51 protein-coding genes (2 of these 51 only partly in view) are annotated in these 55563 nt (G+C 73.6%); 21 read left to right on the plus strand and 30 right to left on the minus strand.

All coding sequences use genetic code 11. From position 1 onward, the window contains the following. Together ACFWVC_RS13065 and ACFWVC_RS13070 are read right to left on the minus strand one after the other, a co-directional pair. Positions 1-1683, minus strand: the 5' portion of a protein-coding gene (locus tag ACFWVC_RS13065; protein ID WP_384283481.1) for a nitrate- and nitrite sensing domain-containing protein. The gene continues 897 nt to the left of window position 1, outside the view; the window shows 1683 of its 2580 coding nt (coding positions 1-1683); the start codon lies at positions 1681-1683; its stop codon lies beyond the left edge, outside the window. Further along, positions 1680-2450 carry an MHYT domain-containing protein gene (locus ACFWVC_RS13070; protein ID WP_384283484.1) on the minus strand — a complete coding sequence of 257 codons (771 nt, stop codon included), beginning with the start codon at positions 2448-2450 and terminating at the stop codon, positions 1680-1682. Before ACFWVC_RS13070 ends, ACFWVC_RS13065 begins: the two co-directional genes overlap by 4 nt. Before the next feature lie 466 nt (positions 2451-2916). Here ACFWVC_RS13070 and ACFWVC_RS13075 point away from each other — a divergent pair, with 466 nt between their 5' ends. Next, a complete protein-coding gene (locus tag ACFWVC_RS13075) occupies positions 2917-3516 on the plus strand; it encodes a class I SAM-dependent methyltransferase (RefSeq protein ID WP_384283487.1) in 600 nt (199 codons plus the stop codon). Here ACFWVC_RS13075 and ACFWVC_RS13080 read toward each other — a convergent pair. After that, entirely contained in the window at positions 3465-4238 is a 774-nt protein-coding gene (locus ACFWVC_RS13080; protein ID WP_384283490.1) for an alpha/beta fold hydrolase, read from the minus strand. The two genes, ACFWVC_RS13075 and ACFWVC_RS13080, sit on opposite strands and share 52 nt — an antisense overlap. A 71-nt stretch (positions 4239-4309) precedes the next feature. Here ACFWVC_RS13080 and ACFWVC_RS13085 point away from each other — a divergent pair, with 71 nt between their 5' ends. Together ACFWVC_RS13085 and ACFWVC_RS13090 are read left to right on the plus strand one after the other, a co-directional pair. After that, positions 4310-4843: a PadR family transcriptional regulator gene (locus tag ACFWVC_RS13085; protein WP_384283731.1), complete on the plus strand. Its 534-nt coding sequence runs from the start codon at positions 4310-4312 to the stop codon at positions 4841-4843. Positions 4844-5096: 253 nt separating this feature from the next. Then, the gene (locus ACFWVC_RS13090; protein ID WP_384283493.1) at positions 5097-5924 is read left to right on the plus strand and encodes a hypothetical protein; all 828 of its coding nucleotides are present in this window, start codon (positions 5097-5099) and stop codon (positions 5922-5924) included. Positions 5925-5955: 31 nt separating this feature from the next. Here the strand turns inward: ACFWVC_RS13090 and ACFWVC_RS13095 are convergent, their stop codons facing one another. Further along, positions 5956-7335, minus strand: a complete 1380-nt coding sequence (locus tag ACFWVC_RS13095) for an FAD-dependent oxidoreductase (RefSeq protein WP_384283495.1) — start codon at positions 7333-7335, stop codon at positions 5956-5958. Between the two features lie 67 nt (positions 7336-7402). Here ACFWVC_RS13095 and ACFWVC_RS13100 point away from each other — a divergent pair, with 67 nt between their 5' ends. Beyond that, positions 7403-8641 carry a DUF4032 domain-containing protein gene (locus ACFWVC_RS13100; RefSeq protein WP_384283498.1) on the plus strand — a complete coding sequence of 413 codons (1239 nt, stop codon included), beginning with the start codon at positions 7403-7405 and terminating at the stop codon, positions 8639-8641. A 33-nt stretch (positions 8642-8674) separates the two neighbouring features. Here ACFWVC_RS13100 and ACFWVC_RS13105 read toward each other — a convergent pair whose 3' ends face one another. After that, on the minus strand, positions 8675-11611 hold the full coding sequence (locus ACFWVC_RS13105; RefSeq protein ID WP_384283501.1) for a hypothetical protein: 2937 nt from the start codon (positions 11609-11611) through the stop codon (positions 8675-8677). Between the two features lie 366 nt (positions 11612-11977). After that, positions 11978-12748 carry a class I SAM-dependent methyltransferase gene (locus ACFWVC_RS13110; RefSeq protein ID WP_384283503.1) on the minus strand — a complete coding sequence of 257 codons (771 nt, stop codon included), beginning with the start codon at positions 12746-12748 and terminating at the stop codon, positions 11978-11980. 72 nt (positions 12749-12820) lie between these two features. Here ACFWVC_RS13110 and ACFWVC_RS13115 point away from each other — a divergent pair, with 72 nt between their 5' ends. Both ACFWVC_RS13115 and ACFWVC_RS13120 read left to right on the plus strand, forming a co-directional pair. Next, a complete protein-coding gene (locus ACFWVC_RS13115; protein WP_384283506.1) occupies positions 12821-13285 on the plus strand; it encodes an SAM-dependent methyltransferase in 465 nt (154 codons plus the stop codon). 95 nt (positions 13286-13380) lie between these two features. Further along, positions 13381-14298, plus strand: a complete 918-nt coding sequence (locus ACFWVC_RS13120) for a peptidoglycan recognition protein (RefSeq protein ID WP_384283508.1) — start codon at positions 13381-13383, stop codon at positions 14296-14298. Between the two features lie 29 nt (positions 14299-14327). On the opposite strand, the gene ACFWVC_RS13125 is transcribed toward ACFWVC_RS13120, so the two are convergent. Together ACFWVC_RS13125 and ACFWVC_RS13130 are read right to left on the minus strand one after the other, a co-directional pair. Next, positions 14328-15410, minus strand: a complete 1083-nt coding sequence (locus ACFWVC_RS13125) for a PP2C family protein-serine/threonine phosphatase (protein WP_384283511.1) — start codon at positions 15408-15410, stop codon at positions 14328-14330. Between the two features lie 37 nt (positions 15411-15447). Then, complete coding sequence (locus ACFWVC_RS13130) at positions 15448-16467, minus strand: isopenicillin N synthase family dioxygenase (protein WP_384283514.1); 1020 nt, start codon at positions 16465-16467, stop codon at positions 15448-15450. 353 nt (positions 16468-16820) lie between these two features. Here ACFWVC_RS13130 and ACFWVC_RS13135 point away from each other — a divergent pair, with 353 nt between their 5' ends. Beyond that, a complete protein-coding gene (locus tag ACFWVC_RS13135) occupies positions 16821-18212 on the plus strand; it encodes a tannase/feruloyl esterase family alpha/beta hydrolase (protein ID WP_384283517.1) in 1392 nt (463 codons plus the stop codon). On the opposite strand, the gene ACFWVC_RS13140 is transcribed toward ACFWVC_RS13135, so the two are convergent. Continuing rightward, positions 18213-18743: an MOSC domain-containing protein gene (locus ACFWVC_RS13140; protein WP_384283733.1), complete on the minus strand. Its 531-nt coding sequence runs from the start codon at positions 18741-18743 to the stop codon at positions 18213-18215. 114 nt (positions 18744-18857) lie between these two features. Here ACFWVC_RS13140 and ACFWVC_RS13145 point away from each other — a divergent pair, with 114 nt between their 5' ends. After that, a complete protein-coding gene (locus ACFWVC_RS13145; RefSeq protein WP_384283520.1) occupies positions 18858-19358 on the plus strand; it encodes a VOC family protein in 501 nt (166 codons plus the stop codon). A gap of 33 nt (positions 19359-19391) precedes the next feature. On the opposite strand, the gene ACFWVC_RS13150 is transcribed toward ACFWVC_RS13145, so the two are convergent. The 3 genes from ACFWVC_RS13150 to ACFWVC_RS13160 form a co-directional block, all read right to left on the minus strand. Beyond that, positions 19392-19586: a hypothetical protein gene (locus tag ACFWVC_RS13150; RefSeq protein WP_384283523.1), complete on the minus strand. Its 195-nt coding sequence runs from the start codon at positions 19584-19586 to the stop codon at positions 19392-19394. Positions 19587-19727: 141 nt separating this feature from the next. After that, the gene (locus tag ACFWVC_RS13155; RefSeq protein WP_384283526.1) at positions 19728-19934 is read right to left on the minus strand and encodes a hypothetical protein; all 207 of its coding nucleotides are present in this window, start codon (positions 19932-19934) and stop codon (positions 19728-19730) included. Positions 19935-20031: 97 nt separating this feature from the next. After that, positions 20032-20415, minus strand: coding sequence for a hypothetical protein (locus ACFWVC_RS13160; protein WP_384283529.1), 384 nt, complete (start codon positions 20413-20415; stop codon positions 20032-20034). A 125-nt stretch (positions 20416-20540) separates the two neighbouring features. On the opposite strand from ACFWVC_RS13160, the gene ACFWVC_RS13165 reads away from it, so the two are divergent. Further along, entirely contained in the window at positions 20541-21674 is a 1134-nt protein-coding gene (locus ACFWVC_RS13165; protein ID WP_384283532.1) for a CaiB/BaiF CoA transferase family protein, read from the plus strand. Between the two features lie 201 nt (positions 21675-21875). Here the strand turns inward: ACFWVC_RS13165 and ACFWVC_RS13170 are convergent, their stop codons facing one another. Further along, complete coding sequence (locus ACFWVC_RS13170) at positions 21876-23207, minus strand: MFS transporter (RefSeq protein WP_384283535.1); 1332 nt, start codon at positions 23205-23207, stop codon at positions 21876-21878. A 61-nt stretch (positions 23208-23268) separates the two neighbouring features. Continuing rightward, a complete protein-coding gene (locus ACFWVC_RS13175) occupies positions 23269-25131 on the minus strand; it encodes a Xaa-Pro dipeptidyl-peptidase (protein WP_384283735.1) in 1863 nt (620 codons plus the stop codon). 392 nt (positions 25132-25523) lie between these two features. On the opposite strand from ACFWVC_RS13175, the gene ACFWVC_RS13180 reads away from it, so the two are divergent. Then, positions 25524-26510 carry a hypothetical protein gene (locus tag ACFWVC_RS13180; protein ID WP_384283538.1) on the plus strand — a complete coding sequence of 329 codons (987 nt, stop codon included), beginning with the start codon at positions 25524-25526 and terminating at the stop codon, positions 26508-26510. Between the two features lie 112 nt (positions 26511-26622). Here the strand turns inward: ACFWVC_RS13180 and ACFWVC_RS13185 are convergent, their stop codons facing one another. Continuing rightward, the gene (locus ACFWVC_RS13185; RefSeq protein WP_384283540.1) at positions 26623-29049 is read right to left on the minus strand and encodes a Tex family protein; all 2427 of its coding nucleotides are present in this window, start codon (positions 29047-29049) and stop codon (positions 26623-26625) included. A gap of 37 nt (positions 29050-29086) precedes the next feature. After that, entirely contained in the window at positions 29087-29659 is a 573-nt protein-coding gene (locus ACFWVC_RS13190; protein ID WP_384283542.1) for a GNAT family N-acetyltransferase, read from the minus strand. Between the two features lie 76 nt (positions 29660-29735). Here ACFWVC_RS13190 and ACFWVC_RS13195 point away from each other — a divergent pair, with 76 nt between their 5' ends. Together ACFWVC_RS13195 and ACFWVC_RS13200 are read left to right on the plus strand one after the other, a co-directional pair. Continuing rightward, on the plus strand, positions 29736-30599 hold the full coding sequence (locus ACFWVC_RS13195; protein ID WP_384283545.1) for a DUF6528 family protein: 864 nt from the start codon (positions 29736-29738) through the stop codon (positions 30597-30599). A 202-nt stretch (positions 30600-30801) separates the two neighbouring features. After that, positions 30802-31806 (plus strand): aldo/keto reductase family protein, encoded by a 1005-nt coding sequence (locus ACFWVC_RS13200; protein WP_384283548.1) that lies wholly within the window; start codon positions 30802-30804, stop codon positions 31804-31806. Positions 31807-31869: 63 nt separating this feature from the next. Here the strand turns inward: ACFWVC_RS13200 and ACFWVC_RS13205 are convergent, their stop codons facing one another. The 3 genes from ACFWVC_RS13205 to ACFWVC_RS13215 form a co-directional block, all read right to left on the minus strand. Continuing rightward, positions 31870-33840, minus strand: a complete 1971-nt coding sequence (locus ACFWVC_RS13205; RefSeq protein ID WP_384283551.1) for a primary-amine oxidase — start codon at positions 33838-33840, stop codon at positions 31870-31872. A 101-nt stretch (positions 33841-33941) separates the two neighbouring features. Beyond that, positions 33942-35492, minus strand: coding sequence for an APC family permease (locus ACFWVC_RS13210; RefSeq protein WP_384283555.1), 1551 nt, complete (start codon positions 35490-35492; stop codon positions 33942-33944). A 54-nt stretch (positions 35493-35546) separates the two neighbouring features. After that, entirely contained in the window at positions 35547-36503 is a 957-nt protein-coding gene (locus ACFWVC_RS13215) for a hypothetical protein (RefSeq protein ID WP_384283561.1), read from the minus strand. Between the two features lie 284 nt (positions 36504-36787). Between ACFWVC_RS13215 and ACFWVC_RS13220 the strand changes: the two genes are divergently transcribed. The 3 genes from ACFWVC_RS13220 to ACFWVC_RS13230 are packed head-to-tail and all read left to right on the plus strand — an operon-like array spanning position 36788 to position 39678. Further along, positions 36788-38134, plus strand: a complete 1347-nt coding sequence (locus ACFWVC_RS13220; RefSeq protein ID WP_384283564.1) for a hypothetical protein — start codon at positions 36788-36790, stop codon at positions 38132-38134. Further along, a complete protein-coding gene (locus ACFWVC_RS13225) occupies positions 38131-39231 on the plus strand; it encodes a WD40/YVTN/BNR-like repeat-containing protein (protein ID WP_384283570.1) in 1101 nt (366 codons plus the stop codon). Before ACFWVC_RS13220 ends, ACFWVC_RS13225 begins: the two co-directional genes overlap by 4 nt. 9 nt (positions 39232-39240) lie before the next feature. Continuing rightward, complete coding sequence (locus ACFWVC_RS13230) at positions 39241-39678, plus strand: ankyrin repeat domain-containing protein (RefSeq protein ID WP_384283573.1); 438 nt, start codon at positions 39241-39243, stop codon at positions 39676-39678. 76 nt (positions 39679-39754) lie between these two features. Here ACFWVC_RS13230 and ACFWVC_RS13235 read toward each other — a convergent pair whose 3' ends face one another. Genes ACFWVC_RS13235 through ACFWVC_RS13245 form a run of 3 tightly spaced genes read right to left on the minus strand, consistent with a single transcriptional unit; the run spans position 39755 to position 42357 of the window. After that, complete coding sequence (locus ACFWVC_RS13235) at positions 39755-40657, minus strand: hypothetical protein (protein WP_384283577.1); 903 nt, start codon at positions 40655-40657, stop codon at positions 39755-39757. Then, a complete protein-coding gene (locus ACFWVC_RS13240; RefSeq protein ID WP_384283582.1) occupies positions 40657-41940 on the minus strand; it encodes a VWA domain-containing protein in 1284 nt (427 codons plus the stop codon). The genes ACFWVC_RS13235 and ACFWVC_RS13240 overlap by 1 nt, the downstream gene beginning before the upstream one ends. 9 nt (positions 41941-41949) lie before the next feature. Continuing rightward, positions 41950-42357: an ATP-binding protein gene (locus tag ACFWVC_RS13245; RefSeq protein ID WP_384283588.1), complete on the minus strand. Its 408-nt coding sequence runs from the start codon at positions 42355-42357 to the stop codon at positions 41950-41952. Between the two features lie 134 nt (positions 42358-42491). On the opposite strand from ACFWVC_RS13245, the gene ACFWVC_RS13250 reads away from it, so the two are divergent. Further along, entirely contained in the window at positions 42492-43358 is an 867-nt protein-coding gene (locus tag ACFWVC_RS13250; RefSeq protein WP_384283590.1) for a helix-turn-helix domain-containing protein, read from the plus strand. A 29-nt stretch (positions 43359-43387) separates the two neighbouring features. Here ACFWVC_RS13250 and ACFWVC_RS13255 read toward each other — a convergent pair whose 3' ends face one another. The 3 genes from ACFWVC_RS13255 to ACFWVC_RS13265 are packed head-to-tail and all read right to left on the minus strand — an operon-like array spanning position 43388 to position 46150. Next, positions 43388-44914: an acyl-CoA synthetase gene (locus tag ACFWVC_RS13255; RefSeq protein WP_384283592.1), complete on the minus strand. Its 1527-nt coding sequence runs from the start codon at positions 44912-44914 to the stop codon at positions 43388-43390. Between the two features lie 4 nt (positions 44915-44918). Then, positions 44919-45827, minus strand: coding sequence for an SRPBCC family protein (locus tag ACFWVC_RS13260; protein WP_384283596.1), 909 nt, complete (start codon positions 45825-45827; stop codon positions 44919-44921). Continuing rightward, the gene (locus ACFWVC_RS13265; RefSeq protein WP_384283599.1) at positions 45824-46150 is read right to left on the minus strand and encodes an ArsR/SmtB family transcription factor; all 327 of its coding nucleotides are present in this window, start codon (positions 46148-46150) and stop codon (positions 45824-45826) included. Before ACFWVC_RS13265 ends, ACFWVC_RS13260 begins: the two co-directional genes overlap by 4 nt. A gap of 153 nt (positions 46151-46303) precedes the next feature. On the opposite strand from ACFWVC_RS13265, the gene ACFWVC_RS13270 reads away from it, so the two are divergent. Both ACFWVC_RS13270 and ACFWVC_RS13275 read left to right on the plus strand, forming a co-directional pair. Further along, positions 46304-46717 (plus strand): PaaI family thioesterase, encoded by a 414-nt coding sequence (locus tag ACFWVC_RS13270; protein ID WP_384283603.1) that lies wholly within the window; start codon positions 46304-46306, stop codon positions 46715-46717. A gap of 168 nt (positions 46718-46885) precedes the next feature. Beyond that, positions 46886-48127 (plus strand): phosphodiester glycosidase family protein, encoded by a 1242-nt coding sequence (locus ACFWVC_RS13275; RefSeq protein WP_384283606.1) that lies wholly within the window; start codon positions 46886-46888, stop codon positions 48125-48127. 50 nt (positions 48128-48177) lie between these two features. On the opposite strand, the gene ACFWVC_RS13280 is transcribed toward ACFWVC_RS13275, so the two are convergent. The 3 genes from ACFWVC_RS13280 to ACFWVC_RS13290 all read right to left on the minus strand — a co-directional run bounded on the left by ACFWVC_RS13280 (position 48178) and on the right by ACFWVC_RS13290 (position 50731). Beyond that, positions 48178-48765: a hypothetical protein gene (locus tag ACFWVC_RS13280; protein ID WP_384283608.1), complete on the minus strand. Its 588-nt coding sequence runs from the start codon at positions 48763-48765 to the stop codon at positions 48178-48180. Beyond that, positions 48765-49667 carry a zinc metalloprotease HtpX gene (gene htpX, locus ACFWVC_RS13285; protein ID WP_384283611.1) on the minus strand — a complete coding sequence of 301 codons (903 nt, stop codon included), beginning with the start codon at positions 49665-49667 and terminating at the stop codon, positions 48765-48767. The genes ACFWVC_RS13280 and htpX overlap by 1 nt, the downstream gene beginning before the upstream one ends. A 110-nt stretch (positions 49668-49777) precedes the next feature. Then, positions 49778-50731, minus strand: coding sequence for a zinc-binding alcohol dehydrogenase family protein (locus tag ACFWVC_RS13290; RefSeq protein ID WP_384283614.1), 954 nt, complete (start codon positions 50729-50731; stop codon positions 49778-49780). Between the two features lie 261 nt (positions 50732-50992). Here ACFWVC_RS13290 and paaK point away from each other — a divergent pair, with 261 nt between their 5' ends. From paaK to ACFWVC_RS13305, 3 genes are all read left to right on the plus strand, one after another. Then, positions 50993-52285 carry a phenylacetate--CoA ligase PaaK gene (gene paaK / locus ACFWVC_RS13295; RefSeq protein ID WP_384283737.1) on the plus strand — a complete coding sequence of 431 codons (1293 nt, stop codon included), beginning with the start codon at positions 50993-50995 and terminating at the stop codon, positions 52283-52285. 159 nt (positions 52286-52444) lie between these two features. Further along, positions 52445-53386 (plus strand): YbhN family protein, encoded by a 942-nt coding sequence (locus ACFWVC_RS13300; RefSeq protein WP_384283616.1) that lies wholly within the window; start codon positions 52445-52447, stop codon positions 53384-53386. A 22-nt stretch (positions 53387-53408) separates the two neighbouring features. Further along, positions 53409-54536: a hypothetical protein gene (locus tag ACFWVC_RS13305; RefSeq protein ID WP_384283619.1), complete on the plus strand. Its 1128-nt coding sequence runs from the start codon at positions 53409-53411 to the stop codon at positions 54534-54536. Here ACFWVC_RS13305 and ACFWVC_RS13310 read toward each other — a convergent pair. After that, positions 54533-54958, minus strand: a complete 426-nt coding sequence (locus ACFWVC_RS13310) for a molybdopterin-binding protein (RefSeq protein ID WP_384283621.1) — start codon at positions 54956-54958, stop codon at positions 54533-54535. The two genes, ACFWVC_RS13305 and ACFWVC_RS13310, sit on opposite strands and share 4 nt — an antisense overlap. Before the next feature lie 107 nt (positions 54959-55065). After that, positions 55066-55563, minus strand: partial view of a citrate synthase gene (locus ACFWVC_RS13315; RefSeq protein WP_384283739.1) — the end only. 657 nt of this gene lie beyond the right edge of the window; the window shows 498 of its 1155 coding nt (coding positions 658-1155); its start codon lies off the right edge, out of view; the stop codon is at positions 55066-55068.

Below are 55563 nucleotides of genomic sequence, written 5' to 3' on the forward strand. Positions count from 1 at the left end.
GTACACGCGCACCTTCGTGTGCGGCGGCGAGAACTGGGTGGCGTTCTCGACCAGTTCGGCCACCAGGTGCGTGAGGTCGGCGACCGCGGCGCCGACCACGGCCGTCCGGGGCAGCCGCCGGACCTCGACGCGTGCGTAGTCCTCGACCTCGGCGACCGCCGCGCGCACCACATTGGCGAGCGGGACGGGCTTGCGCCAGGCGCGGCCGGGTGCCGCCCCCGAGAGGATGATCAGTCCTTCCGCGTGGCGCCGCATCCGGGTGCTGAGGTGGTCGAGCCGGAACAGGTCCTCCAGTTCCTCCGGGTCCTCCGTGCGCCGCTCCATGGTGTCGAGCAGGGCGAGCTGACGGTGCACCAGGACCTGGCTGCGGCGGGCGAGGTTGACGAAGACCCCGGAGACGCCGCTCAGGAGTTCGGCGCGTTCGGCGGCGGCCCGCAGGGCCGAGCGCTGCACGGTGGCCAGGGCCTCGGCGACCTGCCCGATCTCGTCACTGCCATGGCGCCCGATCGGGGCCTCGGCCTCCAGGTCGATCGTCTCCCCCGCGCGCAGCCGCCGCATGGCGCGCGGCAGTTTGCGCCGTGCGAGGTCGAACGCGGTATTGCGCAGCCCGACGAGTTCGACGACCAGGCCGCGTCCGATGCGCACCGAGATGAGCAGCGAGGCGACCACGGCGATCAGCCCGAGCAGCACGGCCACGCCCGACTGGCTGAGGAGGCTGTGCAGGACGGGCTCCTGGGAGGGGGCCGTACCGACCGCGATCTCCGCCAGTCCGCTCGAGACCCGGCCGGCGGGCCGGTCCCAGTCGGTGGCCGGCGCCGCGGCGGCCGCGGCCTTGCCGGGGCCCGCGGCCAGGACGGCGTCCTCGACCACCGCGAGGTCCGCATACTCCTCCGAACCGCTGAGCCTGTCCCAGGCACGGCGCGTGTCGCCGGTCAGCCCGGGCGCGGCGGCGGCAAGGAGCAGCCGGCGGGCGCGGATGGCCCCGCTGACATCCCCGTAGCGCGCGGTGGGCAGGTCGTGTCCGAGGGCGGCGGTGGAGAGCAGGGCGTCCTCGCAGGCCAGTTGTTCCGCCGCGCGTCCGACGTCCAGGGCGACGCGGGCCTGCGGCGAGTCGGCGAGGGCGGCGGCGATGGCGAAGGCATCGCTGATCGCGTCCGTGTAGGCCTGGTAGACCCGGCCCCATTCCGCGCGTGCCCCGGTGTCGCCGGGGCGCAGCGCGTCGAGACCGTCCACGGCTCCCACGAAGGCGCGCACACGGGCGGCGACTTCGCCGGGCAGACCGGTCCCGTCGGCGACGGTGTGGTCCTTGCCGAGGCGGAGCCTGGCGACGGCCTGGCCGGTCGCCGCGGTGCGGCGCCTCAGCTCGGCCGCGGTGGCGGACCGCGGGTCCGCCAGGTAGTGCCCTGCGGCGCGGCGTTCGGCCTCCAGCGCGGTGATGGTGGTGATGACCGGTTCGCGGATCGTTTCTGCAATGCGCTGTGCACGGAATTGACGGGATATGTCCTGCGCCGTGGTGACCGCCGCGATGGCCCACAGCGCCATGAGGGAGACGACGGGCACCATCAGGAGGCAGATGATCTTCGCGCGGACGGTTCTGGGCCGCAGGCCGGGCAGGGAGCTCCGCTGCGGCCGTTCGTCGGCGGGCAGACCGGCGTGCGCGCGGCGGCCGTGCTGAGGTGTCATGCGGTGCCCTCCCCGAACCGCGTGGCGGCCGCCGAGGCCCCGCGTTCCCGCGCTGTCGGGGAGAGCGCGACGAAGGCCGAGGTGAGAAAGAGATACGAACCGAGGCCGACGATGAGCGGGAAGAGGAAGGCGGTGGCCCCCGCCCCGCCCAGGTCGGCGGCCGAGGGCCGCACGTCCACCCGCACGGCGAGCATCCCCGTGTAGTGCATGCTGCTCACCGCGGCACCCATGACGAGCGACGCCCCCGCGACGACCACGGGCCGGTGCACGGTGAGCACCGCCCATAGCGCGGCGGTCGCGGCGACCACCGCGATGGACACGGACAGTGCCACGGTCCACGGATCGTAGGAGACCCCACCGTGCAGACGCATCGCCGCCATCCCGAGGTAATGCATGCTCGCGACGCCGAGGCCCGTGGTGAGCCCGCCGGCCGCCAGCGCCACGAAACGCCCCTTGCCGTAGCCGACGGCGAAGACGCCCATGCCGACGACCAGGAGGGCGACCAGCAGACTCACCACGGTGAGCGGCACGTTGTAACGGATCTCTGTGCCGTTGACGCGGAAGCCGAGCATTGCGACGAAGTGCATCGTCCAGATGCCGGTGGCCAACGCGCTCGTCGCCGTGAGAAGCCAGTTGCGGCGGGAGCGGCCGGTGGCGGCCAGGGCGCGGCCGGTGCAGCGCAGTCCGAGGGCCGCGCCGACGCACGCCATGGCGTACGAGAGCAGCGGCGTCAGCCAGCCGAAGGCGGCGTGGTCCATGTGTCCCATGGCCACCGGACGCTAGTGCGGGGGCGGCACCGGGCCTCGGCCATGACGGAACCCTGCGTTTATTGACAGCGTGCTTTCCCCAGGCGGTGCCGAACGATCGCGCAGCGGCCGAACCTGCACAGGGCGTGGATGTTTCATGAGCCGTGTGGCGCATACATGATGACCCCCACGCCTACGGGCCACACCAGCGCCCCTATGGAGTGGAAGCGGCCGCCCGGTAGCCGTCCGAGACCATGCCCGCGTGAGCGGGCCGACGACGATCCGCCGCCAAAGGTGACCGGAATGCGGCCGCATTCGGCGTCCGGCGGCAAGGTGGCGACCCATCCGGGACCGGCCCGGCGCGAGCACCCGGTACCGGTCCGCGCCCAGCCGCGGTTGTCCGGGTGAACGCGGCGTGATCATGCGACCATGGGGGCTCGCGCCGTGCGCCGCCCCGACCGCGCGCCCCCACCGGAGGTGTCCGACCGTGCGTTCCGACCCCGCTCACGTACGTGAGTTCTTCGCCGCCCGGGCCGCCGGCTGGGACACCCGCTTCCCCGACGACGGTCCCGCGTACGAGGCGGCGGTGGCGCAACTCGGCCTGCGCCCGGGGCAGGCCGTGCTCGACGCCGGATGCGGCACGGGACGCGCGCTTCCCTTCCTGCGGCGCGCGGTGGGCCCCTCGGGGACGGTCGTGGGCGCCGACCTGACACCGGAGATGCTGACCGCCGCCGTCCGGGCGGGCCGTGCGGCGGACGGTGTCCTGGTGCTCGCCGACTGTGCGTGCCTGCCACTGCGCGACGGAGTCGTGGACGCCGTTTTCGCGGCGGGGCTCATCGGGCACCTGCCGGACCCCGTGGCGTGCCTGCGCGAACTGGCCCGGGTCACCCGGCCCGGCGGACTGCTGGCCCTCTTCCACCCTCTCGGCCGGGCCGCCCTGGCCGCCCGACAGGGCCGCCGACTCACGCCCGACGACCTGCGCGCCGAGCCCAACCTGCGACCCCTGCTCGAGGGAGCGGGCTGGACCATGACCGGCTACACGGACTCCGAGGACCGGTTCCTGGCGATGGCCTCCACGAAGGCGTAGGCGTTGTCGAACATGATGTTGTGGCCTGCTCCGGGCACGGTCACCACCGACACCCCCGCCGCCACCAGCCCCTGACGCCCGGCGAGTTCCCCGCTGCGCTCCCCCATCAGGTAGGTGCGCGGAACGGTCAGGGAGAGCAGGAGCGCGCGCATCGTGGGCTCGGTTCCCCGCATCAGGCCGGTCGCGCTTCGGTGCAAGGCCACGGGATCGGCGAGCCGCATCGTGGCACCCCACTGCGGTCCGACACGCTCCAGGACGCGGGCCAAGCCCCCGCCGTGCACGAACTCCTCCTCTGTGAAGGCGGAGATGCCGCTGCTGCCCGCCGTCACCGGCGGACGGGGATCCAGGTTCGCCTCCGCCAGCACCAGGCGGGCGACCAGGTCCGGCCGGCGTGCCGCGAGCACAATGGCGACGGCCCCGCCCATGCTGTGGCCGACCACCTCCGCACCGGTCACGCCGGCGGCGTCAAGGGCGGCCGCGACGGCGTCCGCGTGGTCCTCCAGCCGGTAGCCGAAGTCCGCCGGACGGTCGCTGATGCCGAAACCTGGCAGGTCGACCAGGAGGGACCGACGCCGCGGCAGGGCGGGATGCCCGGCGATGTGCGCGAAGTAGACGGCGGATGTCGCTCCCAGCCCGTGCAGATAGACCCGCGCGGGGTCCTCGCCCGCCGACTCCGTCCAGCGGATGTGGGCGCCGTCCTCGGTGAACCGTGTCTGTTGCATGACCGCGACTATACATCGGTGGCGATGTATTGCCCATCCGATGTACTACGCGGATGGTGGAGAATGGCGGCATGCTGGAGCTCGCGATCCTGGGATTCCTGTTCGACGACGCCTTGCACGGCTACGAACTGCGCAAACGCATCGCCGCGCTCACGGGGCACGTCAAGCCCGTCGCGGAGAGCACGCTCTACCCGGCCATCAAACGGATGGAGAAGGCCGGCCTGCTGCGACGCGAGACCCGCCCGGGCGCGGTCGCCGCCCCGCGCCACGAGCTCACGCTCACCGACGAGGGCCGCGCCGAACTCCGCCGCCGGCTCGCCGAACCCTCCGGCCTCGACATCTCGGACGAGAACCGCTGGTTCACCGTGCTCGCCTTCCTGCGGCACCTGGACGACCCGGCCGCCCAGGCCGCGGTGCTGCGCCGCCGCATGGCCTTCCTGGAAGAGCCGTCCGGGTTCTTCTACGAGGGCGAACGGCCGCTGCGCGCGGAGGAGGTCCAGGACCCCTTCCGGCGCGGAGTGCTGACCATCGCGCGGGCCACCACCAAGGCAGAGCTGACGTGGCTGCGCGGCACACTGGCCGAACTCGACGTCCAGACTCCCTAGGGCCGTCCCTCCCGTCTTTCCGGCCGCGCGCGTCCGGGATCCCGAACGGCTTCGCCCGTCCGCGAACCGGAGGCACCGGTACCGAATTCGCGCAGGCAGCCGCCTTACAGGGCACGGGAGTTGGTCACGGGGGCAGGACGCCGGCCCGGGTCCCGGCCGGTGAAGGGTTTTCCACAGGCGTGACCCCGCTCTCGACGCGGGACTTACCGGCTGGTTAGGGTGCGCCCACCACGGAGAACCACATCGGAAGGGGATGCCCGTGTCCGCGACGGACGACGAGGCGCTGTTCGTGCTCACGGCGGCGATGCTGACGCCCGCGCAGTTCCCGAGCGTCCTGGCCGACGACTATCCCGCGGCGTGCGCCGGACTCGGCCTCGAAGCGGTCACCGACGGCTACGGCCTGATCTTCGGGCAGGACGGGACCGGCGCCCGGTGGACCGTGGCCGTCAGCGACACGGCCCTCGTGGCGTGTGCCCTGGCCGCATGGGACTGCGGGCTCGAGTACGACCTGTCCCCCGACGAGCACTCGGTGATCGCAGCCCTGCCCGGCTGGCCGCTGCCGGTGGCCGTCGCCGCCCCCGGAGTCGCCGCACCCCACGACCCCGACGAGAAGGAGGCGGGACGCCCGCTCTCGCCGCCGGACAGCGACCAATGGGGGCCGGCGCAGCGGCGTATGGGCGCCGACGAGATCGCCCTTCAGTGGCGCGCCTGGCGTGAGCAGCTGGGCGATCCGGCCGGGTCCGGGGCACCGGAAGCGGCACAGGCCGCGGACGACGAGGGGACGGAGCGGGCCACGCGCACGGGCGGCGGCCTTCATCCCGGCGTACGCCGCGCGCTGACGGCCGCCCAGGAGTACGTGAATACCCCTCCGCCGCCGGGCCGCATTCGGTCGGCGGCGGCCGGGGAGGGCGTTCGCACGCTGCGCGTGGACGGGCCGGACTGGAGCCTGGTGGCCCGCACCGACGACGTCGCCTTCGTGCTGCTGGACGAGGAGCCGGGCGAGGTGCTCCCGGTCGGCCGCGGCCCCGAACTGCCGGGGCTGCTGGAAGCGCTGGACAAGCTGGCCGTCCGGCCCAGCTGAGCCCGCCCGCCCCAGGCCCCCCCGACCCGGCTCAGGCTTCCCGCGGATCCTCGCGCACCTTGTCGGCGACCTTGCGCGCCGCCACCAGCACCGGGTCCCACACCGGCGAGAACGGCGGGGCGTAGCCGAGGTCGAGCGCGGTCACCTGCTCGGCCGTCATGCCCGCGGTCAGGGCCACCGCGCCGATGTCGACCCGCTTGGCCGCGCCTTCGCGCCCGACGATCTGCAGCCCGAGCAGCCGGCCGCTGCCGCGTTCGGCGATCGCCTTGACCGTCATCGGGGCCGCGCCCGGGTAGTAGCCCGCCCGGCTCGTGGACTCCACCACGGCGGTGACGTACTGCAGACCGGCCGCGTCGGCCTGTGACCTCTTGAGCCCGGTGCGGGCGATCTCCAGGTCGCAGACCTTGCTGACGGCCGTGCCGACGACCCCGGGGAAGGTGGCGTAGCCGCCGCCGATGTTCGTGCCGACGACCCGGCCCTGCTTGTTCGCGTGGGTGCCGAGCGGGATGTGCTGCAGCCCCCCGGAGACCAGGTTGAGGACCTCCACGCAGTCGCCCGCCGCCCAGATGCCGTCGGCACCCCGCACCCGCATCGCGCGGTCGGTGAGCAGTCCGCCGTGCTCCCCGAGGGGCAGTCCGGCCTCCCGCGCGAGGCCCGTGTTGGGCGCCACGCCGAGGCCGAGCACGACGACGTCGGCCGGGTACTCGCCCTGGTCGGTGGCCACCGCGCGGACCCGCCCGTCGGCGCCGGTCAGCACCTCACGCACGGCCGAGCCGGTGACGACGTTGACGCCGAGCCCCTCCATGGCCTTGCGCACCAGGTGCCCCATGTCGGGGTCCAGGGTCGACATGGGCTCCTCGGCCCGTTCGAGCAGGGTGACCCGCAGTCCGTGCCGCAGCATGGCCTCGGCCATCTCGACGCCGATGTATCCGCCGCCGACCACGACCGCGTGCCGCGCCTGGGTGTCGTCGAGCGAGCCGAGGATCTCCTCGCCGTCGTCGAGGATCTGCACCCCGTGCACCCCCTCGGCGTCGATACCCGGGATGTCGGGCCGCTTGGGGACCGCCCCGGTGGCGATGACGAGCTGGTCGAACCCGGTCCAGCCCTCCTCGCCGAACATGTCGCGGCTGCGCACGCGGCGCGCGTCCAGGTCGATGTCGAGGACCTCGGTGCCGAGCCGTACCTCGATGTCGCGGGCCTGGTGCTGCTCGGGCGAGCGGGCGATCAGCTGGTCGGGGCCCTCGGTGTCCCCGGCGATCCAGTACGGGATGCCGCACGCCGAGTAGGAGGTGCGGCGGCCGCGTTCGAAGGCGATGATCTCCAGATCGTCCGGGCCCCTCCGCCTGCGTGCCTGGGACGCGGCCGACATGCCCGCCGCGTCACCCCCGATGACCACCAGCCGTTCCGTCATGACCGCAGCGTATGCGCAGCCCCCCGGTATCGTGCGCGGCCACCCCTGTGCCGCACACTTGTACGTCATGGACCTCCAGATCACCGCGACCTCCCCGGAGCATCCGGCGACCCTCCTCGACCTGCCGTGGAACGTGCCCCTGGAGGAGTGGCCCGAGGAGTACCTGGTGGCCCTGCCCCGCGGCATCTCCCGGCACGTGGTGCGCTTCGCGCTCGCCGGGGACGAGGTGGTGGCGGTCAAGGAGGTCGGCGAGTGGGCGGCCGTCCGCGAGTACGGCCTGCTGCGGGACCTCGACCGGATCGGCATCCCCGCGGTGGACCCGCTGGCCGTGGTCACCGGCCGCACGGACGACCGCGGGGAGCCGCTGGAGCCCGTGCTGATCACCCGGCACCTGGGCGGCTCCCAGCCGTACCGCTCGATGTTCGAGACGACGATGCGCCCGGGCACCGTCAACCGCCTGCTCGACGCGCTCGCCGTGCTGCTGGTCCGGCTGCACATCGCGGGCTTCGCCTGGGGTGACTGCTCGCTGTCCAACACCCTGTTCCGGCGCGACGCGGGCGCGTACGCGGCGTATCTGGTGGACGCCGAGACCGGCCAGATCCAGACCGGCCTCTCGCGCGGCCAGCGCGAGTACGACATCGAGGTGGCCCGGGTGAACATCGCGGGCGAGCTGATGGACCTGGAGGCGGGCGGCTCCCTGCACCCCTCCGTGGACCCGGTCACCTTCGGCCAGGCCATCGCCGATCGCTACGACGAACTGTGGCACGAGCTCACCCGCGAGTCGGTCTACCCGGTGACCAAGCGGCACTACATCGACCGGCGCATCCGCCGGCTCAACGAACTCGGCTTCGACGTGGCCGAGATGCAGATCCAGAAGTCGCCGGACGGGGACCATGTGACCTTCCTGCCCAAGGTCGTCGACGCCGGCCACCACCAGCGCCAGTTGCTCCGCCTCACCGGACTCGACGCCGAGGAGAACCAGGCCCGCAGTCTCCTCAACGACCTGGAGACCTGGATGGCCACCCAGGACGACTACGCCCCCGGCGACCCGCTCGGCGCCCGTCCCGAGGTGCTGGCCCACCGCTGGGTCCGCGACGTCTTCCGCCCGACCGTCCGCGCCGTCCCGCGCGAGCTGCGCCGCGGCATGGACACCGCGCAGGTCTACCACGAGCTTCTGGAGCACCGCTGGTTCATGTCCGAGCGTGCGCAGCGCGACGTCGGGCTGGACGCCGCGGTCGAGGACTACGTGCACAATGTGCTGCTGCAGTCGCCGCAGGCGCCTTCGGTACCCCTGCCGCCGGACTAGTCGGCAGGGGTACCGGCCGCCCCGCGCCCGTGGCTAGAGCGGGCGCCTGAGCTCCGCGACGAGCGCCGCCTCCGCGACATCCGGGTCGGCATGCGCCTTGAGGGCGTCCAGTTCGGCCGGCCACGGTCCCGTCCACCCGGTGGCCTCGCCGCCCGCGCGTACAAGGAGCACCGCGATCAGCCCGGCCAGTGTGCCGGGACGCCGGCCCAGGGCACGGGCCACGTCAAGAGCGGCTTGGAGGGGCCGGCCGTCGTCGGCGCCGTTCATCGCAAAGGGCCGGTCGTCGAGGGACAGCACATACGGGTGCCGCTCGACGAGCCGTAGGCAGCGGTCCCACCGCTCCGCCGCGGTGTCCCCTTCGCGCAACGCCGCGATCGCGGCGTCGAAAGCCGCACGGGCGGCGGCGCGGCCCAGTCCCGCCTGTTCCAGTGCGTCCGCGTACGCGACGTCCACCACTGCGGAACGCTGGTGGCGATTCGCCGCGAGACGGTCGAGGAGGCGCAACTCCGCCCGGCCGCCCGCCAGAGCGCCGAGCGCGTCGCGAAGCGCGGCGGCGGCCGCCCCGGACCGCGCCGCCGCCCCGGAAAGCGCGTACCCGGCGGTGTACCGCTCGTCATGGGGCCGTGCCGGGTCGGACAGCGCCGCGGCCAGCGCTCCGGCGACCACCTCGTCCGCGCCGTGATCGCGGACCACCGCGCCCAGTGCGCCGCAGGCGGCCTCCACGACGTCCGTGTCGCCGCCGTCGCGCACCAGGGCCGCCAGGAAGTGCGCGTGGACATCCGCACCGGCCGGGACGGTGTCCCGGCGGCCGCCGATGACGGCCTGGCGCACCGCCGCGTGCCCCATCCGGGCCCGCAGGCGGGCGGCGATCCCGGGTCGGTCCAGGGCCGCGGTCAGTGGCACGGCCAGCACGGCGAGCACATCGTGGTGCTGGCCAGGCACGTCCCACGCGGCCAGCAGGGCGCCGAACGCCTGCTCGCCGGGGCGTTCGCCCAGGGCCCGCGCAGCCTCCTTCCGCGAGCCGACGGGCGCCCGCGGGTCACGGGCGATCCCGCCGAGCCATTCGACCGCCTCCGCGTCGGGAATTCCGTCGAGGAGACGGCGCAGCGCCCCCATCGCGGCCCGGCCGCGCACACCGCCCATGGCGGCGTGCTCCAGCAGCGGGCCGAGCACGGTGCGGTCGGCCATCCGGCCGAGCGAGGCCAGGGCGGCTGCAACGACGGGCTGCGGGACCTCTCCCTCCACGAGCCGCCGCAGGGCCGCGGCGTCGCGCAACTGGGACGCCGCGCCGGAGCGTTGCCTCAGCGGCAGGTCCTCGTCGGTTGCCACGCGCTCCAAGTGCCGTGCGATCAGGGCCCGCTGTGCGGGCAGCCAGCGCCCTTCGGCGGTCGCGGACGTACCGGGTACCCACGGCGGCGCGGTGGCGGCCGCGGGCAAGCGTTCCAGCAGGTCGGTGCGGCGCCGCGTCACCGTTTCCTCCAGGTACGGGACCGCGCTGAACGGCCTGCCGGATGCGAGAAGTTCTCCGGCACGCGCCTCCCGTGTCGCGGGGTCGGCGAGCCAGACCCCGGCGGCGCGTGCGGCGACGGCGGGATCGTCGCTCTCCAGGGCCGTACGGGCGAGGAGTCCGTCGCAGCCGGGCAGTGCGGCCACGTGACGCTCCAGGAGTGCGGCGATGCCGAGCGCACTCCGGACGCCGGCGCCCTGACGGCCCGCGGCCCAGATCGCCCGGGCGGCGGACCGGTCGACGTCCAGGAGCGTCCCGCGGCCCGGGAACCGGGGGTCGGCGACGACCTGGGCGAGCAACAGCGCGACTGCCGCGGCGCGTTCGTGGTCACGGCGCGTCGCGGCCGCCACGGCCACCCGCCGCAGCAGCCGTTCGGCGGCCTGGAGGGTGTACGCGGTCGAGTCGTGGGACTGGACGGCGGTCAGGGCCGCGTCACGCAATGCCGCGTATGGGACGGCCGCGAGCAGCCGGGCCGGTCCGGTGGCCGCCTGCTCCAGGGCCGCCTGGCGTACGACGTTCTGGTCGTGCCAGGCGCGCTCACAGGTGGTGAAGACGCGGGCGTACTCAGTGGGGTCGCCGTACTGCGCCGCGGCGGCGAGGAGTCCCGGCCAGGCCGAGCGCCGCTGGTGGACGTTGAAGTCGTCGGCCAGGCCGCGGTACAGGGGTTCGGCCTCGGCCGGTGGAAGGAGGACGCCGAAGCGCAGCCGGACGGCGCGCTCGCGCCCCGTACCGGCCGGCAGGTCCCGGAGGAACTCGGCGCGGTCCTCGGGCTCCAGCGCGGCGACCGCGCTGACCGGCACCTTGTGCCGGTTTCCTTCGGGCACGCGTTCCCGCACCAGACGGACGCGCGTGCCAGGGGCGACGAGTGCCAGCAGGGGGTCGGCGGTGACGGGCTCGGCCAGGTCCCGGTGCTCGTCGTCCTGGGTGCGGCACACCGCGGCGAGTGCGGCCAGTTCCTCCGGGAGCAGCGCGCGCAGTGCGCGACGGACGCTCTTCGGAAACGGTCCGTCGGGGAGCGGCAGTTCCGTGATGCCCGCGCGGCGGACGGCGGCGAGCAGGTCCCGGGGCCGGCGCAGTGCGGCCACCACCGCCTCGCCGGTCACGAGGCGCGGCGCCTTCTCGGCGAGGAGCAGCGCGGCTGCGGGGTCCCGTCGGGCCACGGACTCCACCAGGTCCAGATGGCGGTGGACGAGCCGGTACCACGCGACGGTGCCCTGGGCCCGTGCGGCGGCGCGGACGAGGTGTTCGGCGACCGCCGGCGGCGCGGTGCGGGCGAGCGACGCCAGCGCGCCGTCGGGTGCGCCGAGCCGGGGCAGCCACTCCCCCGCCGTGCCGGCGGGGCAGGCGGGCAGCAGTTGTGCCGCCTCCGCGTCCCCGTACCGCTCGCGGACCTCCGGGAGCAGCCGTGCGGCGAGCTCACGGCGCCGGGACAGCCGCAGGACGCGGTATGCGTCACGTCGCACGCCGCGAACGTCGCTCACCGCGAGCCGCGCCAACGCGGCGTCGGGAACGGGCAGCCGGACGGCGGCCGCCAGGGCTCGGCGGCGCAGCAGGGGATCGTCGAGCGGCCGCGGTCACGGCGTCGATGTCGCGGCGGACGACGGCGAGGAAGAGCGCGAGATGCCGCTCGTCGGGATTCCCGTTCGCGAGGGCGGCGCGGGCGGCGCGATAGCCGTCCTCGTTGAGGGAGCGCGCGTGTTCCGCGATGGCCCGCATCCGGGCCGGGAAAGGAAGATGGTCGAAGTGCGTGTACAGAGTGCGGACTTCTCCTCGGGAGTTCTCCTGGACAGGGGTGATCGTCCCCGTCGCCCCCGGGTGCCGCAAGTGAATTACGCCCCCGGTGCCCCGGATCGGCCGCGTCTCGCGGAGATCGTGAGCCGCACATAGTCAACGACCGGCTCCGGCAGGCGCTGCGCCACGGCCCGGACGAAGGCCTGGTGCTCGTCCTCGGGAAGGCGTTCCAGTTGCCCGCCCAGGACGACCACGGCCAGGTAGGTGAGGAGTTGGTCCCCAGCCACCAGGCGTGCGGGATCCGGCACGAGGGCCACGTCGACGTCGGTGAACCCGGCTTCGCGCAGCCGCTGTTCGGTGTCGGCGACGCCGGCGAAATGCCAGACGGCGGGCTGTGCGCCGAGGACGTCTTCGACAGCCGCGGAGACCTGGGCGATGTTGCCGAGTCCGCCGCATTCGGCGACAAAGGTGCCGCCCGGACGCAGGACGCGGGCGATTTCGCCGAAGATCGCGGTGTGGTCGGGGATCCAGTGAAGGGTGGCGACGCTGACGACGGCGTCCACCGGCTCGCGCAGGGGCAGCCCGCGCGTGATGTCGGCGTGGACGGCCTCGACCCGGTCCATGCGTCCGGCCAGGCGCCGCCGCAGCCGGTCGAGCATCCGCAGTGAGCCGTCGACGGCCACGACGTGCCCGTCCGGGAGGAGGTCCAGCAGCGCGGCGGTGTCGCGGCCGGTGCCGCAGCCCAGATCGAGTACCCGTTCGTCACCGCGCGGGCCGGACGCGGCGAGCCGGCCGAGCGTCCGCCTCCCCCACTGCTCGTGTGGCAGCGGAAGCGCGTCGTAGGTGGTGGCGTCCCATTCCCTCGGCATGCCCTCACACTAGACAGCCCGTCCACCAGATGATACCCAGTGTCTCACATGGTGAACGAAAAGGGAGCGGGCATGTCCGTGATCGAGGTGCGTCCCATCGGACGGGTGAGCGGAGGTCGCGCCGTAGTCGAGGACGACGACTGGGGCGGGGTGGAGGCGGTGATCCGGCTGGACGAGGGACGTTTCGGACCTGAGGCGCTGTTCGGACTCGAGGCCTTCTCGCACCTGGAGGTCGTCTATCGCTTCGACCGCGTGCCGCCGGAGCGGGAGCAGACCGGTGCGCGCCATCCGCGCGGCAACACCGAGTGGCCGCTCACGGGCATCTTCGCGCAGCGCGGCAAGGACCGGCCGAACCGGCTGGGTGTCTCGCGCTGCGAGCTGCTGCGCGTCAAGGGACTGGACGTCCACGTGAGGGGTCTGGACGCCGTGGACGGCACTCCGGTGCTCGACATCAAACCGTGGATGACCGGGTTCGGCCCGCGGGGCGAGGTCGTGGAACCGGCATGGGCCGGAGAGTTGATGCGCCGCTACTACTGACAGCGGGCGGGCCGCGGGCGGCATCCGGGTGAGGCGGCGGCGGCGCGCGGCGTGTCCTCTCCGATCGGTCCGGGCATATGAGCTGATGTTCCTCTATGCAGTCAAGGCATGCGGCCACGGGCTCGCACCACGGAACCCGCGGCTCGCGCCCAGGGCCGGACGGGCCGCACCGCCACCGGGCCGTACGGCGTTCGCGCCGTACAGCGACCGTCCTGGTGCTCGGCACCGGAGCGGTGGGCTTCGCCGCCATGACGGCGTGGGGCGTGCACCGTGCCGTCGTCCACTCCCCCTCGCCCGTCCTGTACGCCCGCCCGGCCCCGACCCCGCAGGTGCAGCCGTTCCCCAACCTCGCCGACCGCGTCACCATGCACCGGGTCCCGGCCTACCCGGCCTCCGAGCCGCGGATCGTCACCCGGGCCTCCTGGGGGGCGGACGAGTCGCTGCGCCACGAGGCACCCCACTACGGCCACGTGGTGGAGGCGGTCTTCCTGCACCACACCGACAGCGGCAACGGCTACGCCTGCAAGGACGTGCCGCGCATCATCCGGAACATCTACACCGGCCATGTGCGCGGCAAGCACTGGGACGACGTCGCCTACAACTTCTTCGTCGACAAGTGCGGCACGATCTACGAGGGCCGGGCCGGCGGCCTGGCCAAGCCGGTGACCGGCGCCCACGCGGTCGGCTTCAACGAGGACACGATCGGCGTCGCGGCGGTCGGCACCTTCGACGCCCCGGGCAGCGTGACGCACGCGATGACCGAGGGGATCGCCCGGCTCGCGGCCTGGAAGCTCGGGATCTCCGGCATCGACCCGCGTTCCAAGGTCACCCTGGTGTCCAGCAATGACGACAGCCGCTTCCGCAAAGGGAAGCACGCGGTGTTCCACGTCATCGCGGGTCACCGGGACGCCTTCATGACCGACTGCCCCGGCAACGCCCTGTACGCCGCCCTGCCGGCGATCCGCGCCGAGGCCGCCCGGCTGCAGGGCCGGCCGCAGGCGCGCAAGGGCTGAACGAGCCGAGCGCCCACCAGGCAGTACGGCTATGGCCGGCCGAACGTGAGCGCCAGCAGCGCGACGTCGTCGCCGACCACGCCCGCGTAGCCGATCAGGTCCTCCCAGACCGCGTCGACCACCTCGCGCGGCGAGGGATCCGCTCCCCGGGCCAGCCGCGCGGCCAGCCGGCCGGCGAGCGGATAGAAGACCCCGGACGCGTTCCTGGCCTCCGTCACACCGTCGGTGTAGGCCAGGATCATGTCGCCGGGCCGCAGCCCCACTTCCGCCGTCACGGGCCGGGGCAGGCCCGGCAGTCCGGTGCCCAGCGGTGGCGCGGGGTCGGCCGTCAGCTCCGCCACCGCGCCGTCGCGCAGCAGCAGCGCCGGCGGGTGACCGTGACAGGCCAGCCGCACCACCGATCCGCCCTCGGGGAACTCCAGCAGCAGCGCCGTCGCGAACAACTCGCCGTTCGCGTCGGCGTCCAGCAGCAGGCGCCGCTCCAGACGCCCGGCGACGCTCCTCAGGTCCGGCTGGTCGAGAGCCGCCTCGCGAAAGGCGCCGAGCAGGGACGCGACGGTGGACACCGCGGCGAGTCCGTGGCCCTGCACGTCCGCGATCAGCGCCCGCACGCCATGGGGTCCGTCCCGTACGTCGAACAGGTCGCCGCCCACCAGGGTGCCGCGCTGCGCCGCCCGGTACAGCGCCGCGCAGTGCACCGCACCCACCTTGGGCGGCACGGGGGCCAGCACGGCGTGCTGGGCGGCTTCAGCGACCGAGCCGGCCTCCACCAGGCGCCCCCGGGACCGCTGGCCCACTCCGGCGATCACCACACTGAGGGCACCGATCAGCACGACGGCGCCCAGTTCGGCGCCGGCGAGACTGCCAGAGCCGACGACCGGGAGCATCATCACCACGACCACGGCGACCGCGGTGACGGCCGTGCCCAGGACTCCGTAAGTGAGGGCGGCCAGCGGGGAGACCGCCGCGTAGTAGGCGCCCAGTTCCACGTCGCCGGGTGTGACGCCCTGCGCCACGATCAGGGCGGCCAGCAGGAGGACCGGCAGCAGGCGCAGCCACCGGGGCAGCGTGGCGACCTGCACTGTGCCGCCCTCGGCGGGAACCGTCCCCATAGAGGCACGGTAACCGCGCAGGGCCGCGGCCGCCGGATCAGCGGGCGGCGGCCGCCTCGGCGGCCACGAGGTCCGGGTGGTGCCGCCGGGCGACCTCGGGGTGGGCGCGCAGCCATCCCTTGAGCTCGTTGCGCCCGTACTCGGCGAACAGCGGATTCGCCGGGTCCTGGGTGGCGCCCGGGGCGTGCTGAGCGTGCGCGAAGGGCAGCGGGGCGATGCGCGCGTCGAGCCGCGGGTTGTAGAAGAAGGGCACGGAGAAGCGCTCGCGCGCCCCGGGCGGGCTGACGACGCGGTGGTTGGTGGCCTTGAGCCAGCCGTCGGTGGCGACCTCCAGCAGTTCGCCGAGGTTGACGACGAAGGCGCCCGGCAGCGGCGGGACGTCGTGGAACCGGCCGTCGGAGCGCTCCACCTCGAGGCCGCCGACCTCGTCCTGGAGCAGCAGGGTCAGGAAACCGTAGTCCTTGTGCGCGCCGACGCCCTGGCCGTCGCCGGTGGGGGCGGTGCCGGGGTAGCGGACCAGCTTCAGGTGCAGGTGCGGTTCGTCGGCGAAGGCGGCGTCGTAGAAGTCCTCGGGGGCGCCGATGGAGGCCAGCAGCTCGTGCAGCAGGCGGTGCGCGATGCCGCTGAGCCGGTCGATCCAGCGCAGGGAGAGCTCGCGCAGCTCGGGGAGGCCGGCGGGCCACTGGTTGGGGCCTTCGAGCCACCAGTACGGGGCTTCGCCGGGTGCGGGAGCGTGCCGGGGCCGCTCGGCGCCGATGTCGAGCTGGTCCCGCCAGTCCTGGCTGCCGCCGGTGCGCTCGTCGCCGATGCGGGTGTAGCCGCGGAAGTGGGGGGAGTTGAGGTTGCCGAGGGCGAGCCGGTCCGCCTCGGGGAGGGCGAAGAACGCGCGGATCACGCGCATCAGCGCGGCCGTCTCCTCGGCGGTGACGCCGTGGCCGGTCAGCTGGAAGAAGCCGACGTCGTGGGCGGCGGCGTGCAGTTCGCGGTGGAGCCGGGCGCGGGCGTCGGGGCCGCGGTCGGCGGCCGACAGGTCGATCACGGGGAGCTGGAGCGTCATGTGTCTTTCCGCAGTGTGTGTCCCGGCAGCGGCGGCGGTGGCCGAACGCTCCGCGCGGGGCCCTGTTGGGGCGGCGGCGCGGGGCCGGGTGAAGGAGGGGGAAAAGAAGCGGGTGCCGGGGCTCAGCCGCTGCGGCGACAGGACATGCTCGTGACGCGGACGAAGTCCACGTGTCGGCGGCGCACGAGCAGAAGCATGGGCCAAGGGTACTGCTCCGGGCGACGACGCTCCGTGACCCATGTCACCCGGGCCCATGGGCGGGGCCGCGCGGACGTGGGGCGACGCCATGGCCCGGGCGTGCGGCGGCGGCCACGATGTGGCGGCAACCGACCCCGACGCGCCCTGGAGGCACCATGCGCCCCTGGAGAGGCCTCACCAGAGGTGTCCCGAAGAGTGTTCCCCTGCTCGCCGCCGCGGCCCTCGTACTGGGCGCCACCGCGGTGCCCGCGGGGGCGCGGACCGCGACCGCCGGCCACTGCGCGCGGCTGGACCGGGTGGTGGTGCCCGGCGCCGCCCTCGCGCAGCGCACCTGCCTGCCGGACCTGACGACGACCGCGCTGGCGGGCACTCCGTACACCGATTCCGCCGACCAGGCGGGGCTGTCCGCCGCGGGCACCGTGCGCCCCTCGGGCGTGCCCGGAGTCCAGGTCGACGGCTACTTCCCGGACAGCTCGGGCTTCAACACCACGCACGGCTGGAACCACGACGCGCAGTTCGTGCTGCGGATGCCGGACCGCTGGAACGGCGGCCTGATCGTCACGGGCGCGCCCGGCACCCGCAAGCAGTACTCGCTCGACGTGCTCATCTCCGACTGGGCGGTCGCGCAGGGCTACGCCTTCGCCGCGACCGACAAGGGCAACAGCGGACCGGACTTCTATACCGACGGCCGCCGTCCCGGGGACGCGATCGCCGAGTGGAACCGGCGCACGACCCAGCTCACCGTGGCCGCCAAGGCCGCCGTCGCCCACCGGTACGGCCACGCGCCGCGCCGCACCTACATGACCGGGATCTCCAACGGCGGCTACCTCACCCGGTGGCAGCTGGAGAACCATCCGGCGCTCTACGACGGCGGCGTGGACTGGGAGGGCACCCTCTGGACGGCGGACGGCCCCAACCTGCTCACGTCGCTGCCCGTGACGGTGGCCCGCGCCCAGGGCCGGGCGACCGACGCGGACCTGCTCGCGGCCGGTTTCGCGCCGGGATCGGAATTCCTGTGGCCCTACCACCAGCAGGCGTACTGGGGCATCACGCAAAAAACCTATCGAGCCGAATTCGACCCCTCCTACGACCCCGCGTGCCCGGGGGCGAGCGCCGGTGCGACCGTTCCCGAGATCCTCGCCCCCTGTGCCTCGGACGCGGACTACGACTACGCCACGCGGCCCGCCTCGGTGCACCGCGCCGTCGCCCGGGTCGCGCTCACCGGCCGGATCGGCAAACCGATGATCACCCTCCACGGCACCCTGGACACGCTCCTGCCGATCGCGGCCGACTCCGACGCCTACGACCGCATGATCGACGGTGCCGGGCGCGGCCGCCTGCACCGCTACTACCGGGTGGCGGGCGGGAACCACGTGGACGGCCTGTACGACTCCTATCCGGACCGGCTGCGGCCGGTCCTGCCCTGCTACCGGGAGGCGCTGGGCGCACTGACGGCCTGGGTGGAGGACGGGCGCACGCCGCCGGGTGACCGAACGGTGCCGCGCCCTGCGGGCGGCGACGTGGTCAACTCCTGCGCGCTTGGCTGATCAGACCCGTTCCAGCCGGCGGTGCGGCCCCTCGGGCAGCTCGACGCCGACCCGGTCCCCGGGCCGCACCTCGCCGCCGGTCAGCACGACGCCCATGACGCCGCCCTTGCGGACGACCGCGCCGTGCTCGTCGCGGCCGACGACCTGCTTGAGCAACCCGCTGCGGAACGCCTCGATCTGCAGGCACGGATTGCGCAGCCCGGTGACCTCGACGACCGCCTCGGCTCCCAGCCGCAGCCGGGTGCCGACGGGCAGGCCGAGCAGGTCGATGCCGCGGGTGGTGACGTTCTCGCCGAGCTCGCCGGGGGTGACCTCGTATCCCGCCGCCCGCAGTTCGTCGTGGAGTTCGCCGTGGATCAGGTGGACCTGACGCAGGTTCGGCTGCGTCGGGTCCTGCGCCACCCGCGAACGGTGCTGCACCGTCACCCCGAGATGCGCGTCGCCCTCGACCCCGAGCCCGGTCAGCAGGCGGATGCTCTCGTGCGTCGGCTTGCTGAAGTGGTGTCCCTCGTCGCGACTGACGGCGATCACAGTGGCGGTGACTGTGGCGGTCACGGAACGCGCTCCCCTCGTCCGGGCTGCTGGAAGATCAGCCTAGCCGAATGCTTCATTGAAACTTCAAGAAGATTTCCCTACGCTGGACTCATGCCTGTTCGCCGCCTCAATCACGCCGTGCTCTACATCCGTGACGTCGCCCGGTCCGTCGAGTTCTACACCGACGTGTTCGGCTTCAAGGTCGACGTGGAGATCCCCGGCCGCGCCGCTTTCCTGAGCGCCCGGGACACTCTCAACGACCACGACCTGGGGCTGTTCGCCATCGGCAAGGACGCGCCGGGCCCCGAGCAGGGCCGGGTCGGCCTCTACCACCTCGCCTGGGAGGTGGGCACGCTCGGCGAACTCGCCGACACCGCCCGCGCGCTCACCGACCGGGGCGCGCTCGTCGGCGCGAGCGACCACGTGGTGTCCAAGTCCCTGTACGCCAAGGACCCGGACGGCAACGAGTTCGAGGTCATGTGGCGCGTCCCCCGCGAGGACTGGCCCACCACCCAGGAAGCCACCGGCCCGCTCCCCCTCGACCTCCAGGCCGCCCTCGACCGCTGGGGCCCCGACCTCGCGACCGGCGCCGCGGCCGGCTCCGCGACCTGACGCGCGGCTCGGGCGGGGCCCAGGCCCGACGGCCTAACGGCCGATCTGCTTGCGTCCGGCGCGGCGCAGGCGGCGGCGCTGGGAGGGGTCGAGGGTGAGGTAGGCGGCCGCGGGGACGCCGAGGACGATCAGGAGGGCGATCCAGTTGGGGAGGAACGCCGCAAGGACCCAGAACGCCACGAGGCCGACCGCCAGGCCGCCGATGACGTACTTCGCGCGATTGGACATCTTCCCCGCCTCCGTCCGCGGCACGCGCCGCGCTCACATGGGTAAACGCGGCGCGTGCCGTGGCGGTTCCCGGCCGCGGCCGCGGTGGGCCCGGCGTCGCCGGCGATCGGGGGCGCCCGGCGAACTACGCCCGAGCCGTGGTCAGTTGTCGTTCACCCCGCGGTCTTCGTGGGGCTCCGGCGCTCCCGCGTCGGCCGTCCGGGGGCCGTCCGGCGCGTCCCCGGGGGCGGGGTCAGAGGCGGAGGCCGCGGCTGCGGCTGCGGCTGCGGCTGCGACCCGCCGTTCGTGGTCGCGGGTGGCCTCGGCGCGCACGAGCGCGCCCAGGGCGGCGTAGATGTCCACGGGCATGGTGCTTCTCCTGCGGTGTTCGTCCTGGTGCGGGGCATGGCGGCGGGCCGCGCGGCGCGTTGCGGAACGGTGCGATGCGGTCGGCGGCCGGGCGCTGTCAGCAGCGCAGGACGGCGTGCAGGGGGCCGGGAGGTCCGGCGGGAGAAGTGTGCCGGGCCGGGCCCCACACGGCCGCGGCCACGGGGTCCGCCGCGGCCGCGTCACGGGCGGCGGCCCAGGCGTGGTTCTGGGGAGCGGCACCACGGTGGTGGGGGCCGGCGTGCGGCGCCGCGCGCCGGGCGACGTGCGCCGGATGGTGGTGGGTCTCCGCGCCCGCCCCGTCGGTGACGGCGGCCACGGCCGCCGTCCGCTCGGCGGGCGGGACGGGCACCGGCCCCCAAAGGCCGCACAGCGCGTGCAACAGGCATGCCAGGGCCACGAGCAGCACCGGCAGACCCGAGGGCCGGGTCCGGCTTGGAGGTCGCCCTGCGTTTTGCGGCATGCACTGCTCCTCCGGATGCGTACTCCTCCCTCCTTACCGGGCCGGGCGGGCAACCCCGCAGCTCACTAGGCTGATCGACGCACGCGTTCACCCTGCCGACCCAACGCCCGCGGAAGGAACCGCGCATGCAGCCTCTGGAGGGCATCACGGTCGTGGCCCTGGAGCAGGCCGTCGCCGCGCCGTACGCGACCCGCCACCTGGCCGATCTCGGGGCCCGCGTCATCAAGGTCGAGCGGCCCGGCGGGGACTTCGCGCGCGACTACGACCGCACGGTGCGGGGGCTGTCGGCGTACTTCGTGTGGTGCAACCGGGGCAAGGAGAGCGTCGTGCTCGACCTCAAGCAGCCGGGCGACCGCGCTCTGCTGGACCGGATCGTCGCCCGCGCCGACGTCTTCGTGCAGAACCTCGCGCCGGGCGCGGCCGGACGGCTCGGGCTCGGCGCGGACGCGCTGCGCGCCCGCGACCCCCGGCTCATCACCTGTGACATCTCCGGCTACGGGCCGGACGGCCCGTACCGCGACAAGAAGGCGTACGACCTGCTCGTCCAGTGCGAGGCCGGGCTGCTGTCGATCACCGGCGGCCCGGAGGCCCCCGCACGGCCCGGGATCTCCGTCGCCGACATCGCGGGCGGCATGTACGCGTACGCCGGGATCCTGACCGCCCTGTACGAGCGGGAACGGACCGGCGCGGGCACGGCCCTGGAGGTGTCGCTGCTCGACGCGCTCGCCGAGTGGATGGGCCACCCGCTGTACTCGCAGGCCTACGGCGGCGCCCCGGTCGCCCGCAGCGGCGCCCGGCATCCGTCGATCTCACCGTACGGGCCCTATCGCTGCGGCGACGGCGCGGTGGTCTTCCTCAGCGTGCAGAACGACCGGGAGTGGGTGGCGCTGTGCGAACAGGTCCTGCGCCGCCCGGAGCTGACCCGCGACCCGCGCTTCGCCGACAACCCGCTGCGCCGCGCGCACGACGACGCGCTCACCGCCCAGCTGGAGGCGTGCCTGGCCGGGCACACCGCGGACGGCGCCATGGCCCTGCTGGACCGTGCCGGGATCGCCAACGCCCGGCTGCGCACCGTCCCGGAGTTCGCCGGCCATCCGCAGCTCGCGGCACGCTCGCGCTGGCGGGAGTTCGGCTCCCCCGCGGGACCGCTGCGCGGACTGCTGCCGCCGGTCGGGGTCGCGGGCCGCGAGACCCCGATGCGGGAGGTGCCGGCCCTCGGCGCTCACACGGAAGCCGTACGCAGGGAGTTCTCCGGTTGACGGATCCCGCGGCCATCCGGGTGCCGCATCCGCCCCCGCCGCCGGACCGCGCGGTGCACCCGGTAGGCTCAAGATCGGCACGCTGCCGACCACGCTCGCAGTGGTGCACCGCCCCCGTGGTCCTGACCCGGACGGGGCGGGCTGCCGGGTCGCCGCCGGGGTCCGCCACAGCGGAACCGGGGCACTCGGCAACTCCGGGTCTCACGCCCCCCGGTAGCGGGTGAACACCGGGAACGCCGCCGCGAGGCTGAGCATTGCCACGACGACCAGGATGCCGCCCGCGGTGACGGCCGTCCGTGTGCCGAACGCCGAGCCGGCCGTGCCGTGCAGCAGGTCCGCGACGCGCGGGCCGCCCGCGACGACGACCGTGAAGACGCCCTGCATGCGGCCGCGCATGTCGTCGGTGGCCACGGACTGCAGGATCGCGCTGCGGAACACCATCGAGACCATGTCGGCGAAGCCGGCGAGCGCGAGGAACGCCGTCGCCCACCAAAGGCTGCTGCTGAGCCCGAGGCCGGCGATCGCCACACCCCAGCCGGACACGGCGATGACGACCATCAGGCCGTGCCGCTTGGCCCGCGAGAAGGTGCCCGAGAACAGGCCGCCCACGACCGCGCCGATGGGGATCGCGGCGAAGAGCAGGCCCAGGGCCAGCCCCTCGCCCCAGGGGGCGTAGGTGGTCGCGGCGAGCTGCGGGAACAGGGCGCGCGGCATGCCGAAGACCATCGCGATGATGTCGGCGACGAACGACAGGAGCAGGATGCGCTGCGCGGTGATGTAGCGGAAGCCGTCGCCGACCTCCCGCCAGCCGCCGCGCCGGGCGACCGCGGCACCGCTCTTGTCGAGCGGGGGCAGCGCGGGCAGCCGGAAGACGGCCCAGACGGTCGCGGTCAGCGCGATGGCGTCGAGGAGGTAGAGGGTCGGCAGCCCGAGGACGGGGATGAGGGCGCCGGCCAGCAGCGGGCCCACCACCAGGCCGGTCTGCATCACGGTCGAGCCGAGCGCCACCGCCGCCGGGAGTTCCTGCGGGGGCACGAGCCGCGCGACGGCGGCACTGCGCGCGGGGGCGTTCATGCCGGCGCATGCCTGCTGCGCGGCGAGCAGGAGCATGAGCAGCCACACCGAACCGACGCCGAGGAAGGCCTGCACCCAGAACAGCAGTGAGGTGACGGCGATGCCGATGTTGGTGACGAGCATCAGCTTGCGGCGGTCCACGCTGTCGGCGACGGCGCCGCCCCACAGGGCGAAGACGACCAGCGGGACGAGTCCGGCGATGCTGGAGTAGCCGACCCACGCGGACGAGCCCGTGATGTCGTAGATCTGCTTGGGAACGGCGACCGCCGTGAGCTGACTGCCCACGGCGGTCACGGTGGTCGAGGTCCACAGCCGGCGGTAGGCGGGGTGCCGCAGGGGCCGGGTGTCCATGAGCCAGCGCCGCATGCCGGTGCGGCGCCCGGGTTCACAGGGTTCGTCGTCGGCGGCGCGGGCCGCGTCCTCTATCGGGGTGCCGGCGGTCTTCTTGGTGCTGTCCACGGGGCGGGCCTTTTGCTTCCTCGTACAACTATCGCTGACCCGCCGACCCTACCCGCCTCGGTCATCGCCCGGAATGCGCTGCCCCCGGCAGGGTTCCGGCGAGCGGCAGCAGGGCGGACGAGCGGGCGAGGTCGATCGTCACCGCCGGGTTGCTGCCGGGCGGCTCCAGGAGCCCGGCGTCGGTGCCCGCGACGATGAGCGCGAGCCGGTGCCCGGCCGGGACGACGTGGTCGGTGGCGGCCAGGGTGATGGTGGTGGTGTAGGCGCGCCCGGGGACGAGGGGCCGGCCGTGCCGTGCGGAGGCGGCGTGCCCGAGGTCGGCCCAACCGCGGCTGACCACGGTGTGGGTCACCTCCGCGGTGTCCGCGGCCGTGTCGAGGAAGCAGGCGCTGTCGCCGGGGACGCTCGCGCCCCAGCAGGAACGGGTGGTCAGGTCGGTGATGCCTTCCTTGGCGCCGAGGAAGTTCCGGATCGTCGCGGGGCCGAGGTCGACCACGACCGCCGACAGGTGCGCGCTCGTGGTGGAGGCCGACGCGGTCAGCGTGACCGTGCCGCTGCCGGAGAGGCGCACCGGACCGGTGAGAGCGCCGGTGCTGAACACCGTCTTGTCCGTGCCCGCGGTGTCCGCGGCGGCGGCCCAGTCCTCCTCACCGCGCCGCGGCGCGTCGGTGAAGCCCTCGGTGCTGCCGGGCGCGGCAGGCGTACGGCCGAGGATCCCGAGGCCGGGGGTGGCTCCGGAGCTCAGGTCGAGCCGGGTCCGCGCGGTACCGGCCGGCGGCCAGGAGCGGTCGGTCGTCCAGTGGTCCGGGGAGCGTTCGATGTCGGCGGCGGGCTCGCGCTCGATGCCGTTGCGCACGCCCAGCAGGTAGTGGTCGAACCAGCGGTGCAGCGTCGGGACCCACGCGTCGCGGCGGTAGTCGAACGGGTCGACGTGGCCGGTCTGCGACAGCCACACCTTCCGCTCCACGCCGTGTGCGGCCAGGGCCTGCCACCACTGCCCGAAGTGCTTGGTGCGGACGTTGAGGTCCTGCATGCCGTGCACCGCGAGGACGCTGGCGCGGACCTTGCCGGCGTGCCGGGTGTAGTCGCGCTCGCTCCAGAAGCGGGTCCAGTCGCCGCTGCGGGGCGCGCCGTTCACGATCGTCTGCTGCGCCGCGGCGCACCGGGCGCGGGCGTCGTCGCTCTCGACGTAGTCCGACAACCAGTCGGGGCCGGAGCCGTACAAGGCCGCGCCCTGCTGGAAGTAGTAGTCGTACCAGGAGCTGATGGCGCTGATCGGGACGATGGTCCGCAGGCCCTTCACCCCGGTCGCAGCGACGCCGTTGGCGATGGTGCCGTCCCAGCTCTTGCCGATCATGCCGACGTCGCCGGTCGACCAGCGCGCCGCGGCGGTGTGCGTGCCGGTGCGCGAGGTGTACGCGGTGGCGCGGCCGCCCAGCCAGTCGACGACGGCCTTGGCGGAACCGATGTCCGAGGGGCCGCCGACGTCCACGCAGCCGTCGGAGCGGTTCGTCCCGGCGAGGTCGACAAGGACCACCGCGTAGCCGCGCGGCACGAAGTAGTTGTCGTAGAACAAGGGCGCCTGGATCATGCGCCCTTGGGCGTCGTAGGTCTTGGTCTGGCCCTCGTTGCCGCGTCCGCAGCAGGAGTAGTACGGACTCGCGTCCATGATCACCGGCACCTTGCGGCCCGCGGCGGCGGCCTCCCGCGGACGCACGATGTCGGCGGCCACCCGGTCGGTCCGGCCGTCGCCGTCGCCGTCACGTCCCGTGTCGACCCACACCGCCTCGCGAATGGCGTCGGCGTAGGAGTAGTCGGGCCGGCTGAGTCCGTCCCGCACGGTGCCGGCGGACGCGGCGTGCGCGGGCGTCACGGGGAGGAGGACGGCGGCGAGGGCGGCGACGACCGCCGCGACGACGGACATCGCGCGGGCACGGGCACGGGGGCGGGGATTGCGCGGCAGGGAGGGCACCCGCGGACGCTAACGTTTGGCGGTGCCATGCCAACAGCAGGTTCCCGGCCAACTCCCGCCCTCGGTCCGGATCTTGGGAGCGGCCTCGACCGCCGGGCCGGCCCGGCGCCGCCGCCGCACGAGAGCCGTGACATGCGGCCTCGTTCACACATTCGGCGTAGCCGAACTGTCCGGCGAACACGCCACGTGATGAGCTGGTCACGCAGCCGGGTCGACGGGTGGACCGCAGAGCCTCCCTCGCAGCGGACCCGGAACACGGCTCGACGGGTGACACACACCCCGGGGACCGGAGCCGAATCCCGATTGGCCCCGCGGATCGCCGGGGCGCGAAAGGAACGCCGGCCATGATCGCTGCCCGCACCACCGGCCGCACGTCCGGCCCCTCCCCCAGCCTTCCTTTCGGCACCACGTTCCAGCGCACACCTTGGCGCGGCCTCGCCGCACTGGGCGCCGGCGCTGTGCTGCTCACCGCCTGCGCCGCCCCGCCGCGGACCTCCCCCGCGCCTCGCCCCGCACCGTCCGGGAGCGCCCCGGCAACGGACGACGCGGCCGCGGTGGCAACGGAGTTGCGTCCCTACTACGGGCAGAGACCGGCGTGGCGGCCCTGCGACCAGGCCGACGGCTTCCAGTGCGTCACCATGCGCGTGCCCCTGGACCACGCTCATCCCGAGGCCGGCGACATCCTGGTCTCGGCCACCCGCAAGAGGTCCGGCGGCGGCAGGCTCGGTTCTCTCCAGCTCGACCCCGGCGGCCCCGGCGCCTACGACCTCGTCGCGATGGCCCCCGGAAGCCCCGGCCGCGGCGCCCTGGCCGACTGCGACACGGGCCGGCCGGTCGCCTTCATGTGGGACACGATGTTCCGCAAGACCGCCGACGAGTGCGAGCGGCATGTCGGAGGGCTGCTCCCGTACGTCGGGAAACCCGATGCCGCCCGGGACATGGACATGCTGCGCTCCCCGCACTACGCGGGCTTCTCGTACGGCACCCGCCTGGGCGCGACCCATGCCCTCGACGCGCTCGGGATCACGCTGCACCTAAGCCGCGGCCTGCCGGGGGCCGCACGGACGCCGGACACCCGGCGGGGCGCTCTGGGCGAGAGGACGACCAAGGAGGGCGACCGGGCGCAGGCCGCGGTCGGCTGCGTGAGGTCCACGATCGGCCCGCGGCTCAGTGCCGTCCGGGCGGTGGCGGCACTGCCCCGATTCCTGGGCGCGTCACCCCGGTTCGGCCGCACCTTCGCCGACGCGCCGGTGATGCGCACGCACCGGCCCGCCCATCGCGGCAGCCCGTACGCCCCGTCCACGCGCGGAGCGCCGCCCCGATCCTCGTGATCGGCACGACCCCTGCGCGGCACGCTCCCGCCCGCGCCGAACGCCGCGCGCCGGGGAGCACGGGCGTCGTCCCGTCCTTCCCGGCGCGCGGTCACGCGGTCATCGGCCGGTGTCAGCCGCGGCGGCCGCCCCCACCGCCGCCCAGGCCCTTGTCCAGGCCCGCGCGGCGCAGGGCGTCCGCCATGGCGCCGGAGGGCGCGGGGCGGTCACCGCCGCCGCCACCGCCGCCGCCACGCGACTGACGGGGCGTGCCTCCGCGCCGGTCGGGACGCGGACCCCGCTCGGAGCGTCCACCGCCGCCGTTGCCCTTGGCGGTGCCGGAACCGGAACCAGAACCGGAACCTGATCCGGCATCCGTCGCCGCCTCGTCGTCGAGACGGAGCGTCAGGGAGATGCGCTTGCGGGGGATGTCCACGTCGAGCACCTTGACGCGCACGATGTCACCGGACTTGACGACGTCGCGCGGGTCGCTGACGAAGGTCTTCGACATCGCGGAGACGTGGACGAGACCGTCCTGGTGGACGCCGACGTCCACGAAGGCGCCGAAGGCGGCGACATTGGTGACGACGCCCTCCAGGATCATGCCGGGCGCAAGGTGCTTGAGTTCCTCCACGCCCTCCTTGAACTCGGCGGTCTTGAAGGCCGGTCGGGGGTCGCGGCCCGGCTTCTCCAACTCGGCGAGGATGTCGGTGACCGTCGGCAGGCCGAAGGTGTCGTCCACGAAATCGTCCGCCTTGAGTGCGCGCAGGACGGAGCCGTTACCGATGAGCGCCCCGATGTCGGTGCCGGCGGCAGTGCTCATGCGGCGGACCACCGGGTACGACTCCGGGTGCACGCTGGAGGCGTCCAGCGGGTCGTCGCCGCCGGGGATGCGCAGGAAGCCCGCGCACTGTTCGTACGCCTTCGGGCCGAGCCGGGCCACTTCCTTGAGCGCCGTGCGCTTGCGGAAGGGGCCGTTGGCGTCGCGGTGGGCGACGATGTTGCCGGCCAGGCCCTCGGTGATGCCGGAGACGCGGCGCAGCAGCGGCACCGAGGCGGTGTTGACGTCGACGCCGACGCCGTTCACGCAGTCCTCGACGACCGCGTCGAGCGAGCGCGACAGCTTCAGCTCGGACAGGTCGTGCTGGTACTGGCCGACGCCGATCGACTTGGGGTCGATCTTCACCAGCTCCGCCAACGGGTCCTGCAGGCGGCGGGCGATGGAGACGGCGCCGCGCAATGAGACGTCCATGTCCGGCAGTTCGGCGGAGGCGTAGGCCGAGGCGGAGTAGACCGAGGCGCCGGCCTCGGAGACGACGGCCTTGGTCAGCTTCAGCTCCGGGTGCCGCTTGATCAGGTCGGCGGCGAGCTTGTCGGTCTCCCGGGACGCGGTGCCGTTGCCGATCGCGACGAGATCGACCTGATGCGCCGCCGCGAGCCGGGCGAGCGTGGCGATGGACGCGTCCCACTGGTTGCGCGGCACGTGCGGGAAGATCGTGTCGGTGGCGACGACCTTGCCCGTGGCGTCCACGACCGCGACCTTCACGCCGGTGCGGAAGCCGGGGTCGAGGCCCATCGTGGCGCGGGTGCCGGCGGGGGCGGCGAGCAGCAGGTCGCGCAGGTTGGTGGCGAAGACCCGCACCGCCTCGTCCTCGGCGTCCTGGCGCAGCTGGACGCGCAGGTCGAGACCGAGCCGCACGAGGAAGCGGGTCCGCCAGGCCCAGCGCACCGTGTCGGCCAGCCACTTGTCGGCGGGGCGGCCGCGGTCGGTGACGCCGAAGTGGTGGGCGATCTTGCGCTCGAAGCTGGACGGGCCGTCCTCGACCGGCTCCTCGGGCTCCAGGGTGAGGTCGAGGACCTCCTCCTTCTCGCCGCGGAACATCGCGAGCACACGGTGCGAGGGAAGCTTCCCGAACGGCTCGGCGAAGTCGAAGTAGTCGGCGAACTTCGCACCCGCCTCCTCCTTGCCCTCCCGAACCTTGGAGACCAGCCGGCCGCGCTCCCACATCCGGGTGCGCAGCTCGCCGGTGAGGTCGGCGTCCTCGGAGAACCGCTCGGTCAGGATCGCGCGGGCGCCTTCCAGCGCCGCGGCCGTGTCCGCCACGCCCTTGTCGGCGTCGACGAAGCCGGCCGCCTCGTCCTGCGGGTCGAGCGCGGGGTTCTCCAGCAGCCGGTCGGCGAGCGGTTCGAGACCGGCCTCGCGGGCGATCTGCGCCTTGGTGCGGCGCTTGGGCTTGAACGGCAGGTAGATGTCCTCGAGGCGCGCCTTGGAGTCGGCGGCGAGGATCTGCGCCTTGAGGGCGTCGTCGAGTTTGCCCTGGGACTCGATGGACTCCAGGATCGCGGCCCGCCGCTCGTCGAGCTCCCGCAGGTAGCGCAGCCGCTCCTCGAGCGTGCGCAGCTGTGCGTCGTCGAGGGCGCCCGTCGCCTCCTTGCGGTAGCGGGCCACGAACGGCACGGTCGCACCGCCGTCGAGGAGTTCGACGGCCGCGTGGACCTGCCCTTCCCGTACGCCGAGCTCCTCGGCGATCCTGCGCTCGACCGAGACCGTTGTCGTCACGATGTGCGACCTGCTTTCTGGCTGGACTACGGCTGCATTATTGCGGAGCCCGGCCGCCGAGCCGCGAGCCTGGGGGCGAAGCCGCGCCGGAGTCCTGGGGCAGTGGCTTCTCGAACCAGTGCCCGGCGTAGCGGTCGCCGTTGTAGTCGTCGATCTCGTGGTACCCGAGCCTGGCGTACAGCGACCGCGCCTCGACCAGGTCGGGGCGGGTGTCGAGGCGGATGACGCGGGCGCCCAGGTGTTCCACCGCCGCTCGTTCGGCGGCGCTGACCAGCAGCGCGGCCCCGCCGGTACGGCGGGCGACCGGGGCGACCCAGACCCGGCGCAGTTCGGCGATGCCGGGGGCGAGCAGCCGCACCCCGGCGCAGCCGGAGGGGAGTCCTCCGTAGCGGCCGACGAGGAACCGGCCGGTGGGGCCGGCGAGGTCGTCACTGGTGTCCTCGACAAGGAGGTCGTCGATCTCCTGCCGGGTCATCGGCCTGCCGTAGTAGCGGCTGACGATGTCGTCGTAGTAGCGCCACAGCAGGTCCCTCGACACCGGGTCGTCAACGGCGAGCGGCGCTGTCTCCCATACGGGCGAAGCGTGGATGTTCTGTCGCGGTACGGTCACGGGCTCCATGGTGGCAGCGCGCCGCGTGACTATCCTCCGGTTATTCGTTGGCTTCACAACGACACGGGGGCAGGACATGACGCGGTACGCCGCGCGCACAAGCCATCCCATCGCCATCACGGAGCAGTCCGGGAACGACGTGCTCGTCTTCGACTCCGGCGCCGCCGACTGGTCGCAGGACGCCGCGGTCACCTGGCGCTGGAGCGCGCCCGGCGGGACGGGCACGAGCTGGCAGCACCTGTCGGACGTCCGGCTGCGCAGAACCCAGGCGTACGGGCGGGTCGTGCTGGTCACCGCACTCGGCGGCCGGGCGGCGATGGTCCGCGAGGACACGGGGGCGATCGTCTGGCAGACGATCACGCCGGCCGACACCCCGCACGCCATCGAGCGCATCCCGGGCGGGGTCATCGCGGTGGCCTCCGCGGCGCCCGGGCGGCTGCGCCTGTACACCGACACCGAGCAGTCCGCGCCCTTCCTCACGCTCCCGCTGTCCAGGGCGCACGGCGTGCTCTACGACCCGGCGCGCACCGCGCTGTGGGCGATCGGCGAGGAACGGCTGGTGCGCTACGCGCTGTCCGGCAGGGGCCCGGCCACCATGCTGACCGAGCACAGCGTGATCCACTTCGAGGGGCAGGGCCTCGATCTGCAGCCGGTGTACGGCGAACCGGGGTCGCTGTGGTTCACCGACACCAACGGCGCCTACCGGCTCGACGCCGAGACCCGCAAGTACCGGCAGGTGGACGGGGCGAGCGACGTCCGCGCCTACCTCAGCCAGCCCTCCGGCACCCTGATCCGCGCCCGCGGCCAGGTCGACGGACCACGCGTGCGGGGCGGTCCCACGGTCGACTTCATGGACCCCGACGGCACGACGGCGTACTCCCGCACCCGCCCCGGCGCGGAGTTCTCCGCGGTGCGGCTGTGGACCCCCGACTTCTGCTGAGGGCTGCGGGGCCCCGATGACCGCGATCGCGGGGACCGGTCCCCGACGCCGGCACCGGGCATGTAATGATCGGAGGACATTGCACTAACCATCTATTTCCGCAGCCGGTGCCCGCCCGGGCGCCGAGCCGCCGGAGGGCCGCGGTCGTCGCGTACCGGGCCGGTCCGGCACCCCCGCACACGCCAACGGAGGCTTCGCTCCCATGGAATACCGCCACCTCGGCCGCAGCGGTCTGCTCATCAGCGAGATCGCCTACGGCAACTGGCTCACCCACGGTTCACAGGTGGAGGCGGACGCCGCCACGGCGTGCGTGCAGGCCGCCCTGGAGGCCGGCATCACCACCTTCGACACCGCCGACGTCTACGCCGGGACGCGCGCCGAGTCGGTGCTCGGCGAGGCGCTGAAGGGCGAGCGCCGCGAGGGCCTCGAGATCCTCACCAAGGTCTACTGGCCGACCGGTCCCGGCCGCAACGACCGCGGCCTGTCGCGCAAGCACATCATGGAGTCGATCGCCGGCTCGCTGCGCCGCCTGCAGACCGACTACGTGGACCTCTACCAGGCGCACCGCTACGACGTGGAGACGCCGCTGGAGGAGACGATGGAGGCGTTCGCCGACGTCGTCCACTCCGGCAAGGCCCTGTACATCGGCGTCTCCGAGTGGCCCGCGGAGCAGATCCGCCGCGCCCACGCGCTGGCGCGGGAACTGCGCATCTCCCTGGTCTCGAACCAGCCGCAGTACAACGCCCTGTGGCGGGTCATCGAGGGCGAGGTCGTCCCCACCTGTGTGGAGCTCGGCATCGGCCAGGTGGTCTTCTCGCCGATCGCGCAGGGTGTGCTGACCGGCAAGTACAAGCGCGGTCAGCAGCCGCCGGAGGGCTCGCGGGCCACCGACGACAAGGGCGGCGCCAACATGATCGCCCGCTGGATGGGCGACGAGGTGCTGGACGCCGTCGCGCGGCTCGAGCCGCTGGCCGCCGAGGCCGGGCTCTCCCTGGCCCAGCTGGCGGTGGCGTGGGTGCTGCAGAACTCCAACGTCTCCGCGGCCATCGTCGGCGCCTCCCGCCCCGAGCAGGTCGCGGAGAACGCCAAGGCGTCGGGTGTCGTCCTGGAGAAGGAGCTGATGGCGCGTATCGAGGAGATCCTCGAGCCGGTCGCCGTCACCGACCCGAAGCGGGTCCACGACAACGTCCCGGTCCGCCGCCCCTGACCGGTCGACGTCCCTGATCGGACAGGCCCCGCGGTCGGTGTGACCGCGGGGCCGCGGTCCGGCCTACTCGGTGTGGCAGTGCGCCCCTTCGCCGCGCGGGGTCTCCTTGGGGAGGTCGAGCGACGGGTTCCGGTCGAAGAAGCCGGTGGGCTTGAGCGTGAAGCCGCTGTGGTCGACCGGCATGACGGGCCACTCCTCCAGCCGGGGCAGGTGGGTGGGGCCAAAGGTGTGCCAGACGGTCAGCTCGGTGTTCTCCAGCGGCTCGCCGGGCTCGGTCCAACGGGGCAGCCCGGCGCCGCCGGCGTTCTGGTTGGGGTAGTCGCCCGCGGGGAAGCGGCGTTCGGGGCGGTGGCGGGTCACCCACAGGTGCTTGGTGCCGTAGGCCGCGCGCCGGGCGACGGCCGAGTCCGGCTGGGCCAGGACGACCGGGCCGGGCTGCGGGACGAGGGTGTACGCGACCGGCTTGCCCATCCGGTTGAGCGAGCCGGGGTTGGTGATCCGCCAGCGCCGTCCGGCGAGCGGGTCGGCGAGGCGGCCGCCCTCGGCGCTGTCCGCGATGGCGGTCACCCGGGTGGTGAAGACGTTGCCGTTGGGGTTGTCCGGCCCGTGCGGGACGGGGACGACGTCCACCTCCTCGACGGTGTTGGCGTGCCCGTCGACCGCCGCGTCCAGCCTGACGCAGAACATGTGCTGGTGGAACGGGGCCAGCAGCCCCGGGGCGATCTCCGTGCCGACCGCGTCGGCGGTGCCGGGCTCGACGGCGGAGGTCTGCACGATGCCGGTGGACTTGGCCTCGAAGCCGATCGTGCCGTCCTGGTAGAAGTACCAGTAGAAGCCGTAGTCGTAGTTGCCGACGGTGGTGATGTAGGAGACGACCAGGCGGCGGGAGCGACGGCTGTCGGCCGTCATGCCGTTGAAGATGTCGGTGTGCTTCCACAGGAGGCCGTAGTCCTCCTCGTGGATGCAGATCGCGTTCGGCAGGGTCTCGGGGTTGCCGAGGTCGTCGGAGAGGACGGCGTCGAGGTAGGCGATCTCGCCGAGGCAGTCGCATCCCAGCTTCAGGGCGTTGGCGTTGCGGCCGAGCGAGTACTCGCCCGCGTCGAGGAAGGCGACCCAGTTGCGGTCCTCGCCCGGCTCGGCGTAGGCGACGGCCATCTCGGCGAGCGAGGCGCGGTGCAGGACGGGGCGGACCCGGTCGCCGTCCTCGTAGCCGATCTGGTGCAGGACCAGGCCCTCGCGGCCGTTGAAGTCGATGCGGAAGCGCCACTTCTGCCAGGTCATCAGCCGGCCGGTGAGGGCGAAGGACGGTCCCTCGGGCTGGGTGATCTCCAGCGGGCGCAGGCCCGTGCGGGCGGGGCCGTTGAACTCCGCCTCGTAGCGGCCGCATTCGGCGGGGATCGGCACGGCGCCGGTGTCGATGAGGCGGACGACCTTGCGCTCGATGACGTCGACGTCGGCGACGAGCCCGGCCACCGGGTGCGCCCAGGGGCTGTCGGTGGCATCACAGCGCAGCCAGGTCAGCGAGCGCATGAGGCGGGCGCCGGGCCGGTCCTCGAAGCGCAGCGGGCCGGCGCCCAGGGGGGCGGCGATGGCCAGGTCCAGGTCGGTGACGCCGCGCTCGGCCATGGCCTTGCGCCAGCCCGGGTCGGCCTTGACGACCTGCTCGACGATCTCGTACTCCTCGAAGGTGACCGGCGGCTGGCCCTCCTGCTCGGTGTCGAGTGCGCGGTGGGCGACGACCACGCCCGCGGTGACGTCCACCAGGGCCTCGGCGGCGGCGCCGGTCGCGGAGTCCAGGAGGGTGACGCGCAGCCGGCGGACGACGGGGTCGCCGTCGCGGTGCGCGTCGGCGGTGTGCCGGTCGGGCTCGTCGAGCAGCACCAGGGGGAAGCGGGTCGCTTCGGTGACCTGTCCCTCCTCGGTGAGGATCCGGCGGGCGGCGGCGATCTCGTCCGCGGTCAGCGGGTCGAGGGGGTGTGGCGAGGCGGGCCCGGTGTGTGCGGCGGTGTCGTCGGTGTGGCAGCAGGAGGACATGGGACAACTCTCTGGTGTGCGTGAGCCGTTGCGCTACGGGTCGGTGCGGGCATGCGTCCGGCCCGCCGCTCCCCTGCCGGGGTGCGACGGGCCGGGCGGCGTCAGGAGGCGGCGGTCTCCGGCTGTTCGGCGTCTGCCGCGTTCTCGCGGGCCTGCTCGATCCGGAACGCCTCATTGCCGAGGCCGATGCGGGCGTGCAGCTCGGGACGCGTGGAGCGCAGGACCAGGCCGTACACCAGGCCGCCGACGACGGAGACTCCGATCACGCCGGGCAGGATCCAGGAGACCGCGGAGCCCGCGCCGGCGACCAGGACGTCGAAGTCCTTGACGGCGTAGACCGCGATGACGATCAGCGCGACACCCGCCAGCGCGGAGGCGGCGATCCTCGGCGCCTGGGTGCGCAGCGCGCCGCGCCGGACGAAGTACCCGATGACCGCGAAGGCCGTGGTGGCCAGCAGCACGATGATGCCCAGGGCGCCGACGTTGCCGCCCCAGGTGAAGAGCTTGAGCACGGGCGCGGTCGGGTCGTGGTCGGCGGCGCCGCTGCCGTCGGTGACGGCGAAGGCGACGACGGCGACGAGGGAGATGACGGTCTGCAGCAGCGAACCGTGCGCCGGGGCACCGCTCTTGGGGTTCGTACGGCCGAACGCGGAGGGCAGCAGGCCCTCGCGGCCCATGGCGAAGGCGTAGCGGGCGACGACGTTGTGGAAGCTGAGCAGGCAGGCGAACATGCCCGTCACGTACAGGACGTGGAGGACGTCGGTGAAGGTGGCGCCGATGATCGACTCGCTGAGGCCGAACAGCAGTCCGGGACCCTGCTTCTGCGACTGGCCCACGATCTGCGACGGGCCGGTGGCCACGCTCAGCGCCCAGGAGCTGATGGCGAAGAAGACCGCGACGAAGGTGACGGCGAGGAAGGTCACCCGGGCGACGAGCACCTGGGGCCGGTTGGTCTCCTCGGCGTAGACGGGCGGCTGCTCGAAGCCGACGAACGCGGCGATGCACAGGCACAGCGCGGTGCCCAGCCCCGCACCGCTGAGGGTGGACGGGTCGAAGGCGTGCAGCGACAGCCCCTCCTTGGAGGGATTGCCGATGGCGGCGACGTCGAAGATGACGACGAGGGTGATCTCGATCAGCAGCAGGACGCCCAGGACCTTGGCGTTGAGGTCGATCTTCAGCCAGCCGAGCGCACCGACCACGAGGACACCGAGCAGGGCCGGGACCCACCAGGCGATCGTGATGTCGAGGTAGGTCTCGAACAGCCCGGAGATCTCGAAGCCGAACAGGCCGTAGACGCCGAACTGCAGGGCGCTGTAGGACACGAGCGCGACGACCGACGCGCCGGCGCCGGCGGTGCCGCCGAGGCCGCGCGCGATGTAGGCGTAGAAGGCGCCCGCGTTGTGGACGTGGCGGCTCATCTCGGCGTAGCCGACGGTGAAGAGGATGAGCACGACCCCGAGGATCACGAACAGCAGCGGCTGCCCGACGATGCCCATGACGCCGTACGCGGTGGGCATGACGCCCGCGACGACCATCAACGGGGCGTTGGCGGCGACCACGGACAGCAGCAGGCCTGGCAGGCCGAGCCGGTCGGCCCGCAGGGCTCTCTCCTCGCCCTTGAACGTGCTGATCCCGGTATTCCCCGTCAGCATGGCAATTCCTTTCCTTGTGGGTGAGTGGGTGTGCTGTGCGTCGATGGGCGGTCCCTAGGGGGATCCGGGGCCGAGCACGGCCTCGCGCGCGGCGCGGAAGGCCTTCTTGGGGTCGCGGTCGGGGTACGCCCACGGGATGCGGGTGGCGTAGCCGCCGATACGGTTGAACAGGGCCGCCGCCTCGGCGGTGCGGCCTTGCAAGTACTGGGCGTGCACGAGGAAGTTGAGGTCGAGGTAGAGCCGCGGATGGTCGCGGTCGTCCCACTCCAGCCACCAGTCGAAGGCCCGCTTGAGGGCCTGGCGGGCGCGCCAGCCGCGCCAGTGCTCCGATTCCGCCGGGTCGGCGGGCTCGGCGCCTGCGGCGGCCAGCGCCCGGTAGAGCTCGGCGTGGGCGACGACCGGCAGGACGGCCAGCGGGGACCCCTGGGGCGCGTCGCCCGCGGCCCACTCGGCGAACTCGTAGACCTCGTGGAACTGGCTGCCGTCGGCCGGGGCCTGGGGGCGCTCCGCCAGGCAGGCGGCCATCAACTGGTGGCCGTGGTGGTGGTCGCGGTGGCGGCCGCGCACCTGGTCGAAGGCGCGCATCCGGTCGTCGTCGGTGCCGGTGTGGCGGGCCAGGATCAACAGGCAGAGCCAGGGCGTCGGATCGGCGGGGGCCAGGGCGGCGGCGGCCAGACAGGCCTCGCGGGCGCTCTCGGGCTTCTCCTTGCCCGCGACGGCGCGGAAGACCAGGGAACAACCGAGCAGGGCGGCCGCGTCGGGGCTGTCCGGTTCGGTGAGCTGCCACTCGCGGGCCCACGTGCTGCTCGCGCGGCCCTCGCCGAGCACGACGAGACGGTGACCGCGCCGGTCCCAGGCGTCACCGGTCTCGGCGAGCAGGGTGCGGGCGGCGGACCAGCGCCCTTGGGCGAAGGCGGCGCGGGCGGTGGCAAGGGGTTCGTCGTCCAGTGCGGGGTCGAACCGGAGTTCGTCCCGGGAGCGGGAGAATCCGAACGGGGGTGGAGGAGTCATCCTCGGGGTGCCTCCACGGCGCACACGTGATGTCCGGCCCGGGTCGGGACTTCCCCTTCGGCGTCCGGTGATCAGCTGATCACGCACAGCCAACCGGTGCACCGGGGTCCGCTTCAAGAGCGGCCCTGTTGTCTCGGTGTAGTCCCACGCGCCCCACTGAACGGCCGCGACCACAGTCAACAGGGCATCAAGGCACGGAACGGACAGGTTCGGTGGGAACGGCTGCGCAAGGTGGCGTACGCCTGATATTCGAACGTACGAAGCGGGAACGAAGGAGTCATTCGGTGGCGGACGATACCGCGCCCGCGCCGTCGCACCCCCTGGCGTACGTCAGGCGGAGCCATGGCTGGAGCTACCAGGACCTCGCCCGGGTCGTGGCGGAGAACGCGCGCGCCCTCGGCGTGCCCATGGCGGCCCGGCGGGAGAAGGTCTGGCGCTGGGAGCACTGGGGCGTGGTGCCCGAACGGGACAGCCAGCGCGCGCTGGCCCGGGCGCTCGGCGTGCCCCTGCGGGACGTGGACGCGCGGCCGTGGCCCGGCTGGCTACCGGCACTGGCAGGTCTCCCGGAGGGACTGGGCTGGGACCGCGCGGGTGCCCTGGGCGCACTGGAGGTGCTTCTCGACAGCGGTGGGCGCGACCCTCGGGGCTACCCGGTCGTGGAGGGACCGGAGTTCCGCGTCGCGATCGGGGAGTGGGTCCGGGCGGCATCCGTGCGCGCGGACGCCGCGCCCGAACCGGCCGCGCCCGGCGACGACTTCGACGTGGAGACCACGGCGTGGCTGGAGTGGGGCCTGCACGGACTGTGCCGGCTCGACGGGCGGCTCGGCGGCGGAGCCGTGCGGCACCGCGTCGAGGCCGACCTGCGCATCGCCCTGGAACTGATCCGCCAGGGGCCGTTCGCGGCCGCCGACGACGCCCGGCTCCTGCGCACGGCCGCCGCGCTGACCCGGCTGGGCGGCCGCGCCGCGGTGGACACCGGCCGGCACGGCGCCGCCCAGCGGTACTTCCTCACCGGGCTCCGGCTCGCGCACGCCGCCGGGGACGCCACCCAGGCGGCCCGCCTCTGGGCCGAACTGAGCCTGCAGGCGGTACTCAACGGGCGCCACGACGACGCGCTCGCGGGCGTGGCGGCCGCCGAGGACGCGCCCGCCGCCCCGCCGCCGGCCGTGCGCGCGACGCTGGCGATGTGCCGCGCCCGCGCCCACGCCGGCCGGGGCGACGAACCGGCCGCCCGCCGGGCGCTGGAGGAGGCCGCCGGCCTGCTGGACCCGGCCCGGGGCGACGCCGAGGCCGAACTCCTCGCCCACAGCGGCCTCGCGCTGCTCGACCTGGGCCACCCCGGCGAGGCCGCCCGCACCTTGGACAAGGCCCTGCCCCTCCTGCCCCCGTCGCACCGCCGCGACCTCGCCCTCCTCACCGCCCACGCCGCCCTCGCGCGTGCCCTCTCCGGCGACCTCGACGGCGCCCGCCCCCTCGCCACCCGCGCCGCCCGCCTGGCCCGCACCTGTCTGTCCCCCCACGCCACGGAGGCCGCCGAACGCGCCCTGGCGGCGACGTCGGCGCCGGGACGGCCGGCCGCGGAAGGCGGTCTGGACCCCGGGGACGGTGTGGACTACGGTCCCGCGCCATGAAGCGGACGGGAACGACGAGGCGGATTCTGGCGGCTCTGGTGTGCGGGGCCGCGGTGGCGGCGGTGACCACCGTGCCGGCGCGGGCGGCAGCGGCGCCGGGACCGCGCTGGGACGTCAAGGAGACCGGGACCACGGCCCGGTTCCGGGGACTCGCGGCGGTGAGCCGGAGTACGGCGTGGGCCGCGGGCTCGGCAGGGACGGTGCTGCGGACCGTCGACGGAGGGCGCCACTGGTCGGACGTGTCCCCGCCGGGCGCCCAGGACCTGGAGTTCCGGGACGTCGAGGCGTTCGACGCGCGCCGGGCCGTCGTGCTGGCCATCGGCGAGGGCGAGGCGTCACGGGTCCTGCGCACCGAGGACGGCGGGCGGACCTGGTCGGAGGCCTTCCGGAACACCGATCCGCGCGCCTTCTACGACTGCGTCACCTTCTTCGACACCCGGCACGGCCTCGCGGTCAGCGACCCGGTCGACGGCCGGTACCGGGTGCTGTCCACCGCGGACGGCGGTCGCAGTTGGCGCGTACTGCCCTCCGCGGGCATGCCGCCCGCGCTCGCGGGCGAGGCGTCGTTCGCGGCGAGCGGCCAGTGCCTGGTGAGCCGGGGCCCGCGCGATGTGTGGCTGGCCACGGGCGGGGCCTCCGCGGCGCGCGTCCTGCACTCCCGCGACCGGGGGCTGACCTGGTCGGTGGCCGCGTCCACGCTCCCGGCGGGCGATCCGGCCAAGGGTGTCTTCGCCCTCGCCTTCCGCGACGCGCGGCACGGCCTCGCGGTCGGCGGCGACTACCGCGCGGACCAGGCGTCCCCGGACGCCTCCGCGGTGACGGGGGACGGCGGGGCGTCGTGGACGGAGTCCGAACGGCCGCCCGCCGCCTACCGGTCGGGGGTGACGTGGCTGCCGTACTCGTCGCGCGCCGCGATCGCCGTCGGGCCGACGGGAAGCGATCTGAGCCTGGACGGCGGCAGGACGTGGCGCACGTTCGACACCGGGTCCTTCGACACCGTCGACTGCGCGGCGGACCTCGGGTGCTGGGCCGCGGGTGAGAAGGGCCGCGTCGCACGCCTGGGAATCGGCTCGGCCGGCGCGGACATCAGCTCGTAGCCCGCGTCCGTGAACCGCAACCGCAGACGCGGCAAGAAGCTGAGCCGTGCCCTCGTCACGGCCGCGATGCTGGGGGACGCAGGGACCGCCCGCAGGCTCCTGCGGCGCGGGGCCTCGCCGGAACTCCCCGACGCGCACGGCACGACGCCCCTGTACGCCGCGTCGGTCCAGGGTGCGGCGGACGTCGTGGCGCTGCTGCTGGCGGCGGGAGCCCGGCCCGACACCGAGAGCGGCCACGGTGACGAGGGCACACCCCTGTGCGCCGCCGCCTGCTGGGGGCACGCCGGAACGGTGCGTCTGCTCCTCGCCCATGGTGCCGACCCCGTCCTGCGCGAGGATCACGGCACGGGACGTGCGCCGCTCGACTGGGCGGAGCGGGGCCCGCATCCGGAGACGGCACTCCTGCTCGCCGCGGCGGTGTCCTCCCGTCCGGCCGCGGCTCCGTAGCCGGCACATGAGAAGCGCCGGTCCGGAACCCGCTGTACGGGGTCCCGGACCGGCGCGTCGTCGGCGTCGGCGTCGGCTACGCGACGGGGCGGCGCCCCCGCCCGCGCGTCAGGTTGTACCCGGCCACGCCCGCGAGGGCCCCGAGCACGCCGCCGCCGGCGGTCCAGAGCCAGCGGTCGGACCACCAGCCGCCGCCCCAGCCGCCGTCAGGCTCGGCGAGGCCGGCCGCGACGGGCGAGGCGCTGGGGTCGGCAGTTCCCTCGCTGTCCTCGCTGTCTCCGCTGTCCTCAGTTGCGGCCGGTGAGGGCTGCGCGTTGGGGTCGAGCGTGGCGCCCGCCTTGGCCACCGGGGTGAGCGGCGCTGCCAGTTCGCCGTCCACGGCCTGCGAGCCGCCAGCGTCCTTGGAGGCGGTGCCGAGCTGGACCTGCACCGGCAGACCGAGGTCCTGGTCTGCCAGGCGGACCACGGTCAGCCGGATGTAATAGGCGCCCGGCAGCGGGTCGTTGGCCCATGCCTCCGACCAGGCGCGGACGGTGCGCAGCCGGCAGCTGAGCTCCACCGTGGCGGCGTCAGCGGCCGCGTTGACGGTCGGCTTGCCCGCGGTGCACGCCTGGTGGCGGCGGAGCCCGTCGTAGAGGTCCAGCTGCCAGGTCTGTGCGCCGTGCCGAGAGGCGGACTCGGGGAGCTGCACGGTCGCGGAGACCGTGAGGATCTCACCGGCCTTGGCGGGGGTGACCCAGTACAGGTAGTCGCCCGTCGAGGCGCCGGCCGGGGTGGAGGTCACGCCCTGCCCGATGTGCCCGGCGGTGCGGAAGCCCGTTCCCGGCGCGGCGGCGGTCTCCGCCGTCCCCGACGTGTCCGACGCGCTCGGGCTGGGCGTGGCGTCGTCGGCGACGGCCGTTCCCGCTCCGGTCGCGAACAGCGCCCCGCCGAGCAGGAGTCCGGCCGCGGCCGTGCGGATCATGTGCGTGGTACGCATCAGTTGGTCCTCCAGACGGCGACGCGCCAGCGCGAGATCCAGCCCCACAGGATGCCGGCGACCAGGCCGGTGACGGCGAGCAGGGCCAGCAGCCACCAGCCGCGGCCCAGGCCGAAGGAGGCGACGTCGGAGGGCTGGTCGGGCGAGGACACGAGGTCGATGCTCAGCTCGACGGGCAGGCCCGGGGTGCGCTTGACCGCGTCGGCGGCGGAGAAGGAGTTGCTGACCTCCAGGCAGACGGTGCGCGCGGCGGCGGCGTCCGCGTCGTCCCGCTCGGGCCACGCATAGCGCAGGCCGGAGGAGATGACGTCGGTGCGGCCGCTGCCCGCGTCGGAGCCCCGGACGAGTTCACGGCCGCCGGTGGTGACGGCGCGCACCAGCACGCCGTAGTCGCGGTTCACGGCGCGGTCGGCGCCGACACTGACGGACGTGCGCAGTTCCTGGCCGTCGGTGACGCTCAACCGGTACCAGCGGTGCTCCGCGAACTCCTCGCGGTCGGTGTAGATGCCCGCGCCGAGCAGCGGGGCGTCGGTGCAGGAGCCGGCGCCCTCAGTGGCGGTCGGGGTGACGACGACGTTGTTGTCCGCGGCGCGGTCGACGAGTTGCTTGATGCGATCGGTGAGCTGGTCGGCGTGGTCGACGGCGGTGTAGGTGCCGCCGGTGGCCTCGGCGATGCAGCTCAGCTGTTCACGGATCTTGGTGGTGGGCACCAGGCCGAGGGTGTCGACCACCAGGTGGGTGCCCTCGGCGGCGAGTTGCCGCGCCACCTCGCAGGGGTCGAGGGGCTGGCAGGTGTCCTCGCCGTCGGTGATGAGGACGATCCGGCGGGTGGCGTTGCCGCCCGCGAGGTCCTTGCCCGCGGCCTGCAGGGCGGGGCCGATCGGGGTCCAGCCGGTGGGGGCGAGGGTGGCGACCGCCGTCTTGGCCTCCGTACGGTCGACGGAGCCGACCGGGTAGAGGGCGGCGGTGTCCGTGCAGCCGACCTTCTTGTCCTTGCCTGGGTAGTTGGCCCCGAGGGTGCGGATGCCGAGCTGCACCTCCTCCGGGACCGCGTCGATGACCTCGTTGAAGGCCTGCTTGGCGGCCGACATGCGGGACCTGCCGTCGATGTCGTTGGCGCGCATGGAGCCGCTCACGTCGAGGACGAGCTCGACCTTGGGGGCCTCGCGCGGTGTCTCCGGCCCGTCGTCCGCGGCGGCCGGTGCCGCGGCCGGGAAGAGCGCGGTGGCCAGCACGGCCGCGAGACCGCACAGTCCCGCCGCCAGCCGTTTGCGTATGATCATTGGCGGATCCTATGGAAGATCCGTCGCGGCCCCCAACTCGGCCCAGACCACACGTCCCGACCCGTCCGCGGCGGTCACCACACCCCAGGCACGGGACACCGCCCCGACCAGCAGCAGCCCGCGTCCGCACTCCTCGCCGACGTCAGCGACCCGTACCTGAGGTACCGTCAGCCCGACGCCCTGGTCGGCCACCTCCACGCGCACCACGCCGCGTTCGAACCGGACGGCGCAGGCCACCTTCTCGCCGCCGGAATGACGCACGGCGTTGGTGAAGAGTTCGGACACCACCAGGCCGACATCGTCGCAGATCTCCTCGGCGACCCCCCAGTCGCGCAGCCGCGCCCTGACGCGCCGTCGCGCCTCGGCGACCGCGGCGCCTTGCGCGGCCAAGAGGAACGCGTCATGGGAGGATGCCACTCCGCTACTATGCGCGCCTGCCCGAATGCATGGCAAGGTGCAATCTGCAATGTGCAAAGCGGTGCCGACATGCTTTGCAACGCCCTGACACCATGCCAAACTTCCCCAGGATCAGTGGGGTTGGAGGATTTCTCGTGAGCGAAGCGCGATCGTCGAGTGCACCCACCGTGCTGCGTGTCGTACTCGGCAAGCGCCTTCAGGACCTCCGTGAGAAGGCCGGCGTCTCCTACGAGGACGCCGCCCGCGCCCTCGATGTCACCCACGCCACGATCCGCCGCATCGAGAAGGCAGAAGTCGGTCTGCGCATCCCGTACGTCGAGAAGCTGCTGCAGACCTACGGCGTCACCGAGCCGGCCGAGATCGCCAACTTCCTGGAGCTGGCCCGGGAGGCCAACCGGCCCGGCTGGTGGCACCGCTTCCGCGACGTGCTGCCCGAGTGGTTCAGCGCCTTCGTCAGCCTGGAGGGCGAGGCCGAACTCATCCGCGCCTACGAACCGCACTACGTGCCCGGCCTGCTCCAGACCCCGCAGTACGCCGAGGCGGTGCTGCGCGCCGGGCGCCCGAACGCCTCCCAGGAGGAGATCGAGCGCGGGGTGGCGCTGCGCGTGGAGCGGCAGGCGCTGCTGGTCCGCGACCAGCCGCCGCTGCTGTGGGTCGTGATCGACGAGACCGTGCTCCGCCGCCCCATCGGCGGCCCCGAGGTGATGCGCGGCCAGGTCGACCGGCTGATCGAGGCCTGCGCCATGCCGCAGGTCCGGCTCCAGGTCATGCCGTTCGCCTCGGGCCCGCACCCGGCGATGTACGGCCCCTTCCACATCTTCCGCTTCCCCCTGCCGGAACTGCCGGACATCGCGTACGCGGAGAGCCTGATCGGCGCCGTCTACCTCGACGACCGCGAGGACGTCTCCCAGTTCCGCGAGGCCCTGGACCGCATGAGCGCCCAGGCCCTGCCGGCCGGGCCCACCCGCGACTTCCTCCAGGACGTCCGCGCCGGGCTCTGACCGCGCGCCGCCGCAATGGCGGCGGCGCCCTACGCCTCCGCGGCCGGCTCGGCGGCGAAGCGGTCGCGCAGCTCCCGCTTGAGGATCTTGCCGCTGGCGTTGCGCGGCAGCCCGTCCACGAGCACCACGCGCTTGGGGGTCTTGAAGCCGGCAAGACGTTCCCGCGCGAAGGCGATCAGCTCCTGCTCGGTGACGACGACGTTCTCGTGCGCCACGACGACGGCGGTGATCGCCTCGATCCAGCGCTCGTCCGGCAGGCCGACGACCGCGACCTCGGCGACCGCGGGGTGACCGTACAGCGCGTCCTCCACCTGGCGTGACGCCACCAGCACCCCGCCGGAGTTGATGACGTCCTTGACGCGGTCCACGACGGTGAAGTAGCCCTGCGCGTCCCGCACCGCCAGGTCCCCCGAGTGGAACCAGCCGTCGCGGAAGGCGTCCGCGGTCTCCTCCGGCTTGTCCCAGTAGCCCTCGCACAACTGCGGCGAGCGATAGACGACCTCGCCGGGCGTGCCGTCGGGAACGTCCTTGCCGGACTCGTCGACGACCTTCGCCTCCACGAACAGCACCGGCCGGCCGCAGGAGTCCATGCGGCCCAGGTGCTCGTCCGGCCCGAGGACGGTGGCAAGGGGCCCGATCTCGCTCTGCCCGAAGCAGTTGTAGAAGGCCAGCTCCGGCAGCCGTCCGCGCAGCCGCTCCAGTACCGGGACGGGCATGATCGACGCGCCGTAGTACGCCTTGCGCAGCGCCCCCAGGTCACGGGTGGCAAACTGCGGGTGGTTGGCGAGCGCGATCCACACCGTGGGCGGCGCGAAGAGGCTGTCGGCGCGGCCGGCCTCGACCGCGTCGAACACCGCCACGGGATCGGGGGCGGCAAAAATGGTGTTCTCCGCGCCGACCGCCAGGTAGGGCAGCAGGAAAACGTGCATCTGCGCCGAGTGGTACAGCGGCAGCGAGTGCAGGGGCCGGTCGGTCTCCTTCAGGTCCAGCGCGACGATGGCGCTGACGTATTCGTGCACAAGGGCGCGGTGCGTCATCATCGCGCCCTTGGGGAGGGCCGTGGTGCCCGAGGTGTACAGCAGTTGGGCCAGGTCCTCACTGCGCGGCGGCGTCAGGTCGTCGGCGGGCGCGGCGGCCGCCAGCCGGGCGAGCAGGCTGTCCTCGGTGTCGCGCAGGGCGAGGGTGCGCACACCCGCGGGCAGCCGCCCGGCGAGCGCGGGGTCGGTGAGAACCAGGGCGCTGCCGGACTGCTCCACGAGGTAGCGCAGATCCTCCCCCTCCAGGTGGTGGTTGACGGGCACGTGCACCAGCCCGGCCCGCGCGCACCCGAGGAAGCCGAGGAGGTAGGCGTCCGAGTTGTGGCCGAAGGAGGCGACGCGGTCGCCCGGCCGCAGGCCCTGGCCGAGGAGCACGGCCGCGGCCGAGGAGACGGCGTCGTCCAGTTCCCGGTACGTCCAGGCGCGGTCGGCGAAGCGCACCGCCGTCCGCTCCGGTACGCGGCGCGCGCTGCGCCGCAGGACTCCGTCGACCGTGTTGCCGTGCGTCGTCGCCACCATGGCGTCAGCGTGGCATCTCCGCCAGCCTCCTGGCGAGATCCTCGACGTGGTCGTGCCAGGCGTCGAGGGCGGCGGAGCGCCGGCCGGCGAACTCCGCGGAACCGGTCTGGGTGAGGATCAGCCGGGCCCCGTGGCCGGTCCCCTCGGTCAGCTCCCAGCGCACCGTGCCCCCGTGCCGGCCGTCCTGGTCCCAGGCGTACGCCAGCAGGACCGGCGCCCGCACCTCGGACACCGGGCCGTGGCCGAACTCCCCGGCCGCGAAGCCGCTCGGCACGGTGCCGCCGACCTCGGGGGCGACGACCTTGCCGAGCAGGGTCCGCCAGACCTTCGCGGCGGGCTGGGTGAGCTGCCGTTCGAAGCGCACCTGCCAGCCCTCCGCGTCGTCCGCGACGGTTTCAGCGGCCGCGATGGGTTCGACGGTCCCCCGGTCCAGCCCGAACTCCCCGACGAAGTGCTCGTGCTTGGCGTTGATGTCCCCGGGCGGGGGCGCGGGGCGGCCGTCCAGGGCGGGGTCGATGCCGGCGATGCACGTGTCCCAGCCGGAGGCGAAGCTGGCCGCGCCGGGACGGTCGGCGAAGGTATGGGTGAGGGTGAGCACGGACCCGGTGGCCGCGGGCTCCACCTCCCAGCGCAGCAGGTCGTCGCCCCAGGTGTAGGCGAGCACGCGGGGCGGGTCGACCTCGGTGACCTCTCCGTCGAGATCGGGCATCTCGCCGTGCCGGAAGACGAAGCGCACCTTGCCGCCGGGCCGCAGCTCCATCTCGACGTCGGAGGGGAACCAGTGCGAAAGGTGCCCGGGTTCGGTCAGCGCCCGCCAGACCTTCTCCGGCGGGTGGGCGAGCCGGCGCACCATGCGCAGGGCCGTGCGGCCGTCCGCGGTGGTGGTCAGGGTCTGGGTGCTCTCGCTGGTCATCGGGGTTCCTCCGTCTCGTCGGGCATGGCGTCCAAGTGCCGCTCCAGCGCGTCGAGTCCGTCGCCCCAGAGCCTGCGGTAAGGGGTGAGCCAGGCGTCGACCTCGCGCAGCGGCTCGGGACGCAGCTCGTACCACCTGCGCTGCGCCTCGGCGCGCACCCGCACCAGGCCGGCATCGCGCAGCACTCTCAGGTGCTTGGAGGTGCCGGGCTGGCTCAGGCCCAGCTGCTCGGTGAGTTCGCCGACCAGCCGGGGCCGCTCCAGGAGCAGGTCCAGAATGCGACGCCGGGTGGGTTCCGCGAGCACGTCAAAGGGGATGGGCACCCTTCGAACATACTCCCATGGATATATACGCGCAACGGCATGTACAGCGGAGGAGTAAACCTCCGCCAGGGTGCACTCGGGAGGCACGCGGGGCGCGGCAGGCGACCGTACGCGCTCTGGTGGTGACGCCAGGTGAACGGCACAATGGCGCCCGTGACGATCACGACCGCCGAAGCGGACAAGGTTCTGGCCGACAACTTCGCCCCCTGGGTGCGGGATCTGGGCCTGACGGTCGAGGAGACCGGTGAGCGCCACGCGATCCTGCGGCTGCCGTGGTCGGACCGGCTGGCCCGCGAGGGCGGCGGCCTGTCCGGCCAGGCGCTGATGGCGGCCGCCGACACCGCGACCGTGATCGCGGTGTCCGCCGCACGAGGCGGCTTCGGCCCGATGACGACCGTCCAGCAGTCGACGACCTTTCAGCGCGCCGTCGTGGACGCGGACGTCCTCGTCACCGCCCGGGTCACCAAGCTGGGCCGGCGGCTGGGGTTCATCGACGTCGAGATGACACCGGTGGGGGCCACGGAACCCGCGGCCCACGCGACCACTGTGTACGCCTTCCCCGGCTGATCGGCCCGGCCGGCGGTCGCGGACGGGGGGCAGTTCTTCACCCGATCTTCGCCGTGCGGAGCCCCGATCCCACCCTCGCGCGGCGTGGTGCACCTGCACCATGTCGCCCACGGGAAACGATTGACCTCCCATCAGACATCAGATGAACGGCGTCCAGCTGGGGTGACGATGAGCCGACGTGGGGGCCGGGTACGCCTGGCGATCTCCGTGGTCCTGGCGCTGGGCACGCTGCTGGCAGGTGCCGGCGGGGCGGTCGCGGCCACCGGCAAGGGCGTGCGCTACACGTCGCGCACGACGCTCACAACGGGCGTGGACTACCGGACGTTCGGCTACGCCGGGGCCCACGGCATCGCGCGCGGCCACCTGCTGACGGTGGACCTGCGCCGCCGCGACCTGTCCGTGGACCTGCTGTACCCGGGCTCCGTCGCGGCGCGCGGCACGGTGTCCCGACTGGCCGACGCGGCGCACGCCGTGGGCGGGATCAACGCGGACTTCTTCCACATGAGCGAGACCCAGCACCCAGGGGTCCCGGTGACCGGCGCCCCGGTCGGCCCGGCGGTCACGCACGGCCGGCAGCTCAAGGCCGCGGTGCCCGCGAGTCAGCGCTTCGGGCCCTCGCTGCCGCCCGGCACCTCCACCGAGAACGTGCTCGGCGTCGGCTTCGACCGCAAGGCCCGCATCGACCGGCTCCACCTGACGGGCACGGTGCGCGCCGGCCTGAGCACCGTCCCGCTGCGCGGATTCAACCAGTACGCCCTGCCGCAGAACGGCGTCGGCGCCTACACCGCCGACTGGGGCACCGCCTCGCGCCGGCGGGCGGTCTGCGGCAGCGACGTCCGCCGGGCCGATCCGTGCGGCAAGGACACCTACGAAGTGACCGTCCGGAACGGCCGGGTCACGAGAGTGAGCACCACCCCGGGCCGCGGCACGATCCCCCCGGGGACCGTCGTGCTGCTCGGCCGCGAGGACGGGGCGCGCGCCCTGCGCGCGCTCGTGCCGGGCCGGCCGGTGGTCGTGCAGAGCCGACTGCTGCCCGTCTCCCACCACGCCGGCTTCCGCTTCGCCGTCGGGGGATACCCGATCCTGCGCGACCGCGTCCCGCTGGCAGGACTGGAGAACGGCACGGCGGCGACCCGCACGGCCGCGGGCGTCGGCAACGGCGGGCAGACCCTCTACCTGATGGCCCTGGACGGCAATGCCGAGAGCGGCGCGGGGCTGACGGTGCGTGAACTGGCCGGCCTGATGTACGCCCTCGGCACCGACTCGGCCGTCAACCTCGACGGCGGCGGCTCCTCCACCCTGGTCACCCGCTCCCCCGGCGCGCCCCGCGTCACCGTGCGCAACCACCCCGCCGGCGGGGTGGAGCGCGCGGTCGCCAACGGCATCGGCGTGTTCACGACCCGCCGCTGAGCCCGGGCCGCCCTGGGAGCAGGCGCGACGGGTGCGGGCGCGACGAGACCTCAGTCCCCCATGCCGGGTGCGCCCCAAAGGGGGAACCAGCGGGTGAGGTCCTCCTCCACGCGCAGGTCGTTGCCCAGCAGGCCGGCCACCTGCAACTCCAGCGCGTTGTCCCGCTTCTGCTCGCCGGGGCGGACGCAGAGCGGATAGAACGTGCCGCGCTTGTAGAGGTAGACCAGTGCCAGCGGCCGACCGGAGTCGTCCCGGAAGGCGGCCAGCGAGCAGAGGAGTTGCGGCCCGAAGCCGTGGCTCTCCAGAGCAGAGTTGACCGCGTGCAGATCGCCGACCAGCGCCGGCATGTCGTCCGCGGGGTGGCGCGCCACGAGCCAGGTGTAGCCGTAGGCGTCCCGCGTGGACTCGACGGGGACGCCGCCCTGCCCGGTGTCGAGGTCGAGCAGTGCGCGGACGTCCTGCTGGACCTCGGCGAAGGCGCCGCCCTCGACGGCGGCGAAGCACACCGAGCCGACCCCGGTCGGCCGGAATCCGGCGCCGGCCTCCAGTGTCACGGCGGCCGAAGGCAGCCCGAAAAGCTGGTCCAGGTCGGGCTTGACGGGCTTGCTGCGGCCGAGCAGCGCGTCGAACAGCCCCATCAGCGCCGCCCCAGTTCCGCGGAGATCCGGCCGAGCTGCGCCAGCCGCTGCTCCAGGGTGGGGTGCGTGGACAGCAGCTGCGCCAGGCTCTGACCGCCGGCGAGGGCGGGCGCGAAGTAGAAGGCGTTGAACGGCTGCGCCTTGCGCAGGTCCTCCGTCGGGATGCGCGCCATCTGACCGGTGACCTTGGTGAGCGCGGAAGCGAGCGAGGAGGGGCGCCCGGTGAGCATCGCGGCGGAGCGGTCGGCGGACAGCTCGCGGTAGCGCGACAGCATCCGTGTGAGCAGGAAGCTGACCGCGTACACGATGGCGCTGACCAGCGGTATCAGGATGACGATGATGGTCGTGCCGGGATCGCGGCTGCTGCGGCCGAGACCGCCCCACAGCCCGATCCGGGTGATCATGCCGGCGAGTACGCCCAGGAACGACGCGATGGTCATCACCACGACGTCCCGGTGGGCCACATGGGAGAGCTCGTGGGCGATGACGCCCTCCAGCTCGTCGGGCTCCAGCCGGCGCAGCAGGCCGGTGGTGGCGCACACCAGGGCGGCCTTCTCGTTGCGGCCGGTGGCGAAGGCGTTGGGCACGTCGCTGTCGGCGATCGCGACCCGCGGCTTGGGCATGTCGGCCAGGGCGCAGATGCGGTCCACGACGCCGTGCAGCTCGGGTGCCTGCTCGGGGGTCACCTCACGGGCGCCCATGCTGAAGGCGGCGATCCGGTCGCTGAACCAGAACTGGGCGATGAACAAACCGCCGGCCACGATCAGGATCAGCGGCCAGGCACCGCGCAGCAGGGCCAGGAGTGCGCCGACGAAGACCACGTACAGCAACCCGATCATGAACATGGTGACCACCATGCGCGTGGTCAGCCCCTTGTCGGGGGCGAAACGGGTCCTGTCCATGGCCCCTCCCGTGTTCTCGGGCCGCCGGCCGCGGCGTCGTGCTCCGCTTCGATTGTGCCTCCACGGAGGCGCGAACGGCGGGGTCGCGACGGCGCGGCCGGAGTACGGGATCAGCGTGCCGCGTCGAGCGTCAGCTTGCCGTAAGTGCGCCGGGCCCGGAGGTCCTCGTGCGCCCGGGCGACCTCGGAGAGCGGGTAGACGCCGCCCTCCTGCGGCCGCAGCCGGCCGTCGGCGGTCATCGCCAGCAGCTCGGCCATGGGCTCGCGGTACATGCCGGGGCGGCCCAGGCAGTGCATCAGCCAGAAGCCGACGACCGCACGCGAGCGGCCCATGAGCTGGGCGGCCTGCACGGGCGTGGGCGGCACCCGGGAGGCGAGGCCGTAGGTGACCAGGCGGCCGAAGGGGGCCAGCGCGGCGAGCGAGGCGTCGAAGACCGGGCCGCCGGTCATCTCCAGGACGATGTCGACCTTCTTGCCGCCGTTGGCCTCGGTCAGGCGCTCCTTGAGCCCCTCGGCGGCGCCGTCCAGGGCGACGTCGGCGCCCAGTTCGAGGGCCAGGTCGCGCTTCTCCTTGGAGGAGGCGGTGGCGATGACCCGGCCCGCGCCGAACTCCTTGGCGAGCTGGACGGCGAGCGAGCCGGTACCGCCCGCGGCCGCGTGCACGACGACGGACTCGCCCTCGGCGATCCGGGCGGAGGTGCGCAGCAGGTGCCAGGCGGTGAGCCCCTGGACGACCAGGGCGAGCGCCTGCCCGTCGGTGACGCCCTCGGGGATGTCATGGGCGAGGAACTCCTCGACGACGGCCTTCTCGGCGTAGCCGCCGTTGTCGGTCAGGGCGACCACGCGGCGGCCGTCCGGGGTGCGGCCGGCGACCTCGGCCCCGGGGACCAGCGGCAGGGTGGCCTTGGAGAGATAGGAGTTCTCGACCATGTGGGTATCGGCGTAGTTGACGCCCGCCGAGGTGACCTCGACCAGGAGCTGTCCGGGTCCGGGCACGGGGTCGGGCAGCTCCACCTGCCGCAGCACCTCAGGCCCGCCGAACTCGGTGATCTGGATCGCGCGCACCGCGACTCCCTCCGCTTGCGTACGTACGTCGTGTCGTCCGGGACGACGATATCCCGGAACACCGACCAGTCGGTATGTATGCACGGCGGAACCGCCGGGACCGGCCGCGCCGGCCTGCCGGAGCGGTGCCGCCAGGGGCCGCCGGCCCGGTTGTCCACAGGCGTCCGGCAGGTGTCTTGACGCACGGCCCGGATGATGGATTACTGGTCCCGCCGGAGGCTACCGAACGATCGGTTGGGAAGGGTGGGGGCCATGGGCGCCATGGGCGAAGGGTTTCTGGACGCGGCCGAGCGGATGACCCGGCAGGAGCTGGAGGCCGTGCAGCTGCGGCGCCTTCAGGGCACCCTGCGGCACGCGTACGACAACGTGGCGTTCTACCGGTCGTCCTTCGACAAGGCCGGCGTCCGCCCCGAGGACTGCCGCACACTGGCGGACCTGGCCCGTTTCCCCTGCACCACGAAGGCCGATCTGCGGGATCAGTACCCGTACGGCATGTTCGCCGTCCCGGAGTCGCGGATCCGCCGGATCCACGCGTCCAGCGGCACCACCGGCCTGCCGACCGTCGTCGGGTACACCGAGCGGGACCTGGAGACCTGGTCCGACGTGGTGGCCCGGTCCCTGCGGGCCGCCGGCGCCCGGCCGGGCGACAAGGTGCACATCGCCTACGGGTACGGCCTGTTCACCGGCGGTCTGGGAGCGCACTACGGGGCGGAGCGGCTGGGATGCACCGTGATCCCGGCCTCCGGCGGCATGACCGCGCGGCAGGTGCGGCTCATCCAGGACCTTCGCCCCGAGATCATCATGGTGACGCCGTCCTACATGCTCACCCTGCTCGACGAGTTCGAGCGCCAGGGCGTCGATCCGCGCTCCACCTCACTGCGCGTCGGCGTCTTCGGCGCCGAGCCGTGGACGGAGGCGATGCGACAGGAGATCGAGGAGCGGGCCGGTATCGACGCGGTGGACATCTACGGCCTGTCGGAGGTGATCGGCCCCGGGGTGGCGCAGGAGTGCGTGGAGGCCAAGGACGGCCTGCACATCTGGGAGGACCACTTCCTCCCGGAGATCGTGGACCCGGTCACCGACGAGGTCGTGCCCGCCGGCGACAGCGGCGAGCTGGTCTTCACCTCGCTCACCAAGGAGGCCATGCCGGTCATCCGTTACCGCACGCGCGACCTCACCAGACTGCTGCCCGGCACGGCCCGGCCCGCCTTCCGGCGGATGGAGAAGATCACCGGGCGCTGCGACGACATGATCATCCTGCGCGGTGTCAATCTCTTCCCCACCCAGGTCGAGGAGATCGTGCTGCGCACCGCGGGCGTCGCCCCGCACTTCCAGCTGCGCCTGACCCGCACCGGACGGCTCGACGAGCTCACGGTGCGCGCCGAGGCCCGTCCCGACGCCGACGCACAGGCGCGCGCGGCGGCGGCCGAGGCCATCGGGCGCGGCGTGAAGGAGGCCGTCGGCGTCACGGTGGCCGTGGAGATCACCGACCCCGAGACCCTGGAGCGCTCCGTCGGGAAGATACGCCGCGTCGTGGACGAGCGCGCGCGGTAGCGCGGGGGCGCCGCGCGCACGTCATCGCACCGAGCTCATCGGCCCGGCGGCTGAACGGTGCGGGTCCCGGCCACGTATGGTCGGGCACAGGTACGGCCGGGGCAAGGCGAGGGGAGCGCCTCACGGCGACGCGGGCGACCGCGCCAACCGGAAGGGCGTATGAGCATGGTGCGGCGCATCCCAGTGCGTCAGATCCTCGCCGTGGTGCCGCTGCTGCTGGTCGCCGTCGTCGTGCTGCGCGAGTGGCCGACCGTCGGCGCCGGCACCGACCGGCTGGGCTCCGCCGACCGCGAGTGGCTGCTCGCGGCGGGCGCGGCGACCCTGCTGGCCTGGGTGTGCTCGGCCGCCGCGCAGCAGGGCGCGGTGCTCGAACAACTCCCGGCGGGGCGGCTGCTGGCCACACAGTTCGCGGCCTCCGCGGTCAACCACATCCTGCCGGCCGGCGTCGGCGGCAACGCCGTCAACCTGCGCTTCCTCCTGCGCTGCGGCCTGTCCCCCAGCCGTTCGGCGGCAGCGCTCGCGGTACGGGCACTGGCCGCCTGCGTGGTGCGCGTGGGGCTGCTCGCGGCCTTGCTGGCGGTCTTCCCGCACGCGCTCGACCTGCACAAGGTGGTCCCCCCGCGGGCCCACCACGCGCTCGCCCTGGCAGCCGGCGCGGCGCTGTTCGCCGTGCTGGCGGTCCTGCTGTCGGTCCGCCAGATCCGGCGCCTGCTCACCTCCTTCCTCGGCACGGTCGTCTCCGACGTCCGCGCCGTGCACGGCAGTTCCTCGCGCGCGGCGGCGTTGTGGACCGGTTCGCTGGCCTTCCCCGTGATGCACGCGACGGTGCTCGTGGCGGTCGTCCGGGCCCTGCACGCGCCGGTGCCGGCCGGGCACGTCGCCCTGGCGTACCTCGCCGGGAGCGCGGCCGCGGCACTGCTGCCGACGCCCGGCGGACTCGGTTCGCTGGACGTCGCGCTGGCCCTGGCACTGGTCACGGCCGGGGCGACCGGAGTGGCGGCGACCTCCGCGGTGCTCGCGTACCGGATCGTCACCGTATGGTTGCCGTTGCTGCCCGGTGTGCTGGTGCTCGCGGCCCTCGTCCGCCGGCGGGTGCTGTGAGCCATCCCCGGGAGGAAGACCAGTGCGTGTCCTTTACGGCCTGCTCGGTGCGCTGATCGTCGGGGGGACGTTCTCCTCGGTCCTGCGCACCCTGGTCATTCCCAGGCCGACCAGATCCGGCTTCACGCGCGCGGTCCACGCCGTGGTCCACGTCCCGTTCCAGTTCGTCGCCGACCGCTGCCGCACGCCCGAGGCCAAGGACCGCGTGCTCGCCCCGGTGGCGGCCGTGTCCATCCTGTTCAACCTGATCAGCTGGCTGATCGCGTTCTGGGCCGGGTACGCGTTGCTGCAGGCCTCCGTGAGCGACCTCGGCACGCTGGAGGCACTGCGGGAAGCCGGCTCCTCGCTGTTCACGCTCGGCTTCGCCAGCAGCCACCACGTGGACCTGACCGTCATCGACTTCTGCGCCGCCGCGACCGGGCCGATCACCATCGGCCTGCAGATCGGTTACCTGCCGACGCTGTACGCCGCCTACTCCCGCCGCGAGGCCGAGGTGACCCTGCTGCAGGCCCGGGCGGGCACCCCGCCCTGGGGACCGGAGATCCTGGCCCGCTACGCCCAGATCGGTGTGACCGACAGCCTGGCGGAGATGTTCCGCAACTGGGAGCGCTGGGCGGCCGAGGTCAGCGAGAGCCACACCAGTTACATAGTGCTGAGCCGCTTCCGTTCGCCGCAGCCGAACCGCAACTGGCTGGTCGCCCTCCTCGCGGTGATGGACGCCGCCGCCATGCAGCTCGCCCTCAACCCCGGCCGGCCCCAGGCCGAGGCGCGGCTGGCCCTGCGGGCGGGGTACGTGTGCCTGCGCGACATCGGCGACATCTGGCGGGTCAAGTACGACCCGGACCCCTCGCCGGAGGCGCCGATCCGGCTGACCTACGAGGACTTCGCGGCGGCCGTCGCGCACGCCGCCGCGAACGGCTACCCGCTGGAGCGCACCCCGGAGGAGGCCTGGCCGCACTTCCGCGGCTGGCGGGTCAACTACGAAGAGCTCGCCTATCGCTTCGCGTACCTCTTCGACGCGGTCCCGGCGCCCTGGTCCGGTCCGCGCCGCACTCTGGAAGAGACGATGATGCCGATCACCCCGGTCGACCGCCGGCCGGCCGGCCCCGCTTCCGGCGCCGGCCCCGGCCCCGGCCCCAGCATGGCTTAGGTCGACAAGGCGACATCGGTCGACTTCACCAGGGCGACGACCTCGGCGCCCTCGGAGAGGCCGAGTTCGTCCAGGGCCTCGCGGGTGATCACCGCGGTGAGCTCGCGATCACCCGCGAACCCCACCCGCACCGTCGCCATCGCCTGGCCCTCCGTCACCGCGGTCACGGTGCCGGGGATGCGGTTGCGGATGGTCAGGCCGCCGGGCAGCGGCGGCGTGGCGAGGGAGATCTCCGTCGCCTTGATCAGGACGGTCACACCACCGCCGGGAATGATGCCGAGTTCACGGACGGCCTCGGCGGTCACGGCGGCGGTGAAGGCGGGGCCGCCGCCGTCGAGGTGGACGGTGACCACGGCCATGACCTCGCCGGTGACCACCGAGTCGGCCTTCCCGTCGATCTGGTTGCGGATGCTCAGTGCCATGTGCCGCACCGTAAGCCCGCCCGGCGCCCGCCGCGGGGAACGACCCGCGCGCGGGCCCCGGGCGGAGGTGCGCCCGGGGCACGCGGGGCCGCCGGCGCCGTTCCGCGTCAGGCCGCCGGAACGGGCTGCGGCGGTACCGGGCCGACGTAGCGCGCCGCCGGACGGATGATCTTGCTGTCCTCCGCCTGTTCGAGGATGTTCGCCGACCAGCCGACGACGCGGGCGCAGGCGAAGGTCGGGGTGAACATCTCCCGCGGGAGGCCGCACAGTTCCATGACGACGCCCGCGTAGAACTCGACATTGGTGTGGAGCTCGCGGCCCGGTTTGAGCTCGGCGAGGATCGCCTCGACACGGGCCTCGACCTGGAGCGCGAAGTCGACCAGCGGACCGCCGAAGTCGCGGGCGATCTCCTGCAGCATGCGGGAGCGGGGGTCCTCCGTGCGGTAGACGGGGTGGCCGAAGCCCATGATGCGGTCGCCGGCGAGGACCCGTTCGCGGATCCAGGGGTCGATGCGGTCCGGGGTGCCGATCGCGTCGAGCGTGTCCAGCGCGCGGCTCGGCGCGCCGCCGTGGAGCGGGCCGGACAGCGCCCCCACGGCGCCGAC

It is taken from the genome of Streptomyces sp. NPDC058691, assembly GCF_042714775.1.
Taxonomy (GTDB): Bacteria; Actinomycetota; Actinomycetes; order Streptomycetales; family Streptomycetaceae; genus Actinacidiphila.

What these genes read in the sequence shown, in the direction of transcription:
- ACFWVC_RS13070 (WP_384283484.1), bottom strand. Translation starts at nt 2,450, where the DNA reads ATGGGACACATGGACCACGCCGCCTTCGGCTGGCTGACGCCGCTGCTC.
- ACFWVC_RS13080 (WP_384283490.1), bottom strand. Translation starts at nt 4,238, where the DNA reads ATGCAACAGACACGGTTCACCGAGGACGGCGCCCACATCCGCTGGACG.
- ACFWVC_RS13085 (WP_384283731.1), top strand. Translation starts at nt 4,310, where the DNA reads ATGCTGGAGCTCGCGATCCTGGGATTCCTGTTCGACGACGCCTTGCAC.
- ACFWVC_RS13090 (WP_384283493.1), top strand. Translation starts at nt 5,097, where the DNA reads ATGCCCGTGTCCGCGACGGACGACGAGGCGCTGTTCGTGCTCACGGCG.
- ACFWVC_RS13095 (WP_384283495.1), bottom strand. Translation starts at nt 7,335, where the DNA reads ATGACGGAACGGCTGGTGGTCATCGGGGGTGACGCGGCGGGCATGTCG.
- ACFWVC_RS13100 (WP_384283498.1), top strand. Translation starts at nt 7,403, where the DNA reads ATGGACCTCCAGATCACCGCGACCTCCCCGGAGCATCCGGCGACCCTC.
- ACFWVC_RS13110 (WP_384283503.1), bottom strand. Translation starts at nt 12,748, where the DNA reads ATGCCGAGGGAATGGGACGCCACCACCTACGACGCGCTTCCGCTGCCA.
- ACFWVC_RS13115 (WP_384283506.1), top strand. Translation starts at nt 12,821, where the DNA reads ATGTCCGTGATCGAGGTGCGTCCCATCGGACGGGTGAGCGGAGGTCGC.
- ACFWVC_RS13120 (WP_384283508.1), top strand. Translation starts at nt 13,381, where the DNA reads ATGCAGTCAAGGCATGCGGCCACGGGCTCGCACCACGGAACCCGCGGC.
- ACFWVC_RS13125 (WP_384283511.1), bottom strand. Translation starts at nt 15,410, where the DNA reads ATGGGGACGGTTCCCGCCGAGGGCGGCACAGTGCAGGTCGCCACGCTG.
- ACFWVC_RS13130 (WP_384283514.1), bottom strand. Translation starts at nt 16,467, where the DNA reads ATGACGCTCCAGCTCCCCGTGATCGACCTGTCGGCCGCCGACCGCGGC.
- ACFWVC_RS13135 (WP_384283517.1), top strand. Translation starts at nt 16,821, where the DNA reads ATGCGCCCCTGGAGAGGCCTCACCAGAGGTGTCCCGAAGAGTGTTCCC.
- ACFWVC_RS13145 (WP_384283520.1), top strand. Translation starts at nt 18,858, where the DNA reads ATGCCTGTTCGCCGCCTCAATCACGCCGTGCTCTACATCCGTGACGTC.
- ACFWVC_RS13150 (WP_384283523.1), bottom strand. Translation starts at nt 19,586, where the DNA reads ATGTCCAATCGCGCGAAGTACGTCATCGGCGGCCTGGCGGTCGGCCTC.
- ACFWVC_RS13155 (WP_384283526.1), bottom strand. Translation starts at nt 19,934, where the DNA reads ATGCCCGTGGACATCTACGCCGCCCTGGGCGCGCTCGTGCGCGCCGAG.
- ACFWVC_RS13160 (WP_384283529.1), bottom strand. Translation starts at nt 20,415, where the DNA reads ATGCCGCAAAACGCAGGGCGACCTCCAAGCCGGACCCGGCCCTCGGGT.
- ACFWVC_RS13165 (WP_384283532.1), top strand. Translation starts at nt 20,541, where the DNA reads ATGCAGCCTCTGGAGGGCATCACGGTCGTGGCCCTGGAGCAGGCCGTC.
- ACFWVC_RS13175 (WP_384283735.1), bottom strand. Translation starts at nt 25,131, where the DNA reads ATGTCCGTCGTCGCGGCGGTCGTCGCCGCCCTCGCCGCCGTCCTCCTC.
- ACFWVC_RS13180 (WP_384283538.1), top strand. Translation starts at nt 25,524, where the DNA reads ATGATCGCTGCCCGCACCACCGGCCGCACGTCCGGCCCCTCCCCCAGC.
- ACFWVC_RS13195 (WP_384283545.1), top strand. Translation starts at nt 29,736, where the DNA reads ATGACGCGGTACGCCGCGCGCACAAGCCATCCCATCGCCATCACGGAG.
- ACFWVC_RS13200 (WP_384283548.1), top strand. Translation starts at nt 30,802, where the DNA reads ATGGAATACCGCCACCTCGGCCGCAGCGGTCTGCTCATCAGCGAGATC.
- ACFWVC_RS13205 (WP_384283551.1), bottom strand. Translation starts at nt 33,840, where the DNA reads ATGTCCTCCTGCTGCCACACCGACGACACCGCCGCACACACCGGGCCC.
- ACFWVC_RS13210 (WP_384283555.1), bottom strand. Translation starts at nt 35,492, where the DNA reads ATGCTGACGGGGAATACCGGGATCAGCACGTTCAAGGGCGAGGAGAGA.
- ACFWVC_RS13215 (WP_384283561.1), bottom strand. Translation starts at nt 36,503, where the DNA reads ATGACTCCTCCACCCCCGTTCGGATTCTCCCGCTCCCGGGACGAACTC.
- ACFWVC_RS13225 (WP_384283570.1), top strand. Translation starts at nt 38,131, where the DNA reads ATGAAGCGGACGGGAACGACGAGGCGGATTCTGGCGGCTCTGGTGTGC.
- ACFWVC_RS13235 (WP_384283577.1), bottom strand. Translation starts at nt 40,657, where the DNA reads ATGCGTACCACGCACATGATCCGCACGGCCGCGGCCGGACTCCTGCTC.
- ACFWVC_RS13240 (WP_384283582.1), bottom strand. Translation starts at nt 41,940, where the DNA reads ATGATCATACGCAAACGGCTGGCGGCGGGACTGTGCGGTCTCGCGGCC.
- ACFWVC_RS13255 (WP_384283592.1), bottom strand. Translation starts at nt 44,914, where the DNA reads ATGGTGGCGACGACGCACGGCAACACGGTCGACGGAGTCCTGCGGCGC.
- ACFWVC_RS13260 (WP_384283596.1), bottom strand. Translation starts at nt 45,827, where the DNA reads ATGACCAGCGAGAGCACCCAGACCCTGACCACCACCGCGGACGGCCGC.
- ACFWVC_RS13275 (WP_384283606.1), top strand. Translation starts at nt 46,886, where the DNA reads ATGAGCCGACGTGGGGGCCGGGTACGCCTGGCGATCTCCGTGGTCCTG.
- ACFWVC_RS13280 (WP_384283608.1), bottom strand. Translation starts at nt 48,765, where the DNA reads ATGGGGCTGTTCGACGCGCTGCTCGGCCGCAGCAAGCCCGTCAAGCCC.
- htpX (WP_384283611.1), bottom strand. Translation starts at nt 49,667, where the DNA reads ATGGACAGGACCCGTTTCGCCCCCGACAAGGGGCTGACCACGCGCATG.
- paaK (WP_384283737.1), top strand. Translation starts at nt 50,993, where the DNA reads ATGGGCGAAGGGTTTCTGGACGCGGCCGAGCGGATGACCCGGCAGGAG.
- ACFWVC_RS13300 (WP_384283616.1), top strand. Translation starts at nt 52,445, where the DNA reads ATGAGCATGGTGCGGCGCATCCCAGTGCGTCAGATCCTCGCCGTGGTG.
- ACFWVC_RS13310 (WP_384283621.1), bottom strand. Translation starts at nt 54,958, where the DNA reads ATGGCACTGAGCATCCGCAACCAGATCGACGGGAAGGCCGACTCGGTG.